The sequence below is a fragment of the Aquabacterium fontiphilum genome (assembly GCF_009909205.1).
Taxonomy (GTDB): Bacteria; Pseudomonadota; Gammaproteobacteria; order Burkholderiales; family Burkholderiaceae_C; genus Aquabacterium; species Aquabacterium fontiphilum.
The window spans coordinates 228,508-278,824 of record NZ_JAAAPN010000005.1; the positions used below are offsets into that span (position 1 = coordinate 228,508).

At 66.3% G+C, this 50,317-nt stretch carries 52 protein-coding genes and 1 riboswitch (1 of these 53 cut by a window edge); of the genes, 31 read left to right on the forward strand and 21 right to left on the reverse strand.

The genetic code is table 11. The features are described 5' to 3' along the window. The 6 genes from rplM to erpA all read left to right on the forward strand — a co-directional run. Positions 1-185 carry the 3' end of a 50S ribosomal protein L13 gene (gene rplM, locus GTZ97_RS07845; RefSeq protein WP_161650024.1) on the forward strand. It extends 244 nt beyond the left edge of the window, so the window shows 185 of its 429 coding nt (coding positions 245-429); its start codon lies off the left edge, out of view; the stop codon is at positions 183-185. An 11-nt stretch (positions 186-196) separates the two neighbouring features. Beyond that, positions 197-589: a 30S ribosomal protein S9 gene (rpsI, locus tag GTZ97_RS07850; RefSeq protein WP_161650025.1), complete on the forward strand. Its 393-nt coding sequence runs from the start codon at positions 197-199 to the stop codon at positions 587-589. Between the two features lie 141 nt (positions 590-730). Beyond that, positions 731-1,768, forward strand: coding sequence for an N-acetyl-gamma-glutamyl-phosphate reductase (gene argC, locus GTZ97_RS07855; RefSeq protein WP_161650026.1), 1,038 nt, complete (start codon positions 731-733; stop codon positions 1,766-1,768). Beyond that, positions 1,768-2,493, forward strand: coding sequence for a DUF6776 family protein (locus GTZ97_RS07860; RefSeq protein ID WP_161650027.1), 726 nt, complete (start codon positions 1,768-1,770; stop codon positions 2,491-2,493). Before argC ends, GTZ97_RS07860 begins: the two co-directional genes overlap by 1 nt. Before the next feature lie 55 nt (positions 2,494-2,548). Continuing rightward, positions 2,549-2,974: a bactofilin family protein gene (locus tag GTZ97_RS07865; protein WP_161650075.1), complete on the forward strand. Its 426-nt coding sequence runs from the start codon at positions 2,549-2,551 to the stop codon at positions 2,972-2,974. A gap of 51 nt (positions 2,975-3,025) precedes the next feature. After that, on the forward strand, positions 3,026-3,403 hold the full coding sequence (gene erpA / locus GTZ97_RS07870) for an iron-sulfur cluster insertion protein ErpA (protein ID WP_161650028.1): 378 nt from the start codon (positions 3,026-3,028) through the stop codon (positions 3,401-3,403). 37 nt (positions 3,404-3,440) lie between these two features. On the opposite strand, the gene GTZ97_RS07875 is transcribed toward erpA, so the two are convergent. Next, the gene (locus GTZ97_RS07875) at positions 3,441-4,580 is read right to left on the reverse strand and encodes an anhydro-N-acetylmuramic acid kinase (protein WP_161650029.1); all 1,140 of its coding nucleotides are present in this window, start codon (positions 4,578-4,580) and stop codon (positions 3,441-3,443) included. Beyond that, a complete protein-coding gene (locus GTZ97_RS07880; RefSeq protein ID WP_236651079.1) occupies positions 4,577-6,004 on the reverse strand; it encodes a M23 family metallopeptidase in 1,428 nt (475 codons plus the stop codon). The genes GTZ97_RS07875 and GTZ97_RS07880 overlap by 4 nt, the downstream gene beginning before the upstream one ends. A gap of 156 nt (positions 6,005-6,160) precedes the next feature. Between GTZ97_RS07880 and tyrS the strand changes: the two genes are divergently transcribed. The 7 genes from tyrS to GTZ97_RS07915 all read left to right on the forward strand — a co-directional run bounded on the left by tyrS (position 6,161) and on the right by GTZ97_RS07915 (position 13,817). Further along, complete coding sequence (gene tyrS / locus GTZ97_RS07885) at positions 6,161-7,429, forward strand: tyrosine--tRNA ligase (RefSeq protein ID WP_161650030.1); 1,269 nt, start codon at positions 6,161-6,163, stop codon at positions 7,427-7,429. Positions 7,430-7,761: 332 nt separating this feature from the next. Continuing rightward, positions 7,762-8,514, forward strand: a complete 753-nt coding sequence (locus tag GTZ97_RS16480; RefSeq protein ID WP_201748203.1) for a PEP-CTERM sorting domain-containing protein — start codon at positions 7,762-7,764, stop codon at positions 8,512-8,514. Positions 8,515-8,840: 326 nt separating this feature from the next. Continuing rightward, complete coding sequence (locus GTZ97_RS07895) at positions 8,841-9,602, forward strand: PEP-CTERM sorting domain-containing protein (RefSeq protein WP_236651080.1); 762 nt, start codon at positions 8,841-8,843, stop codon at positions 9,600-9,602. Between the two features lie 331 nt (positions 9,603-9,933). Further along, on the forward strand, positions 9,934-10,698 hold the full coding sequence (locus tag GTZ97_RS07900; protein WP_236651081.1) for a PEP-CTERM sorting domain-containing protein: 765 nt from the start codon (positions 9,934-9,936) through the stop codon (positions 10,696-10,698). A gap of 280 nt (positions 10,699-10,978) precedes the next feature. Then, positions 10,979-11,746, forward strand: a complete 768-nt coding sequence (locus tag GTZ97_RS07905) for a PEP-CTERM sorting domain-containing protein (RefSeq protein ID WP_161650031.1) — start codon at positions 10,979-10,981, stop codon at positions 11,744-11,746. A 207-nt stretch (positions 11,747-11,953) separates the two neighbouring features. Further along, complete coding sequence (locus GTZ97_RS07910) at positions 11,954-13,177, forward strand: OmpW/AlkL family protein (RefSeq protein WP_161650032.1); 1,224 nt, start codon at positions 11,954-11,956, stop codon at positions 13,175-13,177. Positions 13,178-13,187: 10 nt separating this feature from the next. After that, on the forward strand, positions 13,188-13,817 hold the full coding sequence (locus GTZ97_RS07915; protein WP_161650033.1) for a porin family protein: 630 nt from the start codon (positions 13,188-13,190) through the stop codon (positions 13,815-13,817). Here GTZ97_RS07915 and GTZ97_RS07920 read toward each other — a convergent pair. Further along, positions 13,814-14,335, reverse strand: a complete 522-nt coding sequence (locus GTZ97_RS07920; RefSeq protein WP_161650034.1) for a glycosyltransferase family protein — start codon at positions 14,333-14,335, stop codon at positions 13,814-13,816. The two genes, GTZ97_RS07915 and GTZ97_RS07920, sit on opposite strands and share 4 nt — an antisense overlap. A 222-nt stretch (positions 14,336-14,557) precedes the next feature. On the opposite strand from GTZ97_RS07920, the gene pdxH reads away from it, so the two are divergent. Next, the gene (pdxH, locus tag GTZ97_RS07925; protein ID WP_161650035.1) at positions 14,558-15,211 is read left to right on the forward strand and encodes a pyridoxamine 5'-phosphate oxidase; all 654 of its coding nucleotides are present in this window, start codon (positions 14,558-14,560) and stop codon (positions 15,209-15,211) included. 32 nt (positions 15,212-15,243) lie between these two features. Here the strand turns inward: pdxH and msrA are convergent, their stop codons facing one another. Continuing rightward, positions 15,244-15,816, reverse strand: a complete 573-nt coding sequence (gene msrA, locus GTZ97_RS07930; RefSeq protein ID WP_161650036.1) for a peptide-methionine (S)-S-oxide reductase MsrA — start codon at positions 15,814-15,816, stop codon at positions 15,244-15,246. Between the two features lie 237 nt (positions 15,817-16,053). Beyond that, positions 16,054-17,628, reverse strand: coding sequence for a 4-hydroxy-3-polyprenylbenzoate decarboxylase (gene ubiD / locus GTZ97_RS07935; protein ID WP_161650037.1), 1,575 nt, complete (start codon positions 17,626-17,628; stop codon positions 16,054-16,056). Between the two features lie 243 nt (positions 17,629-17,871). On the opposite strand from ubiD, the gene GTZ97_RS07940 reads away from it, so the two are divergent. From GTZ97_RS07940 to nrdR, 3 genes are all read left to right on the forward strand, one after another. Beyond that, on the forward strand, positions 17,872-18,822 hold the full coding sequence (locus GTZ97_RS07940; protein WP_161650038.1) for a lytic transglycosylase domain-containing protein: 951 nt from the start codon (positions 17,872-17,874) through the stop codon (positions 18,820-18,822). Positions 18,823-18,848: 26 nt separating this feature from the next. Beyond that, positions 18,849-18,983, forward strand: a riboswitch (ZMP/ZTP riboswitch). Between the two features lie 70 nt (positions 18,984-19,053). After that, positions 19,054-20,316: a serine hydroxymethyltransferase gene (gene glyA, locus GTZ97_RS07945; protein WP_161650079.1), complete on the forward strand. Its 1,263-nt coding sequence runs from the start codon at positions 19,054-19,056 to the stop codon at positions 20,314-20,316. A 7-nt stretch (positions 20,317-20,323) separates the two neighbouring features. Further along, on the forward strand, positions 20,324-20,791 hold the full coding sequence (gene nrdR, locus GTZ97_RS07950) for a transcriptional regulator NrdR (protein WP_161650039.1): 468 nt from the start codon (positions 20,324-20,326) through the stop codon (positions 20,789-20,791). Positions 20,792-20,828: 37 nt separating this feature from the next. Here nrdR and GTZ97_RS16700 read toward each other — a convergent pair whose 3' ends face one another. From GTZ97_RS16700 to GTZ97_RS07980, 6 genes are read right to left on the reverse strand one after another with little or no spacing between them, the layout of a single operon-like run. Further along, positions 20,829-21,281 carry a type IV pilin protein gene (locus tag GTZ97_RS16700; RefSeq protein ID WP_161650040.1) on the reverse strand — a complete coding sequence of 151 codons (453 nt, stop codon included), beginning with the start codon at positions 21,279-21,281 and terminating at the stop codon, positions 20,829-20,831. After that, positions 21,278-24,877 carry a pilus assembly protein gene (locus tag GTZ97_RS07960; RefSeq protein ID WP_161650041.1) on the reverse strand — a complete coding sequence of 1,200 codons (3,600 nt, stop codon included), beginning with the start codon at positions 24,875-24,877 and terminating at the stop codon, positions 21,278-21,280. Before GTZ97_RS07960 ends, GTZ97_RS16700 begins: the two co-directional genes overlap by 4 nt. A gap of 32 nt (positions 24,878-24,909) precedes the next feature. Next, positions 24,910-25,425, reverse strand: coding sequence for a pilus assembly protein (locus tag GTZ97_RS07965; protein ID WP_161650042.1), 516 nt, complete (start codon positions 25,423-25,425; stop codon positions 24,910-24,912). A 3-nt stretch (positions 25,426-25,428) separates the two neighbouring features. Next, on the reverse strand, positions 25,429-26,358 hold the full coding sequence (locus GTZ97_RS07970) for a PilW family protein (protein ID WP_161650080.1): 930 nt from the start codon (positions 26,356-26,358) through the stop codon (positions 25,429-25,431). After that, a complete protein-coding gene (gene pilV / locus GTZ97_RS07975; protein WP_161650043.1) occupies positions 26,355-26,945 on the reverse strand; it encodes a type IV pilus modification protein PilV in 591 nt (196 codons plus the stop codon). The genes GTZ97_RS07970 and pilV overlap by 4 nt, the downstream gene beginning before the upstream one ends. Positions 26,946-26,956: 11 nt before the next feature. Beyond that, a complete protein-coding gene (locus GTZ97_RS07980; RefSeq protein WP_161650081.1) occupies positions 26,957-27,511 on the reverse strand; it encodes a GspH/FimT family pseudopilin in 555 nt (184 codons plus the stop codon). A 108-nt stretch (positions 27,512-27,619) separates the two neighbouring features. Here GTZ97_RS07980 and ribD point away from each other — a divergent pair, with 108 nt between their 5' ends. The 7 genes from ribD (at position 27,620) to GTZ97_RS08015 (ending at position 33,724) form a co-directional block, all read left to right on the forward strand. After that, positions 27,620-28,756, forward strand: coding sequence for a bifunctional diaminohydroxyphosphoribosylaminopyrimidine deaminase/5-amino-6-(5-phosphoribosylamino)uracil reductase RibD (gene ribD / locus GTZ97_RS07985; RefSeq protein ID WP_161650044.1), 1,137 nt, complete (start codon positions 27,620-27,622; stop codon positions 28,754-28,756). A gap of 29 nt (positions 28,757-28,785) precedes the next feature. Continuing rightward, positions 28,786-29,421, forward strand: coding sequence for a riboflavin synthase (locus GTZ97_RS07990; RefSeq protein ID WP_161650045.1), 636 nt, complete (start codon positions 28,786-28,788; stop codon positions 29,419-29,421). 84 nt (positions 29,422-29,505) lie between these two features. Further along, on the forward strand, positions 29,506-30,621 hold the full coding sequence (ribBA, locus tag GTZ97_RS07995; RefSeq protein WP_161650046.1) for a bifunctional 3,4-dihydroxy-2-butanone-4-phosphate synthase/GTP cyclohydrolase II: 1,116 nt from the start codon (positions 29,506-29,508) through the stop codon (positions 30,619-30,621). A gap of 63 nt (positions 30,622-30,684) precedes the next feature. Continuing rightward, positions 30,685-31,149: a 6,7-dimethyl-8-ribityllumazine synthase gene (gene ribH, locus GTZ97_RS08000; protein WP_161650047.1), complete on the forward strand. Its 465-nt coding sequence runs from the start codon at positions 30,685-30,687 to the stop codon at positions 31,147-31,149. Then, positions 31,146-31,670 (forward strand): transcription antitermination factor NusB, encoded by a 525-nt coding sequence (gene nusB, locus GTZ97_RS08005; protein ID WP_407926735.1) that lies wholly within the window; start codon positions 31,146-31,148, stop codon positions 31,668-31,670. Before ribH ends, nusB begins: the two co-directional genes overlap by 4 nt. Before the next feature lie 19 nt (positions 31,671-31,689). Further along, on the forward strand, positions 31,690-33,204 hold the full coding sequence (locus tag GTZ97_RS08010) for a serine/threonine-protein kinase (RefSeq protein ID WP_330863577.1): 1,515 nt from the start codon (positions 31,690-31,692) through the stop codon (positions 33,202-33,204). Between the two features lie 10 nt (positions 33,205-33,214). Next, positions 33,215-33,724: a TssQ family T6SS-associated lipoprotein gene (locus GTZ97_RS08015; protein WP_161650048.1), complete on the forward strand. Its 510-nt coding sequence runs from the start codon at positions 33,215-33,217 to the stop codon at positions 33,722-33,724. Here the strand turns inward: GTZ97_RS08015 and GTZ97_RS08020 are convergent. Continuing rightward, positions 33,717-35,186 (reverse strand): Ppx/GppA phosphatase family protein, encoded by a 1,470-nt coding sequence (locus GTZ97_RS08020; RefSeq protein WP_236651094.1) that lies wholly within the window; start codon positions 35,184-35,186, stop codon positions 33,717-33,719. The two genes, GTZ97_RS08015 and GTZ97_RS08020, sit on opposite strands and share 8 nt — an antisense overlap. A 149-nt stretch (positions 35,187-35,335) precedes the next feature. On the opposite strand from GTZ97_RS08020, the gene GTZ97_RS08025 reads away from it, so the two are divergent. Further along, on the forward strand, positions 35,336-36,187 hold the full coding sequence (locus GTZ97_RS08025) for a ZIP family metal transporter (protein ID WP_161650050.1): 852 nt from the start codon (positions 35,336-35,338) through the stop codon (positions 36,185-36,187). Between the two features lie 6 nt (positions 36,188-36,193). Here GTZ97_RS08025 and GTZ97_RS08030 read toward each other — a convergent pair whose 3' ends face one another. Both GTZ97_RS08030 and GTZ97_RS08035 read right to left on the reverse strand, forming a co-directional pair. Next, positions 36,194-37,114: a DMT family transporter gene (locus GTZ97_RS08030; protein ID WP_236651082.1), complete on the reverse strand. Its 921-nt coding sequence runs from the start codon at positions 37,112-37,114 to the stop codon at positions 36,194-36,196. After that, positions 37,111-38,235 carry an aromatic ring-hydroxylating oxygenase subunit alpha gene (locus GTZ97_RS08035; RefSeq protein WP_161650051.1) on the reverse strand — a complete coding sequence of 375 codons (1,125 nt, stop codon included), beginning with the start codon at positions 38,233-38,235 and terminating at the stop codon, positions 37,111-37,113. Before GTZ97_RS08035 ends, GTZ97_RS08030 begins: the two co-directional genes overlap by 4 nt. Positions 38,236-38,573: 338 nt before the next feature. Here GTZ97_RS08035 and xseB point away from each other — a divergent pair, with 338 nt between their 5' ends. Genes xseB through dxs form a run of 3 tightly spaced genes read left to right on the forward strand, consistent with a single transcriptional unit; the run spans position 38,574 to position 41,673 of the window. Further along, the gene (gene xseB, locus GTZ97_RS08040; RefSeq protein ID WP_161650052.1) at positions 38,574-38,819 is read left to right on the forward strand and encodes an exodeoxyribonuclease VII small subunit; all 246 of its coding nucleotides are present in this window, start codon (positions 38,574-38,576) and stop codon (positions 38,817-38,819) included. Then, on the forward strand, positions 38,816-39,742 hold the full coding sequence (locus GTZ97_RS08045; protein ID WP_161650053.1) for a polyprenyl synthetase family protein: 927 nt from the start codon (positions 38,816-38,818) through the stop codon (positions 39,740-39,742). The genes xseB and GTZ97_RS08045 overlap by 4 nt, the downstream gene beginning before the upstream one ends. 32 nt (positions 39,743-39,774) lie before the next feature. Then, a complete protein-coding gene (gene dxs, locus GTZ97_RS08050) occupies positions 39,775-41,673 on the forward strand; it encodes a 1-deoxy-D-xylulose-5-phosphate synthase (protein WP_161650054.1) in 1,899 nt (632 codons plus the stop codon). A 104-nt stretch (positions 41,674-41,777) separates the two neighbouring features. Here dxs and GTZ97_RS08055 read toward each other — a convergent pair whose 3' ends face one another. After that, on the reverse strand, positions 41,778-42,317 hold the full coding sequence (locus GTZ97_RS08055; protein WP_161650055.1) for a hemerythrin domain-containing protein: 540 nt from the start codon (positions 42,315-42,317) through the stop codon (positions 41,778-41,780). Positions 42,318-42,508: 191 nt separating this feature from the next. Between GTZ97_RS08055 and GTZ97_RS08060 the strand changes: the two genes are divergently transcribed. Further along, complete coding sequence (locus tag GTZ97_RS08060; RefSeq protein ID WP_201748204.1) at positions 42,509-43,432, forward strand: esterase/lipase family protein; 924 nt, start codon at positions 42,509-42,511, stop codon at positions 43,430-43,432. Positions 43,433-43,444: 12 nt separating this feature from the next. On the opposite strand, the gene argH is transcribed toward GTZ97_RS08060, so the two are convergent. After that, the gene (gene argH, locus GTZ97_RS08065; protein ID WP_161650056.1) at positions 43,445-44,860 is read right to left on the reverse strand and encodes an argininosuccinate lyase; all 1,416 of its coding nucleotides are present in this window, start codon (positions 44,858-44,860) and stop codon (positions 43,445-43,447) included. Between the two features lie 43 nt (positions 44,861-44,903). Here argH and GTZ97_RS08070 point away from each other — a divergent pair, with 43 nt between their 5' ends. Beyond that, positions 44,904-46,076, forward strand: coding sequence for a sensor histidine kinase (locus GTZ97_RS08070; protein ID WP_201748205.1), 1,173 nt, complete (start codon positions 44,904-44,906; stop codon positions 46,074-46,076). Positions 46,077-46,078: 2 nt separating this feature from the next. Then, complete coding sequence (locus tag GTZ97_RS08075; RefSeq protein WP_161650057.1) at positions 46,079-46,861, forward strand: LytR/AlgR family response regulator transcription factor; 783 nt, start codon at positions 46,079-46,081, stop codon at positions 46,859-46,861. Positions 46,862-46,870: 9 nt separating this feature from the next. Here GTZ97_RS08075 and GTZ97_RS08080 read toward each other — a convergent pair whose 3' ends face one another. From GTZ97_RS08080 to GTZ97_RS08100, 5 genes are all read right to left on the reverse strand, one after another. Then, positions 46,871-47,530 (reverse strand): protein phosphatase CheZ, encoded by a 660-nt coding sequence (locus tag GTZ97_RS08080; RefSeq protein WP_161650058.1) that lies wholly within the window; start codon positions 47,528-47,530, stop codon positions 46,871-46,873. A 24-nt stretch (positions 47,531-47,554) separates the two neighbouring features. Further along, positions 47,555-47,953, reverse strand: a complete 399-nt coding sequence (cheY, locus tag GTZ97_RS08085; RefSeq protein WP_161650059.1) for a chemotaxis response regulator CheY — start codon at positions 47,951-47,953, stop codon at positions 47,555-47,557. A 54-nt stretch (positions 47,954-48,007) separates the two neighbouring features. Further along, positions 48,008-48,982, reverse strand: coding sequence for a flagellar motor protein MotB (gene motB / locus GTZ97_RS08090; RefSeq protein ID WP_161650060.1), 975 nt, complete (start codon positions 48,980-48,982; stop codon positions 48,008-48,010). A 25-nt stretch (positions 48,983-49,007) separates the two neighbouring features. Beyond that, positions 49,008-49,865 (reverse strand): flagellar motor stator protein MotA, encoded by an 858-nt coding sequence (gene motA, locus GTZ97_RS08095; protein WP_161650061.1) that lies wholly within the window; start codon positions 49,863-49,865, stop codon positions 49,008-49,010. Positions 49,866-50,168: 303 nt separating this feature from the next. Further along, a partial coding sequence (locus GTZ97_RS08100) for a FlhC family transcriptional regulator (RefSeq protein ID WP_236650946.1) occupies positions 50,169-50,317 on the reverse strand: 149 nt, incomplete at its 5' end.

The following is a 50,317-nucleotide window of genomic DNA, read 5'->3' on the forward strand; positions in this document are numbered from 1 at the left end:
GCGGCATCTACGCCACGAAGTTCAAGGACATGCAGGCCAAGCACCCCGGCCGCGCCCTCGAGAAGGCGGTCAAGGGCATGCTGCCCAAGGGTCCGCTGGGCTACGCCATGATCAAGAAGCTGAAGGTCTATGCAGGCAGCGAGCATCCGCACACTGCTCAGCAGCCCAAGGCCCTGGAAATCTGAGGAGCGGTCACATGATCGGTAACTGGAATTACGGCACCGGCCGTCGCAAGTCTTCCGTCGCCCGCGTCTTCATCAAGAAGGGCACCGGCCAGATCATCGTCAACGGCAAGCCTGTTGAGCAGTACTTCGGCCGCCAGACCTCCATCATGGTGGTCAAGCAGCCTCTGGTGCTGACCAACAATGTTGAAGCCTTCGACATCAAGGTCAACGTCCACGGTGGTGGCGAATCCGGTCAAGCCGGCGCCGTCCGTCATGGCGTCACCCGCGCCCTGATCGACTTCGACGCTGCCCTGAAGCCCGAGCTGAGCCGCGCTGGTTTCGTGACCCGCGACGCCCGTGAAGTCGAGCGTAAGAAGGTCGGTCTGCACGGCGCCCGTCGCCGCAAGCAGTTCAGCAAGCGCTGATCGATGCCTCCGGCCGGCCCGCATGGGCTGGCCCAGCCAACCCGCCCCTGGCCTCGGCCCCGGGCGGGTTTGTCATTCATGGTGGGCGCCTTCCTGTTCAATGCTTTCTACAATGGCGCCTCACAGTTGAAAGGATCCAAGATGATCAAGGTCGGCATCGTCGGTGGCACCGGCTACACCGGGGTCGAGTTGCTGCGCCTGCTGTCGCAGCATCCGCAGGTCGAAATCAAGGCCATCACCTCCCGCAAGGAGGCTGGTATGCCTGTGGCCGACATGTACCCCAGCCTGCGCGGCCACGTGGATCTGGCCTTCGTCACCCCTGACGATGCCAAGCTCACCGAGTGCGACGTGGTCTTCTTCGCCACCCCCCACGGTGTGGCCATGGCCCAGGCGCGCGAGCTGCTGGCCGCGGGCGTCAAGGTCATCGATCTGGCGGCCGACTTCCGCCTCAAGAACACGGCCGAGTTCGAGCAGTGGTATGGCATGGCCCACACCTGCCCGGACATCCTCGAAGAGGCCGTCTACGGCCTGCCGGAGCTGAACCGCGAGGCCATCCGGCGCGCCCGCGTCATCGGCAACCCGGGCTGCTATCCCACCTCGGTGCAACTGGGCTTTGCGCCCCTGCTCAAGCACAAGCTGATCGAGACCACCGGCCTGATTGCCAACTGCGCTTCGGGCATCTCGGGTGCTGGCCGCAAGGCCGAGGTGCACACCTTGCACGCCGAGGCTTCGGACAACTTCAAGGCCTATGGCGTCAAGGGCCACCGCCACGGCCCCGAGATCAATCAGCAGCTGCGTGCCATCGCGGGCGATGCCAGCGTGCACTGCCTGTTCGTGCCCCACCTGCTGCCCATCATCCGCGGCATCCACTCGACGCTGTACGCGCGACTGAACAGCGCCGGCCAGGCGGCCGACCTGCAAGCCGTCTTTGAAGACGCCTACCGCGGCGAGCGCTTCGTCGACGTGCTGCCGGCGGGCAGTGCCCCCGAAACCCGCAGCGTGCGCGCCTCCAACACCGTGCGCATCGCGGTGCACCGTCCGCTGCCCGATACCGTCATGGTGCTGGTGGTGGAAGACAACCTCACCAAGGGTGCCTCGGGTCAGGCCGTGCAGTGCATGAACCTGATGTGCGGCCTGGATGAGCACCTCGGCCTGACCGGCGTGCCGGTGCTGCCCTGATGCGTTGGCGCCTGCTGCGTCGGCGGCTGTCGATCAGCGCGCCGCGCATGGCGGTTCGCAGCCACCTGCCCTGGCCGCTGCGCTGGGCGGTGGTGGCGCTGGTGCTGGGCTTCTCGGGCGCGCTGGCCTTCTGGGCCTTCGAGTTCGGTCGGGAGCTGGCCGGGCTCGATGGCAGCGGGCGGCAGGTTTCTCAACAACTGGCCGAGACGCGTGCCCAGCTGGAGGCCGTGCGCCGCGACCGCGACCGGGCCCAGTCGATCGCCAACACGGCCGACAGCCTGCTCAGGGCTGAGCGTGTCACCCAGGCGCGCCTGCTGGAACAGGTCAAGGCGCTGGAGGCTGAGAACGAGGCGCTCAAGGCTGATCTGGGCTTTTTTGAGCGCCTGCTGCCGGCTTCCTCCTCCGGTGTGGCCATTCGCGGCGCCCAAGTCGAGCCCTTGGGGGGCGGTCAATGGCGCTACCAGGTGCTGATCATGCAGCCCGGTGGGCGTCAAGCCAGCGAGTTCGTCGGCCGTTTGAGCGTGCAGCCCAGCGGCAGCAAGGACGGGCAGACCTGGACAGCGGCGGGCGAGCCCCCTGGTGCTGCCGACACGCTGCGGCTGCGCCAGCACCGCCGGGTGGAGGGGGTGCTGTCCGTGCCCGCGGGCGTCCAGCTCCGGCAGGTTCAGTTCCGGGTGCTGGACGCTGGTGGTGTGGTACGTGCCACGCAAGTGGTGCGTTTGTGACCCCGCGGTGACAACCGATTGGGCACAATGGCAGACTGGTTCTGAGGAGCAAACGATGTTCGGCTGGAAGAAGACCCCCCCGATCAACACGCTGATCGGCGAAGGCACCGTGCTGACTGGTGAGGTGCGTTTCACCCACGGGCTGCGCATTGACGGCGAGGTCCAGGGCAATGTCACCGCCGTGGGCGACAGCCGAACCGTGCTCATCATCAGCGAAAAAGCCCGCATCCACGGCAAGGTCAGGGCGGGCCATGTCATCATTAACGGGTCGGTCGAGGGGCCGGTGCGCGCCGAAGAGCTGCTTGAGCTGCAACCGAAGGCCCGGATCGTGGGCGACGTCCACTATGAGGCCCTGGAGATGCACCAGGGGGCCACCATCGACGGCGAATTGCGACCCCTCAAGGCCGAAGGCCAGCCTCCGCTGAAACTGGCGGCCAGTGCAGGCGCGCCGTCGAACCTGACAGACCGCGCTGCATCCTGATTTTGACGGGGCGGCTGTGCGCGCCCCTTCCGATGTTTTCTGGAGAACACCATGACTGCCGTTGCCGAATCCACCACGACCTCGTTTGCCGAGGAGATGCCCACGCCCATCGTCTTCACGGATGCCGCGGCGGCCAAGGTGGCTGAACTGGTTGCCGAAGAGGGCAACCCGGATCTGAAGCTGCGCGTGTTCGTGCAGGGTGGCGGATGCTCTGGCTTCCAGTACGGCTTCACCTTCGACGAGATCACCAACGAAGACGACACCGCCATGGTCAAGAACGGCGTGACGCTGCTGATCGACGCCATGAGCCTGCAGTATCTGGTCGGTGCCGAGATCGATTACAAGGACGATCTCGAAGGCGCCCAGTTCGTGATCCGCAACCCGAATGCCACGACGACCTGCGGTTGCGGGTCGAGCTTCTCGGTCTGACCGTCGCGATGCGCGGCCGCTGCTTTCAGCGGCCCGCTCAGCCCGCCGGGTACAAAGCGCCCAGCACGCGTGCGCCCCGCGCGCCCGTGACTCCGGGCACATTGCCGGCCTGTCGGTTCACGTGACACCAGGCCAGCCACGCGAAAGCCGCGGCTTCAACCTGCATGACGTCCAGCCCGTGAGCGTCTGAGCGGCCCACCCGCACGCCCGACAGCTGTTCGCTCAGGCGCCGCATCAGGTCGCCATTGAGCGCGCCACCCCCACATACCACCACCTCGGCCGCGTCCGGTGCATGGTCGCGGATGGCCAGCGCGGCGCTGCGCGCAGTGAGTTCGCACAAGGTGGCTTGAACGTCTCGTGCCAGGTCGCCATCGCCCAACGGCCCGTCTGTCAGGCCGTGTGGCGCCAACCAGCGGTTGAGCCAGTCGGCATTGAACAGGTCGCGCCCTGTGCTCTTGGGCGGCGGCAGTGCAAAGTAAGGGTCGGCCAGCGCGTCGGCCAGCCAGTCTTCACGGACCTCGCCCGCCGCGCCCCATTCGCCGTTGGCATCAAAGGCGTGGCCGGTCTGCCAGGCGCACCACATGTCGAGCAGTGCATTGCCAGGCCCGCAATCGAAGCCGAGCGGCGGTGCGTCGGGTCGCAGGATGCTGATGTTGGCCATGCCGCCCACGTTCAACACCGCCACGGTGTGATCCGGGCGCCCGAAGATGGCCTGGTGGAAGGCTGGCACCAGCGGTGCGCCCTGGCCGCCGGCCGCGATGTCGCGGCTGCGAAAGTCGGCCACCACGTCGATGCCGGTGCGCTCGGCCAAGAGGGCCGGGTGGTTGATCTGCCAGGTGTACGCCAGATCAGGCCGGTGGCGCACCGTCTGCCCATGCGCGCCGATGGCCCGCACCGCGGCGGCGGGGCGTCGTGCGCTGGTCAACAGCGCTTCCACCACCTCGGCGTAGACGGCCACGAGCGCCTGCGCGGCCAGCGCGCTGCGATGCAGTTCGTCGGGCCCGGGGGTGTTGAGTTCGAGCAGATCCTGACGCAGTGCGTGGGGGAAGGGACGGTGGGCGTGGCCCAGTGTGAGCCAGCGTGTGCCTTCGCCTTGTACCAGCACGCCGTCGACCCCGTCGAGCGAGGTGCCCGACATCAGGCCGATGAACAACTCACCCGGCGTGTCTGCGCTCATTCGAAGCGCGGCGTGCCGGTCACGCCAGCGGTCTGGCGGTCGTCTGCCATGTCCAGCCGCTGCGCGATCACCGTGGCGCTCTGGCGGAACTGCGCCAGCGCCTGGGGTGACAGCTGCAGGCTTTCGGCCGCACGCGCAATCGTCATGGGGTCGACATGGCGTCCGCCCACCTTGAACTCGAAGTGAAGGTGGGGGCCCGTGGCCCAGCCGGTGGCCCCCACGGCGCCAATGCGGCTGCCCTGGTCCACACGCTCGCCCCGCCGCACATCAATGCGGCTCAAGTGGGCGTACACCGTGGTGCGGTCGCCAGCATGCTGGATGTGAACCACGTTGCCATAGCCGTTTTGCCACCCTGCGAAGCTCACCACCCCATCGCCCACCGAACGCACCGGGGTGCCCGTCGGCGCCCCGTAGTCGACGCCAAGGTGAGCGCGCCAGGTCTTGTGGATGGGGTGGAAGCGCATCGCAAAGCCGGAGGTCACACGCGAGAACGCCAGCGGCGAGGCCAGGAACGCGCGGTTCTTGCTGCGGCCGGTCAGGTCGAAGTAAGCGCCCTTGCGGCCGGCCTCCTGGAACCACACGGCGTTGTGCGCCTTGCCCTGGTTGATGAAGCGTGCCGCCAGCACGCGCCCCGCCGACCCCGTCCAGGTCACGGGCTCATCGTCGGCCAAGTAGGATTCATACAGCACGCTGAAGGCGTCACCCTGGCGCAGCTCGCGGCGGAAGTCGATGTCGGTGCCGAAAATCTCGGCGATCTGCGTTGTGACGCTGTCTGGAATGCCGGCCGCATCGGCGGCGGCAAACAGCGATGAGCGGATGGTGCCCGAAGCCATGCGCTCGGTGACCTGCAGCGGCACAAGCTCGCGCCTGGTTTCGAATCGCTCGCCGGCCGCATCGCTCACGCGCTCGACCGTCAGGCGCACGAAATGCGTGTCGAAATCGCTGGTGGTGTCCGCCGGGCCGCGCACGACCATGCGCATCAGGCGGCCGTCATGGGCTTCCACTTTCACCGACTTGCCGGTGCGCCCCTGCAGCAGCGTGCCGGCCACGGGGTCATTGCGGATGAACTGTGCGGCCACCATGTCGTCCACGCCCAAGCGCTTGAGCAGGCTGTCGACCGTGTCTGCGTGGCGGGTGACATCGCTGCGCCACAGTGGCAGGGTGGCGTCTTCCAGTGCCTGGATCTGAACGGTGAGCAGCGGCGAGGTGACCGGTTCGGTCAGCTGGGTCACGGCAGGCGGGGTGGCCTCGGGCAAGGCGGCCAGCGGTGCCACACCAAATGCCGTGACGGCCGAGCCACCGAGCAGCACGAGCACGGCGGCGCTCACACGGCGGGGATGGCGGTGTGCCGCAAGCTGGAAAGCGGTCAGGGCACGGGTCAGCGGGTGGTTGGCGCGAGAGCGGAAAAACTTGGAAGCAGTCAAAACGAGATCCCGTCAACAGTGAAGGGCGGGGCCCCAAGTCCCCTAAAATCGGCAACCCGCGCGAACGCACAACCCATGCCAACGCGCACACAATCATTCAAGTATACCGGCGCACCCCCCGTTGGAGGGTGTTTTATTGTGAAGCACAGGCCATCCATGCTGCCATCCGAAAAAGCCCCAGAAGCCCAGCCTGAATTCCCCATCACCGACCGGGTGCGGGAAGCCCTGGCGGTGACCCAGCGCGGCGTGGAAGAACTCCTGCCCGAGGCCGAATGGGTGCGCAAGCTGGCACGCTCGGAAGCCACGGGCGTGCCGCTGCGCATCAAGCTCGGTCTCGACCCGACAGCCCCGGACATCCACCTGGGCCACACCGTGGTGCTCAACAAGCTGCGCCAGCTTCAGGATATCGGCCATTCGGTGATTTTCCTGATCGGCGATTTCACCTCGCTGATCGGCGACCCGTCCGGCCGCAATAGCACGCGCCCGCCGCTCACGCCCGAGCAGGTCAAGGCCAATGCCGAAACCTATTACAAGCAGGCCAGCCTGGTGCTCGACCCGGCGCGCACCGAGGTTCGCTACAACAGCGAATGGTGCGACGCGCTGGGCGCGCGCGGCATGATCCAGCTCGCCAGCCGCTACACGGTGGCGCGCATGATGGAGCGCGACGACTTCACCAAGCGCTTCAAGGGCGGCACGCCCATCAGCGTGCACGAGTTCCTCTACCCGCTGATGCAGGGCTACGACTCGGTGGCCCTCAAGGCCGACCTGGAGCTGGGTGGCACCGACCAGAAGTTCAACTTGCTGATGGGCCGCCACCTGCAGGCCGAGTACGACCAGGAGCCCCAGTGCATCCTGACCATGCCGCTGCTGGAGGGGCTGGACGGCGTCGAGAAGATGAGCAAGTCGAAGAACAACTACGTGGGCATCACCGAGGCGCCCAACGAGATGTTTGGCAAGCTCATGAGCATCAGCGACGAGCTGATGTGGAAGTACTTCACGCTGCTGAGCTTCCGCCCCATGCCCGAAATCGCGGCACTGAAGGCCGAGTGTGCGGCGGGACGCAACCCGCGCGACGCCAAGGTCATGCTCGCACAAGAGATCGTGACGCGCTTCCATGACGCGGCAGCGGCGACGGCGGCGCTGGAAGACTTCAACAATCGGGCGCGGGGCGGCGTGCCGGATGAGTTGCCTCGTGTTGCGCTGAGCTTGCCCGAAGGCAGCATGGGACTGGGCGTCGCTGCCATGCTTCGGCAGGCCGGGCTGGCGCCCTCGGCCAGCGAGGCGAATCGCCTCATTGAGCAAGGGGGCGTGCGCATTGGTGGTGCGGCGGTCAGCGACAAGGGGCTGAAGCTCCCGTCTGGCACCTATGTGGTGCAGGTCGGCAAGCGCAAGTTCGCTGAAGTGGTGATCAGCGCCGCCAACTGAGGCGTTCCGAAGTTCAATAAATGTGACAAATTGCACGAAGCGCGGGCCCCAGATCATGACGGGCTCATTTCGCACGTGCTTCGTTGTCGCTAGGGCGAAGTTCACGGCGATGCGGGTTATCCCGTGCGCCAGATTCGGGAAATCATCCCATTCGCTGACGCGAGCCCAGTAACGATTTGGGTCCATGCATCCGGTCCACCCCGGTTGCCTTCTCAGCTTCTTGTGTCTAGGCTGCCTTTCGGCAGGTGAAAGCCTGCTCGGATGGAGGGAGCCGCGGCTGCCTTTTGTCCAGAACAAACAAAGGGCCGCATTCCAAAAGTGGAGAAAGACACATGAAATTTGCACTCAAGACTCTGGTGGCCGCAGCCGCCTTCGCAGCTGCTGGCGTGGCTTCTGCTGCCACCGTGGCACCCGGCGGTAGCCTGGGCGGCGGCCTGATCTTCGAATCGGGCTCCGGCAAGCTCGAGTTCAGCGGCGCCCTGCTGGAAGCCCTGGACGTGGGTCAGATCGAGATCACCGAAATCCCGACGCTGATCAGCTCCGAGATCAACATCCACCCCGATGGTTACTACACCGGCGTGAGCGCCACCGCGGGCATCAATGCTCTGACCGTGGACGGCGACCTGAACGTGCTGTCGGCTGCCACGAGCGGCGGTCTGCTGCAGACCGCTCCGGTGCTGCGCAGCGTGTCGCGCGGCGGCTTCCTGGGCGTGAGCAACCTGAACGTTGATCTGACCACCAAGCGCGTTTATGCCGACATCAGCGGCGGCAACGGCGTGGGCAATCTGACCAACTTCTACCTGTGGGACATCGCGGACATCACTGGCCCGACCCAGGTCACTGGCCCCGGCACCTTTGTGACCACGCTGTCCGGCCTGTCGATCACGCAGGAAGGCTTCAACGTGTTCTCGCAATCGCTGGGTCTGCTGACCCTGGGCGTTGGCGCGCTGCAAACCGTGGACAACTTCGGCACGATCACCTCGACGATCACCGTGGCTGTGCCCGAGCCCTCGACCTACGCCCTGATGGGCATCGGTCTGGTGACGGTCGGTCTGGTGGCCCGTCGCCGCGCCAAGGCTCAGTGAGCCTGAGCTGACCTGAAGGCGTTCGGGCTCGTCCACTCGGCCTGACGCCCATTTTGAGCCCGGTGCTCGCGAAAGCGGGCGTCGGGCTTTTTGCTGTCAGCTCGGGGGATTCCTCCCCCCCGGGTAAGGGGGGGGTGGGTTCGCTTCAAGGGAACTCTCGCGCCTTTTGCAACCGTTATGCGGGATAACGCGGGTTGTGAGGGCGTTGAGCGGCGCTAAATTCATTCAACAGAGTCCGGAAAGGCCTCTGAACGCGCGCAAGGAACCCGCGGATGCCTTGAGCCGACAAGCAAGATAAAAGGGCCGCAATTGAGTGGAGAAACGACATGAAGTTTGCATTGAAGAGCGTGGTCGCTGCCGCTGCCTTCGTGATGGCTGGTGCTGCCTCGGCCGCGGCAGTTACCGTCACCCCCAGCGACACTTACAAGGGCCTGACGGCCACTGGTACGGGCGAGCTGAAGTTCAGTGATGCGTTGCTGGAAGCGCTGGACGTGGGGCAGATCGCCATCACCCCCTACGGCTCGCTGGCTGGCGCCGTCATCGACAACTCGCTGGGCTACTACACAGATGTTCGCGCCAAGGCCAACATCACTTCCCTGACCATTGACGACGCCACGGACGAGGTGCTGCGTGCCTCTACCACCGGCGGCCTGACCCAGACCGCTGAGTTCCTGCGTTCGGTGACCACCGGCGGTTCGCTGACCGTGACCGATCTGAACGTCGACCTGGTCGGCAAGAAGGTGTTTGCCACCATCATCGGCGGCAACGGCGTGGGTACGCTGACCAACTTCCACCTGTGGAACATCGGCAACATCGCTGGCCCCACCACCGTGGCTGGTGCTGGCACCTATGTCACGACGCTGAGCCAGCTGTCCATCACTCAGGCCGGTTTCGACACCTTCGTGCAGTCTCTGGGCCTGCTGAGCCTGGGTCGCGGCGCGCTGCAGACCGTCACAGACTTCGGCGTGATCACCTCGACCATCACGGCCACCGCCGTGACGCCGGCCATCCCCGAGCCTTCCACCTACGCCCTGATGGGCCTGGGTCTGGTCGGCATCGCGCTGGCTGCCCGCCGTCGCGCCAAGTGAACGCGGGCCGGCTGCACGCCGGCCGCGTCGGAAAACCCGCTGCCTCGCAGCGGGTTTTTTTTCGGGCGCATCACCCATCGGGCGGGAATAAATCGCGTGCTTGAGGGGTTAGCCCGCCCCGCGATCGCGGGGGGTGAGCGTGGGGGAGTCGGCAAATCGCGGCCCCCGTCACGTTTTGCCGCGCTTGTCCCGTTGTGACACACCGCGATCCCGTCTTATCCTTCAGTTAACAGATGCCGATATGGGCTCTGACCCGGCACACGGAGACAAGCGGATGCCACCGTGCCGGGGCAGTGGGTAGTAAAAGGGCCGCTTAGAAGTGGAAGTAAACATGAAATTCGCGATCAAGAGCATTGTTGCCGCCACCGCCTTCGTTGCTGCTGGCTTGGCCTCTGCAGCCCCCGTCGTGGTGGCCGCCCAAACGGGTGTCTTCAATGGTCTGAGCATGGAAGGCACCGGCACGCTGAAGTTCAGCGACGCCCTGCTTGAGGCCCTGGACGTCGGTCAGATCGTCATCAACCCCTACGGCGGTCTGGTGTCTTCGGTTGTCGACAATAGCCTGGGCTACTACACCAACGTGCAGGCCACGGCCCGCATCAACAGCCTGACCGTGGAGTCGACGAACGGCAACGTGCTGAGCGCAGCCACCACCGGCGGCCTGACCCAGACCGCCACCTTCCTGCGTTCGGTGACCAACGGCGGTTCGCTGACTGTGACCGACCTGAACGTTGATCTGGCCAACAAGAAGGTGTTTGCCACCATCATCGGCGGCAACGGCGTGGGCACGCTGACCAACTTCCACCTGTGGAACATCGCCAGCATCACCGGCGCCACCTCGGTGACCGGCGCTGGTACCTTCACGACCGACATCTCGGGTCTGTCGATCACGTCGACCGGTTTCGATGTGTTCGTGCAATCGCTGGGCCTGCTGTCGCTGGGCCGCGGTGCACTGGCCACCGTGGAAGACTTCGGCACCATCAAGTCGACCATCGTGGCAACGGCTGTGACGCCTGCCATCCCCGAGCCGTCGACGTACGCCCTGATGGGTCTGGGCCTGGTTGGCATCGCCCTGGCTGCCCGTCGTCGCGCCAAGTAAGTCCTGAATCTGGCCGGCCCTGGGTCGGCTGGATCTGGCAAAAGCCGCTGCTCCGCAGCGGTTTTTTTTTGTCGTGCGGTGGGTGTACGCGATGGGATATTTGCCGTCATATCGGGGCAACCCGTCCCGTGTTTGCGGGGGCGTCAGCCTGAGGTGCCTTCTGGATGGGATGCTTGCGACACTGCGGCGCGGGCTGACGGGTTCGGCAGCGGGTGTGATCGTCCTATGCTGAAGGCCTCGCTCCGACGAGACCCACATTGCCAATAAATTGCAGGACACCATGACACTCGCGATCAAGAATCTTGTTGCCGCTGCCGCCTTCGTGGCCGCCGGAATGGCATCGGCCGCTCCCGTCACTGTGGTGACAGGCTCTGACAACTACAACGGGTACCCCATTTCCGGCACCGGGACGCTGGCTTTCAGCGCGGCGCTGTTGGAGGCGCTGGACGTGGGCCAGATCGTCATCTCGCCCTACGGTGACCTGGTGTCGTCTGTGGTGGACAACGATCAAGGCTACTATGAGGCGGTCTCTGCGACCGCCCGCGTCACCAGTCTGTCGATCGACTCAGCCACCGGTACGGTGCTGAGCGCTGCCACGACAGGGGGTCTCCAGCAGATCGCGCCGTTTCAGCGCTCCGTGTCGACTGGCGGCTCGCTGATCGTGACCGATCTCAATGTGGATCTGGGCGCCCAAAGGGTGTTCGCCACGGTCATCGGTGGCAACGGTGTGGGTACCTTGACCAACTTCCATCTGTGGAACATCGACAGCATCACCGGCGCCACCGCCGTGACGGGGCCGGGTGAGTACACCACCTACCTCTCGGGCTTGTCGATCACAGAAGCGGGCTTCAACACCTTTGTACAGTCGCTGGGCCTGCTGAGCCTCGGGCGCGGCGCGCTGGCCACCGTGGAGGACTTTGGCACCATCACGTCGACCATTCTCGTCGCCGGTCCCCTGACGCCGCCCATCCCGGAGCCCTCAACGTATGCGCTGATGGGCGTGGGGCTGTTGGGCATCGCACTCGCTGTGCGTCGTCGTCCGAAGTGACACCATGCTGTGATCGTCAACGATGATTTGGTTTCGAAGGCGGTTGCCGCAAGGCAGCCGCGTTCTTTTTGTTGCATGCCGGTGTTGCGTCATCGGGCTTACGCCGAATTGACAGCCCGCGCCCCCTGGTAAAACATCACACATTCTGCGCATGCAGGGCGCTTGCATCACACGCGCGCCACTGATCTGATTCTTCGAGGAGACAACATGACCTTACCGGCCCGGATGCGAGCAGGACTCGCAACGGTACTGGCAGCTTCGGCTGCTTCCTGGGTGGCCCCTGCGGTAGCGCAGACCTCGCCCATTGACACGATCTTTTCGCAGGTCACCCCGTCGCTGCGCGACCGCATGTTCATGCGGTTGAACTACATCCATGTGAATGTAAAGACGTCTTCGGGCGAAACCTATGACGTCACCGGGCCGGTGGTGCAGCGCGGCGATCTGGCGACCTATTTGGGGGCCGGCACGCCTTTTCTTGCCTTCAACGGCAACCTTTCCCTCTACAACTCCAGTGCGAACTTTCTCAGAAAGTATGGCGACGCCAATCTGAGCGCGCCGCCCACTGCAGCCACACCCAATGCCAACGGACTGCTGGAGGAAGCCATCGACCAGCAGCTCGAGGCAACGCCTGGTTGTGTGCGTTTGAGCGAGGGGCTCGGGACGCCGTGCGGCATCTACGCGCGCAGCGACAGCACGGTGGGCACGCCGGCCATCAGCGTGGGCTACTTCCTCGACGAGGCGCGAAATTGGAGCATTGAGGCCTTCTTGCTGGCCGCGCCGCTCAAAGTGGACGTCATGGGTGACGGCAACAATGCCCTCAATGGCGTGAACATCATCAAGACCAAGCTTCTTCCGCCAACGGCTTCCATCTCACGCCACTTCGGTGCGCGTGATGCCGCCTTGCGCCCGCATGTGGGTTTGATGGCTTCTTACGCGGTGTTTTTCGACACCAAGGCCACCCAAGGGCTGGCCGACTATGTGGGTGGCGACACGCGCATCTCGATCAAGAACGCCTTCGGGTGGGGCCCGACGGCGGGCTTCAAGTACCAGCTCAATGACGACTGGCACGTGAACCTGGGCGTGGGCAAGATCCGCTATCGAACCGAGGCCACCCTGGTGACGCCCGTGACTGTGATCCGCAGCGAAACCGCGGTGCTCAACGACTACGGGTCTTACATCACCAACGCGATTGGCGCGACCCAGGTCCTGTTCCGGCCGGGTTCGAGCAACGGTGGCAACCATGTGGCCGGGCCGAATGACCCTGCGGGTTATGCGCCGGGCGAGGCCGTCCCGGCGATCACCGGTCTGATGTGCGATCTGGCGTCAGCCAAGGCTGGACGCGCCACCTGCGACCACGGCAGCTTCACCCGCAAGCAGTCCACCAAGCTGGACAACACGCTCTTTGTCTTCAGTGTTGGCCGCTCATTCTGATAGGTTTTTCATGCGCAAAACTCTCATTCAACTGGGCGCGGCGTTCGCCCTTGGTTCGGTCTTTGTGAGCCCCGCTGCGGCCCAGGGCTACGCAGGGGCCGTGTTGTCGCTCTCCAAGGTGTCGGATGGCTGCCCGCTGCCGGAGAAATGCGATGACTCGGGCCGGGGCGGCAAGCTCTACTTCGGCACCCGCATGGCCGAGCCGCTCCTCCGCTTGGGCGCCTTCAAGGTGGCAGCCATGGAGGTGGGGCTGTTGCGGTCCAGCAAGGCCCGTTCTCAGGGGGTGGAGCTGGTGGATATCGTCGACGAGGGCGAGCTGCCGTTCGCCGTGCGCAACACCATCAAGGCCGATGCGCTGACGTTCGCGCTGGTCGGTTCATTGCCGGTGGCGGATCGGCTGGCACTCGACGTCAAGGCGGGCGCAGCCTATGTGTCGTCGACCATCCGATACGAATTTGACGGACGCTCTGACGGGTCGCGCACCCGGAACCGGCTGAGCCCCTATGCGGGTCTGGCGCTGCAGTATGGCGTGCTCTCGAACGTGCGCGTGGGCGCAGCGGTGGACGTGTTCCGCTTCAACGTCGCAGGCGAAAGCGGTGTCGTGTCCCAGCTGGGCTTCGGCGCAGAAGTCGACTTCTAAGGCCCAGGCCGGTGGGTTCGCCGGCTGGCGAGCCTCACCGGCTCAATGCGCGATTGAAGCGGCGGCTCGACTGATGGCCTGAGCGGGGCATCCACCATGTCGACAGCGACGTCCGCAGAGGGGTATCTGGCGAGCAGGCGAGTCAGATCCTGTCCGGATTGGATTCGGATGAGCTCGGAATAGAACTCGGCGCCGAACCCGATGGGATAACAAGGCAAGCCCTGGTGCGTCGGCACCACCAGCGCGTGGCGCTGCAAAGCGTGGGCGATGCGCTGGAGGCTTGCGCCGCTGGGCAGATCGGCCGAAGCTGGCTGGTACAGCCAGCCGGGACTTTGCGAAGTAGCCTGAACCACCCGCGCCAGCGTGTGGATGGAGGTCGCGGCAGCCGCACTGGCGCGCGGTTGTTCGAGAACCCAGCATGTCGGTGGCAGCGATACCGTCCCTTGTGCCACGCCGTACGGTAGCGCGCACACTGCCGGCATGCCGCTGTCCGCCGCGTTGCGCACGATGTGGCTCATGCGCTGCCATAGCCCGTCAGCCCGTTCCGGGAATGCTGCCGAGCACGGCGTCGCCACGATGATGAGTGTGGGTTGTCCGGCCATACGGTTGCTGGTGTTGACGAAGCCAGTCTGCGCCCCCCTGCTGCACCGCACCACGGCAGCTTCACTTACGGGCTTACCCTCGCGCAGGCTTGATCCCGCTCATTTCAGGTGGGAATGGATCTGGTCGATACTTCCAGCATGGACAAGACCCCACATGATCTGGCGCAGATGCGCCGCCAGTACGAGCTGGCCGAATTGGACGAGACCCACGTTGCGGCCGATCCGCTCCATCAGTTTCAGCGCTGGTTCGACGAAGCCGTGAGGGCCAAGGCGCTCGAACCCAACGCCATGACGCTGGCCACCGTATCCGCAGAAGGCCGGCCGTCCACCCGCGTGGTGCTGCTCAAAGGGTTGGATGAGCGCGGCCTGGTCTGGTACACCAATTACGAAAGCCGCAAGGGTGCGGAGCTGGCGGTCAACCCGCACGCTGCGCTGCAGTTCTTCTGGCCCGAGCTGGAGCGTGTGGTGCGTGTCGAGGGCGTGGTCAGCAAGCTGGCAGACGCCGAATCGGACGAGTACTACCGCACCCGGCCCCTGGGCTCGCGAATCGGTGCCTGGGCATCGCCGCAAAGCCAGGTGATCCCCTCGCGGGCTGCGCTGGAGGCCACCTGGGCTGCCGAACAGGCCCGTCAGGGCGATGACCCGGTGCGCCCGCCGCAGTGGGGCGGCTACCGCCTGCAGCCGCTGTACTGGGAGTTCTGGCAGGGACGCGCCTCGCGTTTGCATGACCGGCTGGTGTTCCAGCGCACCGAAGAAGGCGCGGTCTGGCAGCTGTCTCGCCTGGCGCCCTGATTCGGTTCCAGACGCGGTGGCGCCGACCGCGCTCAGCGCGCCGCCTGGTCGACCCAGTCCGGAAAGCTGCGCTGGAAGGCTTCAACCTTTGGAGCCACCACGAAGGCGCAGTAGCCCTGATACGGATGGCGGTCGAAATAGCGGTGGTGTTCGTCTTCGGCCACGTGGTAGTTCGCCACCGGTGCCACTTCGGTGACGATGGGCGCGTCGTACGCGCCTGATTGCGTCAACGTGGCGATCGCTTCGCGGGCCTCGGCGGCCTGCTCTGCGTCGTGCGTGTAGATGCCGGAGCGGTACTGCGTGCCCACATCGTGCCCCTGGCGGTTCGGCGTGGTGGGGTCGTGGATGCGGAAGAAGACCGCCAGCAGTTGCCGGTAGCTGACCACGGCCGGGTCGTAGCGCAGCCGGACCACCTCGGCATGCCCCGTGTCGCCGCGGCACACGCGTTCATAGGTGGGCGAAGGGTGTGGGCCGTTGCTGTAACCGGGCTCGACGTGCGCGACGCCACGCACGCGCAGGAAGACGGCTTCCAGGCACCAGAAACAGCCGCCCGCAAAGGTGGCTTCGGCCAACGGCCCGGTGGAGGGGGCGGACGAGGTGTTCATGCCTCGATGCTAGCCAGAAATGAGAAACCCCCGGGCTGAGCCGGGGGTTGGGCGGGCGCACCGCCCAAGAAAGCGGCAGAGGGTCTGTCTGCCAGCTTTCCGACCGCAGTGACTGCGGCCTGAGGAGATGCCTGTTTCGACAGGCAAGCTCAGATTACGGCAATTCGGGCTCCCGTGCAAGTGGTTGCAGGTACGCGCCGTACGCGCGTTCCCGTGCGGGGGCGATGGCAGCGAAGCTCACCGGCGCGCGCCCAAGATCTGCGCCACCAGGCTGTCGACGCGCTCGTTCACAGCGGCCGGCATGGTGATGGTGCGCCCCCATTCGCGTTGGGTTTCGCCGGGCCATTTGTTGGTCGCGTCCAGCCCCATCTTGCCGCCCAGGCCGCTGACAGGCGAGGCGAAATCCAGATAGTCGATCGGCGTGTTGTCCACCAGGGTGGTGTCGCGCACCGGGTCCATCCGGGTGGTGATGGCCCAGATCACTTCCTGCCAGTCGCGGATGTTCACGTCGTCGTCGACGATGACGATGAACTTGGTGTACATGAACTGGCGCAGGAAGCTCCACAGGCCGAACATCAGGCGCTTGCTGTGGCCTGGATAGGCCTTCTTCATGCTGATGATGGCCATGCGGTAGCTGCACCCTTCGGGCGGCAAATAGAAGTCGACGATCTCGGGAAACTGCTTTTGCAGGATGGGCACAAAGACCTCGTTGAGCGCCACGCCCAGCACGGCGGGCTCGTCGGGCGGTTTGCCGGTGTAGGTCGAGTGGTAGACCGGCTTGTCGCGGTGGGTGATGCGGTTCACCTCGAACACCGGGAACCAGTCCTGTTCGTTGTAATAGCCCGTGTGGTCACCAAAAGGCCCCTCGAGTGCGTGCAGGTAGCCGCCGCGTTCCATCAGCGGCACGCCGTGCTCGCTTTCGCCTTTGTAGCCGGCCGGGGCGGGCGGAATGTGGCCCTCCAGCACGAACTCGGCGCTGGCGGGCACCTGCAGGCGTGCCTCGCCTTCGCCCACGCCGGTGTCCACCACCTCGGTGCGGCTGCCGCGCAGCAGGCCGGCGAACTGGTACTCGCTCAGCGAGTCAGGCACGGGGGTGACGGCGCCCAGGATGGTGGCCGGATCGGCCCCAAGGGCCACGGCGATCGGGAAGGGCTGGCCTGGGTTGGCCAGCGCGAACTCGCGGAAGTCGAGTGCACCGCCGCGGTGGGCCAGCCAGCGCATGATCAGTTGCCGCTTGCCGATCAGTTGCTGGCGGTAGATGCCCAGGTTCTGACGGCGGCGCGGGTTGGGGACGCCTTGCGGGCCGCGGGTGACCACCAGCCCCCAGGTCAGCAGCGGTGCGGCGTCATCCGGCCAGCAGTGCTGGATGGGCAGCTGCGTCAGGTCCACCTCGCTGCCTTGCAGCTTGACCTGCTGGCAGGGGGCGCTGCGCGAGGCACTCGGCTTCATGTCCCACAGGGCCTTGGCCATCTGCAGCAGCTTGCCGGCGTCTTTCAGGCCGCGGGGCGGCTCGGGCTCTTTCAGGCTGGCCAGGACGCGGCCGATGTCGCGCAATTCGCTGACGTCATCTGCCCCCATGCCCATGGCCACCCTTTTGGGGGTGCCGAACAGATTGGCGAGCACCGGGACGCTGCTGGCGCGGCCGTCGGCCAACCGCGGCGACTCGAACCACAGTGCGGGGCCGCCTGCGCGCAGCACCCGGTCACTGAGGGCGGTCATCTCAAGATGGGTGGAAACGGGCGCGGTGACACGCTGCAGTTCGCCTTGCTGCTCCAGCCCGGCCACGAAGTCTCGAAGGTCTCGATATTTCATTTTTCAATATAAGAGATAGGCTTCTTATGCTTGACTGGTTATTTCAAGGCTGCCTAGAATCCGCCCCGTCCCGACCTGGGCCGTGTTAACCCCAGGTTGTCCTGGTCCCGCAGTCGGGGACCGCGCGTCCGCAAGCTGGGGCGCACGCTGCGTCTTCTGAAGGGCGCGGCCATTATCACCGTGGTCCATGCGGCCCGCGTTCGTCAAACGCGAGACCGCCCGCCTGGTGAGGAAAGGAGCAGCATGGCAGAGCTTGTTCACAAGGGCGCGTCGCGCTCGACGACGGCGCTGAATGATGTGTTGGAAGGCATGCGGGTGGTCAGCCACAATTCGCTGGCCCTGCTGGGGCTGTGCGCCGTGGTGGCCGTGGTCTTCCTCGCAGGCCGTCCGGAGTGGCGTCATCAAATGGAGGCGCGCGCCCTGACATGGTTGATGGATCGCGCCACCGCACGCAGCGATGTGGCCGAACTCGACGACGGCGAGGTGTTGCTGGCCATGGCCGAGCCCGAAGCGATTCAGCGTGTCACGGCGGCGCCTGTGTCGGAACTGACGAGCCAGCAGGCCGCGGTCACGATGTGGATTGCGCGCCGCTACAGCGTGGCCCCCGAGCCCGTGGGGCGCATCGTGCAGGAGGCCTGGCACGTGGGCAAGCGCATGGGTGTGGAGCCGACGCTGGTGCTGGCCGTCATGGCCATCGAGTCAGGGTTCAACCCGTTTGCGCAAAGCCAGGTGGGCGCCCAGGGGTTGATGCAGGTGATGACCCGGGTGCACCACGACAAGTACGAGGCGTTCGGTGGCCGCCACGCGGCGTTTGACCCGTTGACCAATGTCAAGGTGGGCGTGCAGGTGCTCAAGGACTGCATTCGCCGGGCCGGCAGCCTGGAAGGCGGCTTGAAGTTTTACGTTGGCGCGGCCAACCTGCCGCATGACCGTGGCTACGTCGCCAAGGTGCTGGCCGAGCAGGGCTATCTGCGCCAGGTGGCATCCGGTGGCAAGGTGGCGCTCAATGCGCCGCTGCCCCAAGGCGTGTTGATGTACTCCACCCGTCCTGCCGCAGCTGCCGATGCCGAGGCGCTGGATGGTGGTGTGGCGCCTGCGGCTCCGGGCGTCAGCCCGTCGGCACCGAAGTCGCATGAGGCTCCCTCGCCTTTGCCGGCTTCTCCGGACCGCCCAGAACGGGTGGCGGCCGCCTGACAGACCGGGCGCAACTCGCTACAATCCGCCCGTCACGCGACTGGCGATACCGGGGCGTGCGGTCGGTCTGACCGCGGCGGCCCGCAGGTGGTGAACCACCGGGGAGCGTGACCGGCCCTGAGCACTGTTGGGCCGTTCCGCCGTGCGCCTGGGCAGCCCTCACCCCCGACGTTGCTGGATCAGCCAGGCGTCGGCCTGCGGGTCTTCCACTTCGAAGAGAACTGCCACGTCATGTTTGACCGCGCCAAGCACACCATCGCCAATGTCGATCCCGAGCTGTTCGCCGCCATCCAGGCCGAGAACCAGCGCCAGGAAGACCACATCGAGCTGATCGCTTCCGAGAACTACACCTCGCCGGCCGTGATGGAAGCCCAGGGCTCCCAGCTGACCAACAAGTACGCCGAGGGCTACCCCGGCAAGCGCTACTACGGCGGTTGCGAGCATGTCGATGTTGTCGAGCAATTGGCCATTGATCGCCTGAAACAGCTGTACGGGGCAAACTTTGCCAACGTGCAGGCCAACTCCGGTTCGCAGGCCAACCAGTCGGTGTTCTTTGCGTTGCTGCAGCCCGGCGACACCATCATGGGCATGAGTCTGGCCGAGGGCGGCCACCTGACCCATGGCATGCAGCTCAACATGTCGGGCAAGTGGTTCAAGGTCGTGTCCTACGGCCTGAACGAGCAGGAAGACATCGACTACGACAAGATGGAAGCTCTGGCGCGCGAGCACAAGCCCAAGCTGATCATCGCTGGCGCCTCCGCCTTCGCCCTGCGCATCGACTTCGAGCGTTTCGCCAAGATCGCCAAGGAAGTCGGTGCCTACTTCATGGTCGACATGGCCCACTACGCCGGCCTGATTGCCGCGGGTGTGTACCCCAACCCCGTGCCGCACGCCGATGTGGTCACCTCGACCACCCACAAGAGCCTGCGTGGCCCGCGTGGCGGCATCGTGCTGAGCAACAACGAAGAGATCGCCAAGAAAATCAACTCGGCCATCTTCCCCGGGATCCAGGGTGGTCCGCTGATGCACGTCATTGCTGGTAAGGCCGTGGCCTTCAAGGAAGCCCTGTCGCCCGAGTTCAAGGCCTATCAGCAGCAGGTCGTCAAGAACGCTGCGGCCCTGGCCGACACGCTGACCCAGCGTGGCCTGCGCATCGTCTCGGGGCGCACTGAAAGCCACGTGATGCTGGTCGACCTGCGCCCCAAGAACCTGACGGGCAAGGAAGCCGAAGCCATCCTGGGCGCCGCGCACATCACCTGCAACAAGAACGGCATCCCCAACGACCCGCAGAAGCCGATGGTGACCTCGGGCATCCGTCTGGGCTCGCCGGCCATGACCACCCGCGGCTTCAAGGAAGAGCAGGCTGTGATCGTGGGCAACCTGATTGCCGATGTGCTGGACAACCCGCACGACGAGGCCACCATCGCACGCGTGCGCGAGCAGGTCTCGGCGCTGACGCGTCAGTTCCCGGTGTACACCGGCCAGGCCGCCTGAGTCGGCGATGCGCTGCCCCTTCTGCGGCCATCTGGAGACCCAGGTCGTCGAGACCCGCGATTCGGCGGAAGGGGACAGCATCCGCCGCCGCCGCAAATGCGGCGGCTGCGACAAGCGCTTCACCACGTATGAGCGCGCTGAGATCGAGTTGCCGGCCATCGTCAAGCGCGATGGCCGCCGCACCGATTTCGACCGAGCCAAGCTCAAGGGCTCGATGATGCTGGCGCTGCGCAAGCGACCGGTCAGCGCCGAGGCGCTGGAAAGCGCCCTGGAGGCCATCGAGGCGCGCCTGCGCCAGTCTGGCGAGAAGGAAGTCGACTCGACTTGGCTGGGTGAGGCGGTGATGCGCGAGCTGCGCAAGCTCGACAAGGTAGCCTACGTGCGCTTTGCGTCCGTCTACCGCAGCTTCGATGACGTCAACGAGTTTGTGGCGGCCATCAAGGAAACGGGCAAGAAGGCGCGTGACGCGGATTGAGGCGTCGCGCTGCCCCCACTGCTCCCCCCTGGCGCGTTCAGCGCCAGCAATCCTGAACTGTGGCGCCGCTTCCCGTGACGCCTCTGGCCCCCGTGTGGGTGAGGGTGAAGTTGCCGCAGCGGTCGTTGGCCTGTGCACCTGTTGCGGTCGCGGTGAGCGTGAAAGCGCCAGCGTCGACGGCACTGATGCTCAAGGTATAAGCCGCGGTGCCGGCTCTGGGCGAGGCTTGCAGCGTGCCGGGCAGCGCATTGGCGGTGGCGCCATCAAGTTGGAGGTCGTACCGGTTGTGGGCGGCATAGAAGCGCTGCATGTGCTGCGCGGCTTCCATCAGTACGGCCTGCGCATCGGCCCGGCGGCTGCGTGCCACCTGCTCCGTGTAGGCCGGGTAGGCCACGCTGGCGAGGATGGCGACGATGGCCACCGTGATCATCAGCTCGATCAGGGTGAAGCCGCGCAGCGTGGCCGGGAGTGGGTGGAAATGGTTTGTCATCGGGCAGCCGGGGGCAGGATGCGTTGCCAGACGCGGTCCTGGATGGTGAGGGTGGTGGGCTCAGGCGGATCTTCCGGGCGCGGGTACACCTTGATCGCGATGCCGCCGTCGCTGAACTCGGACCGGCCAGGCGTGCCGTCTGGCGTGCCGTTGCCACGCAGCAGGGCCGGGTCGCCGGTGGCCGTGCGGGCCAGGCCGGCGTAGCTGGCATCGTTGCCATCGACCACCCCATTGCCATCGGTGTCATACACCGGACGGCTGAACTGGCCGCCGTACCAGACGGGCAGCAGGAAGTCGTAGGCCCGCCCGCGGCTCGCTTCGCAGCCTACGGCGCCCACGGCGGGGGTCAGCGTGCTGAAGTAGACAAAGTCGTCAAACAGCTTGGGCGCGAAGGTCACACGCGGGCGGTCTGCGGGCGCGCCCTCGCCCGCCGGTATGTCGAGGTCGACATACCAACCGCGCTGTGATCCGCTGACGGTGTTGCTACTGAGAGCCAGAAAGCGGGTGTCCTGGGTGCGCGAGATGGTCTGGCTGGCAAGGTCCATACGACGAACCACTGCGGTGCCTGCGGGCGCCGGGCTGGGAGCCGCTGAATCGGTGATGCCATACATGGTCTGAACCTGGGTGGTCTGCCGGTCGCGCTCTTCCAGCAGCTTGCCGGTGCCGAACAGCACGATCAGCTCATCGCGCCGGCGCCACACTGTCGGAGCGGCGGTGATGGGCTGAGCGTTGCCTGCCGCATCGACCGCCTCAAACAGCGGTTGACCGCCATGGCCCACCACCACGTTGCCGCCGTCGACGTCGAAGCGCCAGAGCCGGCCCTGCAAATCCCCACCAAACACCGCCAGCACGTTCTTCTGCGCATTGCGTACCAGCGTCACGCCAGACAGTCCATTTGCGCCGGCTGCGCCGACCGGTATACGCTGCACAGCGCCGCTTGCCAAGTCGATCATCAGCAAGTTGGCCTGGCCGTTTGCGCTGGCCGCGCCATTGCCGACGAACACCTTCCATTCCCCATTGGGCAAGCGGCCGACCTCGGCGCGGGACAGGATGTGTCCGACGTGGGGTGCGAGGTCGCTTGGCCATCCAGCTGTCAAATCCCACAGCAGTTCTGGCTCGTCGTCGTTCAGTGGAAGCTTCAACGCAAACAGGCCTTTGCCGCCGGCGCCCAGGCTGCCGAGCAGCACATTGGTCCATTCGCCGCGGATCTGGCTGTCGTGTTCAGACAAGGGCCCATCCACGAAGTAGCGGTGGCCGCTGGCGCCCGTGCCTGTGCCGTAATCCTGCGCCGTCAACAGATGCAGGTTGGGCAGCACGCCTCGCGGGACGAAGGCGAAGCGCTCCGAGCCGTTCGCCAGGTCGAAGCCATGCAGCATGCCGCCGTTGCTGCCGATGAAGGCCAGAGGAAGTGGGCGATTCAGCTTGCGCGAGCGAAAGCCGGCGTAGCCGTTGTCGATGCCCGTGCCGTCGTCGGCGTAGCCCATGTCCACACCGCCTCGTGCGAGCACAGGCGCGCTGTTGATGATGTCCGCCAGCAGGCTGTCGCGGCTCCTGAACCGCCCCTCTTCGCCTCCTTCACGCTGGCGATTGCCGCGAAGGTAGTCGACCAGCTCGAACGAGCCTTGCGTGAGTTCGCTTCGGTTGGTGGCACCCATGGCATCCCATGTGAAGTCAGTCAGACGAGCGGTGTCGGGGTTGTAGATGCGAATCTGGCGCACAGGCGTGCCCTGGTTGAGCCAGCTGCTTGCTCGCCACATCGGCAAGTTGGTCGGAAGCCCGCTTTCGTCCACGGTCCGCCCTTGGGCGTCCAGGCGGAACGCGTAGACCTCACCTGTCCATTCGCCGGTCAGATACTCGGAGACGAGCTTGATGTTGCCGGACTGCAGATTGGGGCCCGCCGTGGCCACGGCGCCTTCCCGCAGGCTTTCGGCGCGGGCTTGGCCCACGGCCTTGCGGACGGCTTCCTGCAGGTCACCCGCCGAGCGCACACTGAAGTAGGCCCCACGGCTGTTGACGGCGGCGTGCCAGAGGTCGTCGATCTTCGCGGCATCGTTCGTGGCAGGGTCGGGCCATTCCAGCCGGCCCGCCTCGATGTCGGCCAGGGCGGTGCGGCGGTCCAGCGTGCCGTCCACCCCCATGCCGACGGTGAACTGGCTGAGATGCTGCCAGGTGGCCGGGTTGCGACGGCTGGCCACGACCTGGTTGGGCGCGCCCGACAGGTCGTTGGCCCAGTACTTGAGCGCGAAGTCGGCCAGTGTGTTGCTGTAGCCTGTGGCTGAGGTGCTCGCTCGGTCGCGGTAGGGGCGCTCCGGCTGGTAGACGGTACCCACGCCAGCTTGGGTGATCGTGCTGCCGTCCAGGTTGCCGACCAATCGCGCCGAACCGATGCTGCCACCGAGCGCACCTTCGTTGATGGGGTCGTCGTTGTAGTAGCCGTCTGTCGTCAGGATGTTGTATGAGCGGCGGCATGCGGCAAGGGTGGTCGCGCTGCTGCCTGGCGCGTCTGCCCAGGGGCTGTCCGAGCCTGCACGCTGGAAATAGCGACCGACTTCGTCCAGTGCCGTGCGCAGCGGTGTGCCTTGATAGCTCGTGAAGCGCGAGCTGGTCTGGATGGCACTCAGGAAGTTTCGCCGGTGCGCTGGCGATAGGTCCCGCACGCCTTGAATGATGGGGTTTCCGCCGTCGTGCCATCGGTTTATCCGGGTGTGATGGAGCGTGGTCCAGCCCAGGCGGACGATGTCGTCCAGGCTGTGGAAGGCTTCGCTCAGCGCACCCTTGGCGACGAGGCTGCGTGTGCGGTAATAGACGAACCAGTTTGCAAAGTTGCGCTGCTCTTCTGCGCGGCTGCAGCGATTGCGGGCTGCCAGCGAGACGCAGTCGGTGCGCCCCGGTCCACGCGGAAAGTCGGCATCGTTGGCGACGTCGTGCAGATGCCAGCTCGTGACCTCATTGGGGTGGCTGTTGGGCTTGAGCGTGTAGTAGATCGCGGGGTGATGCGACCGCGAGTCCAACGTGAATGTGTTGGCCAGGTTGACGAACGGCTCGGTGCTGGTGCGCGTACCGCCTGCGCCACGCGGGATGGGGTTGATGTAGGCGCGTGTGAAAACGCCGTCGTCGTAGCGCTGGCCCGTCGACGTGCCGTCGTGGCGGACCCAGGGGCGGTAGCGTACCTCGGGGTTGTAGTAAATGGTGTTGATGGCGGCCGATCGAAGCTTGATCTGTTCGCGGAGGGGGTCTACACGGGTTTCGGCCTTGAACGCCGGCATCACCCCGCCGAACCGTGTGGCTCCGCGCTCGTAGTCGTCATCGGGATGGGGCACCCACTGCGTCGGCCCCTTGACCGAGAAAGCGACGGTCTCGACCCGACCGTTGAGCGTGAAGGTGAGCTTGGCGCTGTCTTCTGGCATGTGCCTCAAGGACATCGAGCCCGACGTGTCGAGCGTCAGCATGAGATTGGGCTTGGGCAGGGCGCCACTGTCGGCCACCAGCGGGCGCTGAGCCAGCTCTAGCGCCCAGGCCGATGTACTGGTCAGTTGCATGGCCGACAGCGACAGCCAGACGAACACACGGTGGGCTGCGGGTTGCAGAGATGACATGGGACCCTCCTGATGGATGTGGCGCTGGGCGTTCAGCGCTGTATCCGCAGCGTGGACTGAAGCCACACCACCGAGCCGCGGATGGTTTCGCCTGTGTTGTTGGCCTCGTGGTCCGGGCTGAAGCCGCGTGCGGTGACGATGACCACGCTCTGGCCGTTGCCCACGCTGCTGTACTCGGCCATGCACTGAGGCAGCCGCGTGGGCGTGAAGGAAGCCTCAGCGCTGGCCACGTCCTCCCTCGTGAGCGTCACGGGCGCGGATGTGCCCGCCGCGGCATCCCAGTTGTTGCGGTTGTCCCAATGCGCCGGGACCTGATAGGCCTTGATGTCCAGCGGCACCGTCGTCCGCACAATGCCGGCTTCACAGTGACGCAGGGCAATCTGCGCGGCTTCTTGCGCGAGCGCTTCGCTTCGCAGGTTCTGGGTGACCGTGTCGCTGCTGAGCGATTGCCGCATGGTGCCCACGCTGGCCAGGCCGATGACGACCAGCATCACGAGCACGACGATGAGCACCACGCCGCGTGGCGGATGAGACGGAATCGGGCGCATGGCTCAGCCTCCCAGCCGGTTGGGCAGGTGGATCGTGGAGGTATAGGCGCGGTAGAGCCGGCGATCACCCGGTGTGACCGTGTTGGTTGCTGTCGTACTGGTGGCCGCCTGACAGGGGTAGTAGGGGGTTGGCGCGTCGAACACCGGCTCTGCACTGACCATCAGCAGGCACACGCGCACGGCCGTCACCGTGCGCCAGTCGGCCTGGGTGACCGCGCCGATGTTGGCGGCTTCAACGTAGCGGTTGACGATCTGGTCGGGCCGGCCGTTCCCGTTGACGCCGCTCAGGCCGAACCAAATACGCATGTCGGCAACGTTCCCCAGCAACTCGCCAGCGGCGGGCAGGTTGGCGCCAGCAGCAGGCGGCGTCGTTGTGCCGCCGTTACCGGCAATGTGCAGACCGTTGTTGATGACCAGAAAGCGCGCCTGCGCAAGATAGGGTGGGGTCGTGGAAGCATGAAGGACCTGGCCCATCAGGTCGGTGGGCTCCTGTGGCCCGCCGGGCCGACGCCCTGGCAAGGAGTTCGCGAGCGTGGCCTGGTAGACCACGGCCAGCGCATCGGGGCGTTCTGTGCCGTTGGAAGCGGTACAGCTCAGGCCAGAGATATCGCGCGCCAGCGGGTTGGCAAAGCCATGGCTGCAGCCGAAGACGGCTCGACCGGCAAACGCGCGGCTGAGCCCCGTCTCCGTCGCGTTGTCCACGGTGCTGTAGCCCGCCATGGACACGTAGCGTCGCATCACGCTGAAGGCTGCGCTCGCATCTTCGGTCATGCGGCTGAGCGCCACGCTGGTGCGCTGAGCCTGCCGGGCACTGAGGTAATTGGCCAGCACGACGCCCACGACCACCAGCCCGAGGGTGAGGGCCACCATCAACTCCACCAGAGTCAGGCCGCGCGCGTGTCGGCGACTGTAAAGGGTGCAATCGCGTGTCATGACGCGCTTCCTGCGGCGATGGCGATGCTGAAGTACGCGCAGCGTGGGCGTTCCGACGTGGCTTGCACGCCGGGCGCCGAATCCGGGACGAAGGCGGCAGGACACTCACGCGTGTCGTTGCTGGTGTTGCCGACGGCTTCGCCGCTGCCAGCCGGATCGCGCCAAGCGATCCAGACGTCCGCCAGGCCGCTCGCGCTGTCGACCTGGATGTACGCGTCAGCCTGGGGCAGACTCTGATAAAGCAGCCGGCGCCACTCTGAGAGGTCTTGTGCGGCCATGGCGTCGGGCGTGGCGCAGGGCTGTGTGCCGGACGCATGGCAGGGTGTGTACGCTGGCTGTGCCGTCATGGCCTCGTACGGCGTCTGGCGGTTGTACAGGCCCAGCGTGGCTGCGCTCGCGTTGGCGCGCATGCGTTCGCCCAGGTCGGTGGCCAGCAGCGTGGCCTGCGCGCGCAGTTCAGTGGTCTTGTTGAACTTGATCGCGTTGTTCTGCAGCGCCAGAAGCGCCAGCAGACCGAATGACACGATCAGAAAGGACACCAGCAGCTCAATCATGGTGGCGCCCCGGTGATAAACAGGTAGAGACATGAGCGGGCACCTCAGCAGTTGTTCGTGCCGGCCGGCCTGATGGCGACGCGGCCGATCAGGTTCATGCACAGCGTGCGCTGATGAGCGTTGCCGCTGCCTGGCGTCAGCGTGAGGCGACCTTGGCCGCCGTGGACCACGCCTGTGCTCTGGAAGGTGATGAAGCGCTGGTTGCCTGCGTCCAGCAGGCTGGTGACCAGGCTGCCTGCGGCCTCTTGCTCGCGCAACACGGTTTCACCGGTGTCCCGTACGCCGTTGGCGTTGAAGTCTGCAAAGACCAGCCAACCCGATGCGAAGCCACGGTTGCCGGCGCGTGCGGCGCAGGTCGGCCCGTTTGCCCCGGGCGTGCCCACGACGCACAGGCTGACAGCCTGGCCGCGCTTGAGCGCCTCGCTGCGCGCAAAACGCAAGTCGCCAGTGAACCGCTCGATGGCGCTCTGCGTGGCCTGCTGCTCGAGAAAGCGCCCCATTGCCGGTGCGGCCAATGACAACGCGATGGCCAGCACGGCCAGCGTGATCATCAGCTCGACCAGCGTCACTCCCCGCTGTGTCGAAGTCTTTGTTTTCATGCGCGCAGTGTGGTCTGCCTGCGTGTAAGCGGGTGCAACGGCGGAGACGAGCGGCTGTCCTTGGGCGACGAACGGTCATGCGTCCCCGAAAGGGGGGACAATGTCGCCATGCCCATTACCCCTGTCGACGCTGCATTCCTGCAACACGCGCTGGATCTGGCCCAGGCTGCGGTGGGCTTGTCCGAGCCCAACCCGAGGGTGGGCTGCGTGCTCACCGCGGCAGACGGCCGCGTGATCGGTGAGGGCCACACGCAACAGGCCGGCGGTCCGCACGCCGAGGTGATGGCCTTGCGCGACGCTGAGGCCCGGGGCGAATCCACCATCGGGGCCACGGCCCACGTGACGCTGGAGCCCTGTGCCCACCATGGGCGCACGCCGCCGTGCGCCGATGCGCTGGTGCGTGCGGGTGTGGCGCGCGTCACCATTGCCCTGGGCGACCCCAACCCGCTGGTGGGCGGGCAGGGCGTGGCGCGCTTGCGCTCGGCGGGCATCGTGGTGGATGTGCTGGCGCCGGATCATCCTGTGGCCCAGGGCGCGCGCGAACTGAACATCGGTTTCCTGTCGCGCATGGTGCGGCAGCGACCGTGGGTCCGGCTCAAGGTGGCGACCTCGCTGGATGGCCGCACCGCGCTGCACAATGGTCAGAGCCAGTGGATCACCGGCGAGGCGGCGCGAGCCGACGGCCATCGATGGCGGGCGCGGGCGGGCGCGGTGCTGACCGGCGTGGGCACGGTGTTGGCCGACGACCCTCGGTTGGACGTGCGGGCCATCCCGGTCGCGCGCCAGCCGGTGCGGGTGGTGCTGGACAGCCGCTGGCGCACGCCACCTGGTGCCCGTTTGCTTGTGCCGCCCGGCGAGACCTGGCTGTACGGTCTTGCCGATCCTGCGACCGAGGCGGCGCAGGCGTCCCTGGGCGAACGCGCGCAGGCCATCGTCGTGCCGGCTGACACATCGGGCGCCCGCGTGGATCTCACCGCGGTGCTGGCCGATCTGGCCCGGCGCGGTGTCAACGAATTGCATCTGGAAGCCGGCGGCGAACTGAATGCGGCGTTCATCACAGGCGGCTGGGTCGACGAGTACCTGATGTATCTTGCGCCTTGCCTGATCGGTCCCGGACGCGGGCTGGCCGAGCTGCCTGCACTGGCGTCGCTGGACCAGGCCGTGCGGCTGAATCTGCACGAGGCCGTGCAGGTGGGGCCGGACCTTCGCCTGCGGCTGCGGCCGCCAGGGCGAGCTGATTTCTGAGTTTGTACTTTTTGCCTTCTGGAATCCACATGTTCACCGGCATCATTTCTGGCCTGGGCCAGATCACCGAGACGCAAGCCCTGGGCGATCAGCCCACACACGGCCGGCGACTGACCGTCCAGGTCACGCCAGATTACCTGGCCGATGTGGGCCTGGGCGACAGCATCGCCATCAACGGCGCCTGCATGACCGTCACCACGCTGGACAAGGCCGCAGGCCGGTTCACCTTTGACGTCTCGGCCGAAAGCCTGGCGCGCACCGTGGGCCTCGATGGCCTGGGTCGCGTCAACCTCGAGAAAGCGCTGGCTGCACACGAGCGGCTGGGGGGCCACATCGTGACGGGCCACGTCGACGGTGTGGGCGAGGTCAGCGCGTTCGAGCCGGTGGGCGAGTCGTGGCTGCTGCGCGTGCGTGCGCCGCGCGAACTGGCCCGTTTCCTGGCCTACAAGGGCTCGGTCACCATCAATGGCGTGAGCCTGACGGTCAACAACGTGGTGGATGCGCCCGAGGGCCACACCGAGTTCAGCATCAACCTGATCCCGCACACCCTGCAGCACACCACGCTGGGCGACCTGAAGGCCGGTGCGCGCGTGAACCTCGAGATCGACCTGATCGCCCGGTATGTGGAGCGCATGCTGAGCGCGGACGGCCGGCTGGCGGGCTGAGCTTGGTCATCCTGCCCGGCAATCCTGCCGGGTCTCCGGCGCGTGCCCCCGTCGCGGCAGGCAGCGCGCGCCTACAATGGCAGGATGCCGATTTCTCCCATTCCTGAACTGATTGCCGAGCTTGCCGCCGGTCGCATGGTCATCCTCGTGGATGAAGAAGACCGCGAAAACGAAGGCGATCTCGTCCTGGCGGCCGACCACGTCACGCCCGAGGCCATCAACTTCATGGCCAAGTACGGTCGTGGCCTGATCTGCCTCACACTGACCCGCGAGCGCTGCGAGCAGCTCAAGCTGCCGCCCATGGTCGTGCGCAACGGCACCAAGCACGGCACGGCGTTCACGGTGTCCATCGAGGCCACCGAAGGCGTGACCACCGGCATTTCCGCCGCCGACCGGGCGCGCACCGTGCAGGCCGCCGTGGCACGTCATGCCAAACCGACCGATCTGGTTCAGCCTGGCCACATCTTCCCGCTGCAGGCGCAAGACGGCGGCGTGCTCATGCGCGCTGGCCACACCGAAGCCGGGTGCGACCTGTCGGCCATGGCCGGTCTGACGCCCGCGTCGGTGATTTGCGAGATCATGAACGACGATGGCACCATGGCCCGCCTGCCGGATCTCGAGGTGTTCGCGCGTGAACACGGTCTGAAGATCGGCACCATTGCCGACCTGATTCAGTACCGCAGCCGCAACGAGTCGCTCATCGAGCGGCAGGGCCGCCGCCCCATGGTCACGCCCGAGGGCGAGTTCGACGCCACCGTGTTCAAGGACCGCACCGGCGCGCTGCACCTGGCCCTGAGCCTGGGCCAGTGGGGCCGCGACGACGAGGTGCTGGTGCGGGTGCACGAGCCGTTTTCGGTGCTCGACTGGCTGGACGCCGGCACGCGCAGCCACTCCTGGCCGCTGCCCAAGGCGCTGGCTTCGGTGCGCGAGGCGGGCCGGGGTGTGATCGTGCTGCTCAACGTGGGCGACGATGCCGAGCGCCTGCTCGACCGCCTGCTGCCCGCCGGCCCCACGGCCGCGCCCAAGGCGCCGGCCGACCTGCGCACCTACGGCGTGGGCGCTCAAATCCTGCGCTCGCTGGGTGTGCAGCGCATGCGCCTGATGGGCAATCAGCAACGCCTGCCGTCCATGGTAGGGTTCGGGCTGGAAGTCACCGGTTTCCTGACGGCCGACGGGCAGACACTCGCCCCGACGCCCTGAGCACCGCGATTTGCATTTTTTGCTCTTTCTCTTCAATCCTTCGCTCTTTCGGAATCATTTCACATGCAAGGCGCTGACAAAGGACAAGCGGGTCGCCTCGACGGCAAGGACCTGCACATCGGCATCGTCCAGGCGCGTTTCAACGACGCCATCACCGGCAAGCTGGCCGAAAACTGCATCGACGAGCTGGTGCAGATGGGCGTGGTGCGCAAGCACATCGAGCACGTCACCGTGCCGGGCGCGCTGGAGGTGCCTGTGGCGCTGCAGGCCATGGCCGACAGCGAGCGCTTCGACGCCCTGATCGCCCTGGGCTGCATCATCCGCGGCGAGACCTATCACTTCGAGCTGGTGGCCAACGAAAGCGGCGCCGGCGTGACCCGCGTGAGCCTAGATCACCATGTGCCGGTGGCCAATGCCATCCTGACGGTCGAGAACGAAGAACAGGCCTGGGCCCGTGTCGACGAAAAGGGGCGCGATGCCGCCCGCGTCGCGGTCGAGATGGCCAATCTGCTGGAAGACCTGCTGTGAGCGAGCCATCCCACCCGACCTCCGGACCGTTGCAAGGCCGTCCTGCCCGCAAGCAGGCGCCTGCCGGCCAGCGTGACCGCGCCAAGTCGGCGCGTCGCCGTGCGCGCGAGTTCGCGCTGCAGGGCCTGTACGAATGGCAGCTCAATCCGCGCGACACGGGGGCAATCGACGCCCACGTGCGCGAGCAGGACGATTTCGCCCGTTGTGACCGGGGCCACTACGATGCGCTGCTGCACGGTTGCATCGACCAGGCCGCCCAGCTCGACGCCGCGCTGACCCGTTTTCTGGATCGGCCCGTCGAAGAGCTCTCGCCGGTGGAGCATGCCGTGCTGTGGATCGGTGCATACGAGCTGAAGCACTGCCTGGATGTACCCTACAAGGTGGCCATCAACGAGGCGGTCGAGTTGGCCAAGGGCTTCGGCGGCACGGACGGCCACAAGTACGTCAATGGCGTGCTGGATCACCTCGCGCCGGAAATGCGGCCGCAGGAAGTGGCCGCCGCACGCTCCGCCCGCCGCTGAACGGGCAGCCACGCCGACCGTGAGCACGACCCCACCACTGCCTCCGACTGCACCGCCTGCCGGTGGGGGGGCGCATGGTGACGAGCTGGATGTGACGCTGGACACCCAGCCCCTGCCGCTGGCCGAACTGCCAGAATCCGGGCCGCGCGCGGCGCCCAAGGATCTGCCCACCATTGGCCAGATCGGTCGCTACGATCTGAAGTACGTGATCGGCGAAGGCGGCCTGGGCACGGTGTATGCGGCCTATGACCCGGTGCTGTCGCGGCTGATCGCGATCAAGACCCTGCATGTCGACCTGCCGCAGGCCGATCTGCCCGCGTTCAATGCGATGTTCCTCAACGAGGCGCGGGCGGTGGCGGGGCTGAGCCACCCGCACATCGTGACGGTGCACGACGCAGGCGTGAGCGAGCACGGCGCCTACATCGCGATGGCGCTGCTCAAGGGCAAGGACCTGCGCCAGTTGCTGGCCATGGGATGGCGCCCCACACCGTCTCAGGCGGCGCTCATCGTCCGACGGCTGGCCGATGCACTGGCCTACGCCCACCACAAGGGCGTGGTCCACCGCGACATCAAGCCGGCCAACGTCTTCATGACGGGCCGTACGCAGCCGTGCATTCTTGATTTCGGTATCGCGCGCATTCGCCAGGCCGAAGGTCTGGGCGCCCGGGACGATCCGGAGAGCCGCCTGCAGGAAGTCGTGGGGGGATCGCCCTATTACATGGCACCAGAGCAGGTGCGGCGTGAGCAAGTCGACGCCCGTGTCGACGTGTATGCGCTGGGCGTGCTGCTGTATGAGCTGCTGGCGGGCAAGCGGGCTTTCTCGGGCGACAGCCTCGAGGCCATTGCCGACGCGGTGCTGCGCAGCGAAGTGCCACCGGTGCACCAGCTCAACGTGGCCGTGCCGCCGTCCTTGTCGGACATCGTGACCCGAGCCATGCACCGCGACCCGGCCCAGCGCATCCGCTCGGCACGGCGGCTGGCGCAGGAGCTGCGCGCCTGGCTGGTCACGCAGGATGACGCCCGACGCGCCGCGACCGCGCCCGCCGAGGTGCCAGCCCGCGAGGCGCGCATGCGGCGCAGCCTGAGCTGGCTGGCCGGTGCGGGCTGGGCCATGGCGCTGGGCGGCGTGCTCTGGGCCTGGCTGGGGCAGCGTCCTGATGTGCCACTGGCCGATGTGGCCAGTCCGGCGGCTGCCGCGTCACCGGCCGGCGCCTTGCCCGCCAGCTTGCCGTCTGCGGCGTCGGCGCCTGCTGCTGCTGTGGTGGCTGGCGCAGCGTCCGAAGAAATCGAGGCGGCGTCTGATGAGGCTCAGGACGCGCCAGCGACCGGCGCGGGCGAGGTGCGCCTGGCCGTCAGCCCCTGGGGTGAAATCTGGGTCAATGGCAGCTTCCGGGGCGTCACCCCGCCGCTGACCCAGCTGAGTCTGCCCGCTGGGCAACATGAGCTGGTCGTCCGCAATGGCGAGTCGCCCGACCACCGTGTCACACTGACCGTGCGCGCGGGCGAGACGCTGCGCGTGCAACACCGTTTCTGATGTCCTGCCCATGAACCTTCGCTTTTTTCGTCCTGTGTTTCGGGTGCTCGCGCTGATGGGCATGAGTCTGGCGCTCGTCGCCTGTGGCAGCCTGCGGCCTCGCCCGGGTGCGTCGGAGCCGCCCAAGCAGCCTGCCCCGGTGGTTTCGGCCGCACCGGCTGCGACGCCGCCCGCTCCGGCCACGCCGCCAGCCCCGCAGGGTGCGCCGGCTGCCCGGCCTGCTGGCGCCGCTGCCGAGACAGCACTGGCCCAGGGACTGAAGGCGTATCAGGATGGCAAATATGCGCTGGCTGAGGCGCAGTTGCGCATCGCCGTGCGCGCCGGCCTGAGCGCGCCCGCCGATCAGGCCAACGCCCACAAGCACCTGGCCTTCATTTACTGCACCAGCGAGCGTCAGGCGCTGTGCGCCGAGTCGTTCCGCTCGGCGCGGCGCGCTGATCCGGCCTTCCGGCTCAGCAAGGCTGAGGCTGGCCACCCCATGTGGGGTCGGACCTACCGCCGCGCGCTGGGCATCAAGTGAGCTGAACCTCGATGCGGCGGTTGGCTTGAGCCAGCCAGCGTCGGCACTCTTCATCGAGCAGGTGCAGCGTGCGGGGGTGCTCCTGCGCCCACCGGCGTGACAGCGACAGCACCACCCGACCGCGCTGGCGCTGCAATGCCGTGGCACGTGCCGGCAAGGCAATGCGCGCGTGGTGCAGGATGATGGCCAGCCGCAGGCACAGCACCTGGCTCATCAGGGCATCGTCGCCCAGGTGTTCCACCAGCTTGGTGAGTTCGCCACGTTGCCCCAGCACCAGCACCGCCAACTGACGCAGTTGCGACTGCGAGAAGCCAGGCGCGTCCACATGGCCGAGCAGGTAGGCGCTGTGGCGATGGTGGTCGTGGTGCGAGACCATCATGCCGATCTCGTGTAGGGCGGCCGCCCAACCCAGCTCGCGGGCATCTTCGCCATCCGGTCGCGCCTGCGGATGGGCCAGGCTGTGCCACAGCAGCAGGGCGCGCTGGCGCACGCGGTCGGCCTGTGCGGCATCCACCCGAAAGCGCGACTGCAGTTCGCGCACCGACAGGTCGCGCGGATCGGGCAGCCGGTGGTTGCGCACGGCGTCCAGGCGCTCTTCGAGGTCGAAGATCACGCCCTGGCGCAATGCGCCCTTGGCCGGGCGCAGCGCCTCGATGCGGAAGTGCTGCAGCAGGGTGTAGAGAATCGACAAGCCGCCACCGAGCACGGCCTTGCGGTCGGGTTTGAGGCCGGGCAGCTGCAGGTCTTCCATGCTGCCGGCTTCGATGCAGCGCTCGATGCACCAGCGCAGCGCTTCGGCCGTGATGGTGCCGTCGGTCACGCCGCTGGCCGCGAGGATTTGCGAGACTGCGCCGACTGTGCCCGACGAGCCCAGCGCTTCCTGCCACAAGGCGCGGTCGAAGGTGCCCAAGGCTTCTTCGAACTCGGCGCCTGCGGCGATTTGGGCCGCGCGAAAGCCGGTGGCGGTGAAGCGCCCGCCAGGGAAATGCTGCAGCGACAGGCTGACCGACCCCACGCCGAAGGATTCGGCCTGATGCGCCTGGCGACCTTGCCCGAGGATCATCTCGGTCGAGCGCCCGCCGATGTCGATCACCAGTCGGGGGAGGTCGCTGGGTTGCAACCGTGAGACGCCCTGGAAGATCAGCCGCGCCTCTTCGCGGCCGGACACCACTTCGATCGGGTGGCCCAGCACGCGGTTGGCGCGCGCGAGGAAGGCATCGCGGTTACGGGCTTCACGCAGGGTTTGCGTGGCCACGGCCCGAACCTGCCACGCGGCAAAGCCTTTGAGCCGTTGCGCGAAGCGCGCCAAGCAGGCCAGACCGCGCTGGGTGGCTTCTTCGGTCAGCAGGCCGTGCACGTCGAGGCCACCACCCAGGCGTACGGTTTCCTTGAGGTAGTCAACCCGCTTGTAGCGCCCGCGGCTCAGTTCGGCAATCTCCAGGCGGAAGCTGTTGGAGCCCATGTCGATGGCCGCCAGCAGGTGTGGGAATCGGCTGCCCGACAGAGCGGCCTGGGTCTTGCTTGGCTTGGGTGTCAGCGGTTTGTCCATGCGCCTATTGTCTCGCTGTTTGTCTTGCGCCCTGCCGTTGACAGCATTGCTAAGATCAACGCATGACCCTTTCCTATATTCTCGCCGCCACCTTTGTCGGCGGCGCGGCCTCGGTGCTGCTCGCGGCGGCACTGACGGCACCGATGCTGGCGGTGCTGGTGCGTCACCTGGTCAGCCTCTCGACCGGGGTCTTGCTGGGAACAGCCTTGCTGCATGTCCTGCCCGAGGCATTCGAGTCCAATGTGTCGCCCCATGCGCTGTTCCTGACCTTGCTGGGCGGCCTGCTGTTCTTCTTTCTGCTGGAAAAGGCCGAGTTGTATCGGCACGGTCACCACCACGAGCATGACGATCACCACCACCATCACGGCTTCGACGCCGAGCAGGCCGGGCGCGGCGGCTGGAGCGTGCTGGTGGGCGACAGCATCCACAACTTCTGTGACGGTGTGCTGATCGCGGCCGCCTTCCTGGTCGACGTGGAAGTGGGTGTGTTCACCGCGGCGGCCATCATCGCCCATGAGATCCCACAAGAGGTCGGCGATTACATCGTGCTCATCAACGCCGGCTTCAGCAAGGCCAAGGCGCTGCTGTTCAACCTGCTGTCCGGCATGGCCGCCGTGGTGGGGGGCGTGCTGGGCTACTTCCTGTTGGGTCCGTGGAACGACCTGCTGCCCTACCTCATGGTGGTTGCAGCCAGCAGCTTTGTCTACGTGGCCGTGGCCGACCTGATCCCCCAGCTGCAGAAACGGTTGAGCATGAAGGACACCTTTGCGCAGGTGGCCTGGCTGGCTGCCGGCCTCGGGGTGATCGCGTTGCTGGTGGGCGGTCATGGGCACGATCACGCCCATGACCACGACCATGCCGAGCCGGCCGCTGCCCACCGCGAGGCGCCCGCCAGTGCCCCTGTGCCGCGTTGACGCAGGTCAGCGCGGTGCCGTGGGCGATGCCCGTCGGAAGCGGGTGGCCGCGACGCCGGCTGCCACGATCAGGACGGTGCCGATGATGCCGGCTGCGTCGATCGGGTCATCAAAGAGCAGGATGCCCAGCACGAAGGCGTGTGCGATGCCCAGGTACTGCAGGCTGGCCATGGCCAGCGGCTCGCCTTCGGCATAAGCCCGGGTCATCAGCAACTGCGCCAGCGTGGCGAACACGCCCAGGCCGATCAGCCACACCCAGCCCCACGTGCTGGGCTGGCTCCAGGCCTTCAGGCCCGAAGCCGTCATGCCGGCGCTGATGAGCAGGCCTGCCACCGTGCCGAACAACGAGAAGTAGAAGACCACGCGGTACTCGGGTTCGCCCAGGCGGCCCAGTTGCATCACCTGCACATAGGCCCAGGCCGCCAGCATGCCCGAGGCCATGCCCATCAAGCCTTCACGCCACTGGTCGGCCTCAAGCGTGGGGCGCAGCACCAGCGCCACCCCCGCGAAGCCCACGGCGATCGCCAGCAGCAGCGGGCCAGGCACAGGGGTGCTGGCCTGACCGCGCCAGCGCAGCCAGGCCGTCTGCAGCACGAAGAACACCGCCATCCAGACCGATGAGGTGTAGTTGAAGGTCACAGCGGTGCCCAACGGCAGCTTGGCGATGGCATAGAACCACAGGCTCAGCGCCACCACGCCCGCGAACCCGCGCCAGAAATGCAGCATCGGCACGGCGCTGCGCAGGGGCAGGCCGCGCCATCCCGCCATGGCGCCGACCACCACCACACCCACCAGCCCGCGAAAGAACACGACCTCGGCGGTCGAGACCTCGCGCGAGGCCAGCTTGACGCACACCCCCATGGCTGCGAACAGCAGCGTGGCCAGCACCATCAGCAGGGCCGGCGAGGTGCGTGCGCGGCCCGTCAATCCTTGAAGGCCATCACGCGGCGGTACCACTCGTGGAAGTGCTGCATGCCGTCTTCCATCGGGCTCTGATAGGGGCCGATTTCGTTGTCACCGCGCAGCATCAGGGCGCGGCGGCCCGCATCCATACGCTCGGCGATCTCGTCGTCCTCGATGCAGGTCTCCATGTAGGCGGCACGCTGGGCTTCGACGAACTCGCGCTCGAAGGCGGCGATCTCTTCGGGGTAGTAGAACTCCACCACGTTGAGCGTCTTCTGCGGCCCTTGCGGGTACATGTTGGACACCACCAGCACGTGCGGGTACCACTCCACCATCATCGTGGGGTAGTAGGTGAGCCACACCGCGCCCTGCGACGGTTTTTCGCCGCCGCGGTAGTTCATCAAGACCTCGCGCCACTTCTTGTAGACGTCGGAGCCCGGCTTGTCGAAGCTCTTGGCCACGCCCACCGTCTGGACGGAGTACTGGTCGGCCATGTCCCAGCGCAGGTCGTCGCAGGTCACGAAGTTGCCCAGACCGGGGTGGAAGGGGCCGACGTGGTAGTCCTCCAGATAGACCTCGATGAAGGTCTTCCAGTTGTAGTGGCACTCGTGCAGCTCGACGTGGTCCAGCACGTAGCCACTGAAGTCGAGGTCGCCGCCCGGCTTGAAGCGCGCATCGATGCCCGCCAGGTCAGCCGCGATGTCGCGTCCGTTGTCTTCGAACAGCAGCCCGTTCCAGTTGCGAACCTTGTAGTTGTTCAGGTTCAGGCAGGGGTCATGGTCGAAGTGCGGCGCGCCGATCAGTTCACCCTGATGGGAGTACGTCCAGCGGTGCAAGGGGCAGACGATGTTGTGCTTGGTGTTGCCGCGGCCCTTGAGCATGATGGCCTGGCGGTGGCGACAGACATTGGAGATCAGCTCGATGCCGTCTTTCGTGCGCACGAGCACACGGCCTTCCTTTTCCTGCGGCAGCGCGTAGTAATCGCCCACCTCGGGCACGCTCAGGGCGTGACCGAGGTAGCGGGGACCGGACTGAAAGATGCGCTCAAGCTCCTCTTTGTAAAGCGACTCGTCGAAGTAGACGGACACGGGCAGCTGCGTACGGCTGCGATGAAGGGCGTTGAGTGCGTTACTCAGGTCGGACATGATCCCCAGGATCTCCAAAAACCAATGTCAACCCCCCTTGCGTGGCGAGCATGGCGCACGCGGCGCGCAAGGGCTGAATTCCCCGAATCCGACGTCTCGCGGAAGCCGGGGGGCGTGGCGCTCCGACAGACACAGCAGGCCTGCCAAAGAGCCCGAAATTGTAGCCGCTCGGGAAACCCCGGGGGGATGCCGCCCCACTGCGCAAGGTCAATGTCGTGGGCGAATCCCCCCGAAGGGCGTCGCGGGTAGAACCGGGGCGCGGGGGCGGGGTGCGTGCCTCGAAATAGAATACGCGTTTGCCCTTTTCCCCCTCCCTCCTCCTCCCCCGGCAGCACCGCATGGCCCGTTCAGCCAAACCCGACACCAACACGCCGGCTTTGCCCGCGACCTACGAAGAGGCCCTGGCCGAGCTGGAGCAGCTCGTCGGTCGCATGGAGTCGGGTGCGTTGCCGCTGGACCAGCTGTCGACCAGCTATGCGCGGGGCGCCCAGTTGCTGCAGTTCTGCCGCACCCGGCTGGAAGCGGTGGAGCAGCAGGTCAAACTGCTGGAAGACGGGCAGCTCAAGCGCTGGGACGAGGCATGAACACCGACGCCTTCCTGGCCTGGACGACTCGCACGCTGGCTGAGGTCGAAACCGCGCTTGATGCTTGGGTGCCCGCTGCGGCGCCTGCCGGCCTGGGCGACGCCATGCGCTATGGTGTGCTCGATGGTGGTAAACGCTTGCGCGCCCTGCTGGTACAGGCCGCGGCGGAGGCTGTGGGCGCCCGCGCGACGCCGGCGGGCCGCGAGGCGGCGTTGCGCGCGGCGTGTGCAGTGGAGTTGATCCATGCTTATTCGCTGGTGCATGACGACATGCCGTGCATGGACAACGATGTGTTGCGCCGGGGCAAGCCGACGGTACACGTGGCTTTCGGGGAGGCCCAGGCGATGCTGGCGGGCGACGCCATGCAGGCTCTGGCCTTCGAGGTGCTGACGCCCGATGAGGGTGAGGGCGCTGGTGTGTCGCCCGTGTTGCAGGCACGTCTGGTGCGCCTGCTGGCGCGCGCCTCCGGGCAAGCCGGCATGGCCGGTGGGCAGGCCATCGACCTGGCCAGCGTGGGCCAGGCGCTCAACGAAGCCACCCTGCGCGACATGCACCAGCGCAAGACGGGCGCCTTGCTGCGCGCCAGCGTTCAGATGGGCGCGGCCTGCGGCGGCGGTGCGCCCGAGGGCGCGATCTGGCAGGCACTGACAGCCTACGGTCACGCCATGGGCCTGGCCTTTCAGATTGTCGATGACGTGCTGGACGAAACGCAGGCATCAGACAAGCTTGGCAAGACGGCAGGCAAGGATGCCGATGCCAACAAGCCGACCTATGTCGCCCTGCTGGGACTGGACGGTGCCCGTCGCGAGGCGGCTCGCCTGCTGGGCGAAGCCCTGGCTGCGCTGGACCGTAGCGGCTTGCCGCCCACGGCCACCACCTGGTTGCGCGCCCTGGCCGAGCGCATCGTGCACCGCGACCACTGATGCCCCATGACCATACACCCAAGGATGTACCGATGAGCCACCCGCTGCTGTCCAGGATCGACAAGCCGGCCGACCTCCGGCACCTGTCCCGGTCCGAGCTCAAGCAACTCGCCGTCGAGTTGCGTGACTACCTGCTGCACAGCGTGTCGCGCACCGGCGGGCACCTGTCGTCCAACCTTGGCACGGTGGAGCTGACGATTGCGCTGCACCACGTGTTCAACACCCCGGAAGACCGCCTGGTGTGGGACGTGGGCCACCAGACCTACCCGCACAAGATCCTGACCGGGCGGCGTGATCGCATGGCGACGCTGCGCCAGTTCGGCGGCATGAGCGGTTTTCCCCGCCGCGATGAAAGCGAATACGACACCTTTGGGACGGCCCATTCGTCGACCTCGATCTCGGCCGCGCTGGGCATGGCGCTGGGCGCGCAGCTACGCGGCGAATCGCGCAAGGCGGTGGCCATCATCGGCGATGGTGCGATGACCGCTGGCATGGCATTCGAGGCGCTCAACAACGCGGGTGTGCCCCATGCGGGCAAGATGCCCGACCTGCTGGTGGTGCTCAACGACAACGACATGTCGATCTCGCCGCCTGTCGGCGCGCTCAACCGTTATCTGGCCCGCCTGATGTCGGGGCGCTTCTACATGAGCGCGCGCGAGAGCGCCAAGCAGGTCTTGCGCAACGCACCGCCGCTGTTTGAGCTGGCCAAGCGACTGGAAGAGCATGCCAAGGGCATGGTCGTGCCCGGCACCATCTTCGAGGAGTTCGGCTTCAACTATGTAGGCCCCATCGATGGCCACGACCTCGATAGCCTGATCCCCACACTCGAGAACCTCAAGCAGGCCAGCGGGCCGCAGTTCCTGCACGTGGTGACCAAGAAGGGCTACGGCTACAAGCTGGCCGAGGCCGACCCCATCGCCTACCACGGGCCGGGCAAGTTCGACCCGGCCGTGGGCCTGCAGAAGCCCGCGCCGACCGACACCCCGCCCAAGCCCACGTTCACGCAGGTGTTCGGGCGCTGGCTGTGCGACATGGCGGCAGCCGACCCGCGTCTGGTGGGCATCACGCCGGCCATGCGCGAGGGCTCGGGCATGGTGGAGTTTCACCAGAAGTTTCCTGGGCGTTACTTCGATGTGGGCATCGCCGAGCAGCACGCCGTGACCTTTGCGGCGGGCCTCGCGTGTGAAGGGCTCAAGCCGGTCGTGGCGATCTACTCGACCTTTCTGCAGCGGGCGTATGACCAGCTGATCCACGACGTGGCCATCCAGAACCTGCCGGTGGTGTTCGCGCTCGACCGTGCGGGCATCGTGGGCGCGGATGGCGCCACGCACATGGGCGCATTTGACATTGCCTTTGTGCGCTGCATCCCGAACGTGAGCATGCTGACGCCGGCCGACGAGGCCGAGACGCGCCAGGCGCTCAGCGCCGCCTACGCCCAGAGCCACCCGGTGGCCGTGCGCTACCCGCGCGGCACGGGCGCCGGCGTCGCGGTGCCTGCCGATCTGCAGCCCATGCCCTGGGGCAAGGGCGAGATCCGCCGCCAGGGCAGCGAGGCACGCGCCGCCGGTCAGCGTGTGGCCATCCTGGCTTTTGGCACGCTGTTGTATCCGGCCCTGCAGGCCGCCGAGGGGCTGGACGCCACCGTGGCCAACATGCGTTTCGTCAAGCCGCTGGATGTGGATCTGGTCAAGCAGCTGGCCGCGTCGCACGACCTGCTGGTGACGGTGGAAGAGGGGTGCACCCAGGGTGGCGCGGGCGCGGCCGTGGCCGAGGCGCTGGCCGTGGCCGGGCTGAGCATCCCGACGCTGATGCTGGGCTTGCCGGACCAGTTCATCGAACATGGCGACCCTGCCAAGCTGCTGGGCCTGTGTGGGCTGGACGCGGCCGGCATCGAGCAGGCCATCCGTCACCGGCTGGCGGCGACCGCCTGAGGCCGATGACGCAAGGCCGGGCACGCGATGCCCGCGCCGCGTCTCCCATTCTTCTTACACAGACGACAGCGAAAGCGGCGACGGCAACGTGGCGTGCCGTCTGATCAGACTGCGGCGGGCTGGGCCTCGGCCGGCTGGGAACTGCAAGCGCCACCGCAACCGCTGATGGCCTCTTGGGGCAGCGCCTCGGGCTGGGCCACGGCGCGTGTGAGCGGGTCGTAGCCGACGCTCTTGAGGTGCAATGCCAGCCCGGCATCCATGTTCTGGGCGTGATGCGGGAACCACAATGTCAGCTCATGGGCCATCTGCCGAATGGGCTGCAGCTGCCCTTGCTGGCCCGATGCCAGCCCTTCTCGCAAGACCTTCAACACCACGGCGTGCTGCGTCATGTGGCAGCTGCCGGGTGCAAAGCCTGTGTCCAGCATCCAGCGGTCTTCCTGGTCGAAGTGCGCCTGAGTGTGGTCGATCAAGGCCTGCCAGCGGTCGACCAGGTCGGCGTCCTCCGCTTGCTGCACGGCGGCCAGCAGGTCGACAAACTCGACGTGGGTCTGGTCCATGACGGGCATGGACAGGCTGAGGGCGTCAGACCACACCAGGCCGGGAGGCACCGGGGCGGTGTGTACAGAGGAGGCAACTTCAGGCATGGACGCAGCGTAGCCGGGACACCTCTGAAGCACCTTGCGTTGCCTCAAGGTCTGGTGTCTGACGGCCGGCGTGGAGGTGTCGCACGATGCGCCTTGTTCAGTCGCAAGCGTAGGTAATCCCCGATGCTGGGCCGGGCTCAAGGGCCTAGATTCGGCGCGATTCGTGTCTTGCATCACCAAGGAGGTGCCCCGTGCGTCAACTCTCCGCTTTGAAGCGCCGTGTCCTGGTCATCGCCACGCTCCTGTGGGCGGTTGGCGGCGGGGGCGCTGTGCAAGCCGCGGGCGTGCCCACCGGCACCGAAGCCCGGACACGCCACCCCATCGTGCTGGTACACGGACTGATGGGATGGGACAACATCCTCGGCCTGGACTACTGGTACAACATTCCGGCTGCCTTGCGCCGCTCGGGGGCCACTGTGCTGGTGGCCAAGGTGTCCGCAGTGAACGACAACAACGCCCGTGGCGAGCAACTGCTCAAGCAACTGCGCGAGTGGCAGGCGGCCCATGGTTACACCAAGTTCAACCTGGTGGGACACAGCCAGGGCGGCCCCACCGCCCGTTATGCCGCCGGTGTGGCGCCAGCGCTGGTGGCCAGCGTGACCTTGGTGCAGTCGCCCAATGTGATTGACGCCACCGAGCCAGACTCCATCCTGTCCTTGCTGTCGTCCCGGCCTGGTCTGTTTGCCACCCTGGGAAAGGTCATCGACTGGCTTTCCGGCAACGGGTCACTGCCCCAGGATCCCGCGGCACTGCAGGCCTGGGCCACTGACACGGCGTCTTTCAATGCACAGTGGCCGGCTGGAATGCCGACCACCCCGTGCGGACAGGGGGCCGAGCTGGCCTCCAATGGGGTGCGCTACTACTCAGTGGCTGGTAACGTGGCCAAGACGAACGCCTGGGACCCGTCTGACCTGATCTTCAAGGAGGGGGCCGCGCCCAGTGATGGCCTGGTGCCGGTGTGCGCCGCGCGCTGGGGCCGCGTGCTGCGCGACGACTATCCCTGGAACCACTTTGATGGCGTCAATCAGTTCTTCGGGCTGATCGGCAAGGGCGCACCTGACCCGGTGGCGTTCTACGTGCAGCAGGCCAACCGGCTCAAGAGCCTGGGCCTCTGAGCCTCGTCCCGATCAGGGTTGGGTCTTGCCGTCGCCCAGGCGCTGGCGGTGCCGCGCCACTTGCGCTCGCACCTGTTCGGGCGCGGTGCCGCCCAGGATGTTGCGGGCGTTGAGCGAGCCACGCAGGCTCAGCACCTCGTACACATCCTGTTCGATGGCCGGGTTGTAGGCCTTGAGCTTGTCCAGCGGCAGCTCTGACAGGTCCACGCCAGCGGCGATCGCGTCCTTCACGGCGTGGGCCACCACTTCGTGGGCATCACGGAAGGGCAGACCCTTCTTGACCAGGTAGTCGGCCAGGTCGGTGGCGGTGGCGTAGCCTTTCTTGGCGGCGCGCTCCATGGCTTCGGGCTTGACGGTGATGCCGGCGGCCATCTCGGCGAAGATGCGCAGCGTGTCCTTCAAGGTGTCGACCGTGTCGAACAGCGGCTCCTTGTCTTCCTGGTTGTCCTTGTTGTAGGCCAGGGGTTGGCCCTTCATCAGGGTGATCAGGCCCATCAGGTGGCCGACCACGCGACCCGTCTTGCCGCGCGCCAGTTCGGGCACATCGGGGTTCTTCTTCTGCGGCATGATGGACGAGCCCGTGCAGAAGCGGTCAGCCAGGTCGATGAAGCCGAAGCTCTGGCTCATCCACAGGATCAGTTCTTCACTCAGGCGCGAGATGTGCACCATCAAGAGCGAGGCGGCGGCGGTGAATTCGATGGCGAAGTCGCGGTCCGAGACCCCGTCCAGGCTGTTCTGGCACACCGCCTCGAAGCCCAGTGTGCGGGCGACGCGTTCGCGGTCGAGCGGGTAGCTGGTGCCGGCCAGTGCGGCCGAGCCCAGCGGCAGGCGATTCACGCGGCGGCGCAGGTCGGTCATGCGTTCGGCGTCGCGGGCGAACATCTCCACATAGGCCAGCAGGTGATGGCCGAAGGCCACCGGCTGGGCCACCTGCAGGTGGGTGAAGCCAGGCAGGATCACGTCGGCGTTCTGCTCGGCCACATCCACGAGGGCCTTTTGCAGCTCCGTCAGCAGCACACCGATCTCATCGATCTCGCCGCGTAGCCACAGGCGCACGTCGGTGGCGACCTGGTCGTTGCGCGAGCGGCCGGTGTGCAGACGCTTGCCGGCATCGCCCACGAGCTGGGTCAGGCGGGCCTCGATGTTCAGGTGCACGTCTTCCAGGTCGAGCTTCCACTCGAAGGCGCCCGATTCGATCTCTTGCGTGATCTGGGCCATGCCTTTCTGGATGGCGGCCAGATCGTCTGCGCTGATGAGGCCCTGGGCGCACAGCATGTCGGCGTGGGCCAGCGAGCCCTGGATGTCGGCCCGCCATAGGCGCTTGTCGAAGAAGACGCTGGCGGTGTAGCGCTTGACCAGCTCGCTCATGGGCTCGGAAAACAGGGCCGACCAGGCCTGGGACTTCTTGTCGAGTTGGTTGTTGCTCATGGGGCGATCCGGTGGCGCGTGCTTCACGCAGAATGTGCAAACCATGCATTCTAAAGAGCCTGCCCGTTCCGATGTGCCGTCCGGCAGCGATGCGTCGCTGTGGGGGGCGTCCACGCAGTTCGGTTCAATCCCCTTGGCGAGTGGGGGTGCGCGGCCTGCATTGCCCTCGGCGTTCGATGTCTGCCACGTCGGGGTGGTGCTGCGGGTGGTGCTGGGCGTGCAGGGGGTCACGGGTCTGGGCAGCCTGTTTGTCGCAAGCGGCCCCGCCGATGCCCTGGCCCGCTGGGCCCAGGCGTCTCTGGTGTCCCTGCCCGCGAGCCTGTTGTGGCTGCTGTTGGCCTGTGCGCTGCGTCCGTGGGTGGATCGGCAGTCGCCGTGGGTGCAGTGGGGGGCGGCCGTGTTGCTGGGTGCGATGTGTGGCGGGCTGGGGCAGTGGCAGGCCAACTGGCTGTTCATGGCCGTCGAGGGGGGCGGTCTGACTGCGACATGGGCGGCGTGGACCCTGGTGGGCCCCGCGACGGCCGGCGGCACGCTGGGGGCCGTGGGCCTGTACTGGTTGCGGCAGCGGGCCCGCAGTGAGCTGCCAGCCCATGTGTCGGCGCGCCTGGACGAACTGCAGGCCCGCATCCGGCCACACTTTCTGTTCAACACCCTCAATACCGCCATCGCCCTCGTGCAGGTCGACCCGCAGCGCGCCGAGCGCGTGCTGGAGGACCTGGCCGAGCTGTTTCGTCAGGCGCTGTTGTCGCCTGCCGCGCGCACCACGTTGGGTGAGGAGGTGGACCTGGCGCGTCGCTATCTGGACATCGAGCAGCTTCGCTTTGGCGAGCGCCTCACCGTGCGCTGGGAGATCGATGCGGACGTGCAGGACGCGCAGGTACCGGCCCTGCTGCTGCAGCCCTTGGTCGAGAACGCCGTGCGACACGGTGTCGAACCTGATCCAAAGGGCGGCTGGATCGTGGTGCGGGCCCGGCGGGATGGCGGCAAGGTGGAAGTTGACATTCGCAACTCGGTGGCGGACGTCAGCCAATCTGGCGCACGACCAGGTCACGGCATGGCCTTGCGCAACGTCCGCCAGCGTCTGGTGTTGATGCACGATGTCGAGGCCGTGTTCCAGGCGGGACTGCAGCGCCACGCACATGGTCCGCAGCCGCCGGTGTTCATCGTCAATCTGTCTTTCCCGTATCAGCCCATGAACCGGGCTGCAGGAGCGTGAGCATGGAGCCCTTGCGTGTGGCCCTGGTCGACGACGAGCCGCTGGCGCGCATGCGCCTGAAGGCCTTACTCAATGGCATGACTCTGCCCAACCGTGTGGTGGGTGAGTATGGCGAGCCGGTCACGGCGCTCATGGCGCTCAAGGAGCGCGATCTGGGCGTAGACGCTGCCGACGTCTTGCTGCTGGACATCCAGATGCCAGGGCTGGACGGGATGGTGCTGGCGGCTCGGCTGCGAGACATGGTGCGCCCGCCGGCGGTGGTGTTCGTCACGGCCCATCCCGAGCACGCGCTCAGGGCGTTCGAACTGGCCGCGGTGGACTACCTGACCAAGCCGGTGCGCGTCGAGCGTCTGGAAGCGGCCCTGGGCAAGGCGCGCGATTGGTGTGCGGCGCGAGGCATGCGCGCCGCCGGGCGAGGAGAGGCCGCAGCGGACGGCGAGGTCTTTGTTGTGCGAACCCGCGACCGGCTCGAGCGGATTCCGCTGTCCGACATCCTCTATTTCAAGGCCGAGCAGAAGGTGGTGAGCCTGCGCACCCCCGATCGCAGCCTGACGCTGGATGAGTCGCTGACCGAGCTGGAGCAGCGGGTGGGCGAACGGTTTGTGCGGGTTCACCGCAATGCCTTGGTCGCGCGCCAGGCCATGCGCGCGCTGGAGCGCCGGCCGGACGAGGAGGATGGCGGCGAGGGCTGGGCCGTGCTGGTGGCACCGACCCAGGAGTGGCTGCAGGTCTCGCGTCGGCAGGTCGGGGCCGTGCGCGAGGCCATGGCCGTCACGGCGGCGTGAGCCGCGGTGTCAGAAGCCCAGGCTGGCCAGCAGGTCGTCGACCTCGCTCTGGTTGGCGACCACGTCGGTGCGGCCATCGTGGCTCACCACCGGGCCTTCCAGCGTCGGGTTCTCGGGGTCGAAGGTCGGATGGGCGGTCAGGGCTGCCTCCACCTTGTGGGCCTGCTCAGGCGGCGCGGCCTGAACCAACAGCTTCAGCAACTGGGTTTCGAGATCATTGGCCAGGGTCACCACCTTGGCCACCACTTGGCCGGTGAGGTCGTGGAAGTCCTGGGCCATCATGATGTCGGTCAGGTGCCCGTCCACGCGGTGCGTGGTGGCTTCGACATCCTGCACAAAGTTGTAGACCGCACCGCTGGCCACGGCCTTGACCGGGTCGGCGGTGATCAGCTCGGCCAGCTTGCGGGTTTCGGCAGCGATGTGTTCCTGCTCTGCCTTGGCGGTGTCCACCAGATTGAGCACCTTCTCGGCGGCGTCAGCTGTCTTGGTGGCGATGTAGTTCAGTCTGCTGCGCGCGTCCGGCAGGTCATCGACTGTGTGCTTCAGGCCGGGCAGCACGCCCAGCATGTTCAGGGTGTCATGCAACTGCCGGGTGAGCACGCCCAGCTGCTGGAAGATTTCCGGCGAGGCCGCCGGCATGCTCATGTTGTCTGGCAGGTCGACTGTCATGGTGGTCCCTGTTTGATGGTGTGTTCATGCCGCGGCAGTGATCTTCTGCATGATCTTCTGCACCTTCTCTTCCAAGGTGGCCTTGGTGAAGGGCTTGACGATGTAGCCAGCCGCGCCCGATTGGGCCGCCAGCACGATGTCTTCCTTGCGCGCTTCTGCCGTGACCATGAGCACGGGCAGATGCTTGAGGGCGTCGTCAGCCTTGATGGCCTTGAGCAGCTCGAAGCCATTCATGTTGGGCATGTTGATGTCGCTGACCACGAAGTCGAACTTGCCGTTCTTCAGCATGTTCAGCGCCACCGCCCCGTCTTCGGCCTCTTCGGCATTGTTGTAGCCGATCTCCTTCAGCAGGCCCCGGACGATCCGGCGCATGGTGGAAAAGTCGTCCACGATGAGAAATTTCATGTCAACGGGGTTGCTCATGACGCGTCCTTCTGTCAATGGTGGCACTGCGCGTGCCAGGCTCCTGTTGGTCCGTTATCGACCAAGCTCGGCGGGTCTTAAGGGCGCCTGCGGTGTGGCCTGGGGTGAGGCTGTCGGGGCCTCATCGGCCTCGTCGTCGCTCACGCCGGCTTCCGCCTTGGCGGTGTCATAAAAGCGGTCTTCTGCGTCGCGGTTCATCACGATGATGCTGATGCGCCGGTTCAGCGGGCTCATGGGATCTTGCCAGTCGAACGGCATGGAGGCGGCCAGGCCCTGAACCCGCAGCACGCGCTCGCCGGGCAAGCCGCCAGCAATCAGTTCCCGGCGCGAGGCATTGGCGCGGTCGGCCGAGAGCTCCCAGTTGCTGTAGCCGGCCTCGCCGCCAACGAAAGGGCGGGCGTCGGTATGGCCTTCGATGGTCAGCCGGTTGGGAACCTCTCGCAGCACGCTGCCGATCGCTCGAAGGATGTCGCGCACGTACAGGTTGACCACGTCCGAGCCACTGTCGAACATGGGCCGGCTCTGGTCGTCGACGATCTGGATGCGCAGGCCTTCTGCGGTCAGGTCCAGGCGGATCTGAGACTGGAACTTGGCCAGGCGGTCGTCGTTGGCGATCACCTCCTGCACCTTCTGCATCAACACGCGCAGGCGCTCGGCCTCGGCGCGCAGCTGTTCGGCTCGGATGGCCTTCTTGCGCAGCTTCTCTTCGGCGGTCTCGGATCGTCCCTTCTTGGCTTGGCCGACGGACTCCGTCAGGCTGGTGCCGCCCCCTTTGATGATGGAGGTGGCATCGCCCGAACCCGATCCGCCCATGAGCGCCACCTTCAGCGGGCTGTTGAAGTAGTCCTCGATGCCTTTCTTGTCGCCTTCGGTGGTCGAGCCCAGCAGCCACATCAGCAGGAAGAAGGCCATCATGGCCGTCACGAAGTCGGCATAGGCGATCTTCCACGCACCACCGTGAGCGGCATGGCCGCCCTTCTTGATGCGCTTGATGATGATCGGCTGGACCTTCTTGGAGTCGCCTGCCATGGTGGTTCCTGGTTCGCCTGCCTGCTTACTTCTTCTTCACGTGGGCTTCAAGCTCGGCAAACGTCGGGCGCTCGGTCGAGTACAGCACCTTGCGGCCGAACTCGATGGCCACCTGCGGCGCGTAGCCCTGCATGCTGGCCAGCAGCACGGTCTTGACGGCCTGGAACTCCTTGGTGCCTTCGTCGAGCTTTTGCTCCATCAGGCCGGCCAGCGGCTCCACTGCGCCGTAGGCCAGCAGAATGCCCAGAAAGGTGCCCACCAGGGCCGAGGCGATCATGCCGCCCAGCACGGCAGGGGGCTGGCCCACCGAGCCCATGGTGTTGACCACCCCCAGCACGGCGGCCACGATGCCGAACGCGGGCAGCGCGCCGGCCAGACGGGCCACGGCCGCGCAGGGCGCATGGCCTTCGTGGTGGTGGGTGTCGATCTCGTTGTCCATCAGCGTCTCGATCTCGTGGGCGTTGAGGTTGCCCGAGACCATCATCCGCAGGTAGTCCGTGATGAACTCGACCACATGGTGGTCGTGGCCGACATTGGGATACTTCTGAAACAAGGCCGAGTTGTGCGGATCTTCGACGTCCTTTTCAATGGACATCAGCCCTTCCTTGCGCACCTTTTGAAGGATCTCGTAGAGCATGGCCATCAGTTCCATGTAACGATCCTTGGTGTACTTCGAGCCCTTGAAGCAGCCACCCAGTGCGGCCCCCGTGGCTTTGAGCACCTTGGGCTGGTTGGTCACCACGAAGGCGCCCAGTGCACCACCCAGAATGGCCATCAGCTCGGTCGGCAGCGCAGCGATGATCACCTGCATGTTGCCGCCGTGAATGATGTAGGCGCCGAAGATGCAGCCGAAGCAAACGACGTAGCCAATGATGGGGAACATGGTGTTTCAGAAGGACGAGCCAAGCTTGTTCGCATCTTCGACCAGCACCGCTGGATCGATGCTGTGAACAACGCCACGCTTGCCTGCTTATTTCGCGCCGCTTTCCGCCTGGTGCAAAACGCTGCCCCAGAAAAAAGCGGACCCGGGCAGGGTCCGCCTGAGAAAGCACACACGTGCTAGGAGGAGACAAGCATGAACGCGTCTTTCGATGCGTTCACCTGTTTCTTCGGCGCGGCAGCGGCCAACTTAAACAGGTGAGGCAGAAAGTGCGCGCGCAGCCGTGAACCTGTCACGGCAGAAGCATCAATGCAGCTGCAGGGCGCCGGCGGCCTTGCCCTTGCCGGCGCGGGCGGGTGGGTTGCACAGGCCGCAGGTGAAGTGGCGGGCGATCTCGTGCGGGTGGGTCACGAAGTGGCCGCCGCACTTGTTGCACTTGGTCATGGTCAGCATGC

What these genes read in the sequence shown, in the direction of transcription:
- GTZ97_RS08055 (WP_161650055.1), bottom strand. Translation starts at nt 42,317, where the DNA reads ATGCCTGAAGTTGCCTCCTCTGTACACACCGCCCCGGTGCCTCCCGGC.
- GTZ97_RS08075 (WP_161650057.1), top strand. Translation starts at nt 46,079, where the DNA reads ATGGAGCCCTTGCGTGTGGCCCTGGTCGACGACGAGCCGCTGGCGCGC.
- GTZ97_RS07965 (WP_161650042.1), bottom strand. Translation starts at nt 25,425, where the DNA reads ATGCGCCCGATTCCGTCTCATCCGCCACGCGGCGTGGTGCTCATCGTC.
- GTZ97_RS07910 (WP_161650032.1), top strand. Translation starts at nt 11,954, where the DNA reads ATGACCTTACCGGCCCGGATGCGAGCAGGACTCGCAACGGTACTGGCA.
- cheY (WP_161650059.1), bottom strand. Translation starts at nt 47,953, where the DNA reads ATGAGCAACCCCGTTGACATGAAATTTCTCATCGTGGACGACTTTTCC.
- ribD (WP_161650044.1), top strand. Translation starts at nt 27,620, where the DNA reads ATGCCCATTACCCCTGTCGACGCTGCATTCCTGCAACACGCGCTGGAT.
- rpsI (WP_161650025.1), top strand. Translation starts at nt 197, where the DNA reads ATGATCGGTAACTGGAATTACGGCACCGGCCGTCGCAAGTCTTCCGTC.
- tyrS (WP_161650030.1), top strand. Translation starts at nt 6,161, where the DNA reads ATGCTGCCATCCGAAAAAGCCCCAGAAGCCCAGCCTGAATTCCCCATC.
- ribH (WP_161650047.1), top strand. Translation starts at nt 30,685, where the DNA reads ATGCAAGGCGCTGACAAAGGACAAGCGGGTCGCCTCGACGGCAAGGAC.
- GTZ97_RS16700 (WP_161650040.1), bottom strand. Translation starts at nt 21,281, where the DNA reads ATGACAAACCATTTCCACCCACTCCCGGCCACGCTGCGCGGCTTCACC.
- pdxH (WP_161650035.1), top strand. Translation starts at nt 14,558, where the DNA reads ATGGACAAGACCCCACATGATCTGGCGCAGATGCGCCGCCAGTACGAG.
- GTZ97_RS07970 (WP_161650080.1), bottom strand. Translation starts at nt 26,358, where the DNA reads ATGACACGCGATTGCACCCTTTACAGTCGCCGACACGCGCGCGGCCTG.
- GTZ97_RS08020 (WP_236651094.1), bottom strand. Translation starts at nt 35,186, where the DNA reads ATGGGCTCCAACAGCTTCCGCCTGGAGATTGCCGAACTGAGCCGCGGG.
- GTZ97_RS08015 (WP_161650048.1), top strand. Translation starts at nt 33,215, where the DNA reads ATGAACCTTCGCTTTTTTCGTCCTGTGTTTCGGGTGCTCGCGCTGATG.
- GTZ97_RS07865 (WP_161650075.1), top strand. Translation starts at nt 2,549, where the DNA reads ATGTTCGGCTGGAAGAAGACCCCCCCGATCAACACGCTGATCGGCGAA.
- ubiD (WP_161650037.1), bottom strand. Translation starts at nt 17,628, where the DNA reads ATGAAATATCGAGACCTTCGAGACTTCGTGGCCGGGCTGGAGCAGCAA.
- GTZ97_RS08045 (WP_161650053.1), top strand. Translation starts at nt 38,816, where the DNA reads ATGAACACCGACGCCTTCCTGGCCTGGACGACTCGCACGCTGGCTGAG.
- GTZ97_RS08035 (WP_161650051.1), bottom strand. Translation starts at nt 38,235, where the DNA reads ATGTCCGACCTGAGTAACGCACTCAACGCCCTTCATCGCAGCCGTACG.
- nrdR (WP_161650039.1), top strand. Translation starts at nt 20,324, where the DNA reads ATGCGCTGCCCCTTCTGCGGCCATCTGGAGACCCAGGTCGTCGAGACC.
- GTZ97_RS16480 (WP_201748203.1), top strand. Translation starts at nt 7,762, where the DNA reads ATGAAATTTGCACTCAAGACTCTGGTGGCCGCAGCCGCCTTCGCAGCT.
- GTZ97_RS08070 (WP_201748205.1), top strand. Translation starts at nt 44,904, where the DNA reads ATGCATTCTAAAGAGCCTGCCCGTTCCGATGTGCCGTCCGGCAGCGAT.
- GTZ97_RS07905 (WP_161650031.1), top strand. Translation starts at nt 10,979, where the DNA reads ATGACACTCGCGATCAAGAATCTTGTTGCCGCTGCCGCCTTCGTGGCC.
- GTZ97_RS07900 (WP_236651081.1), top strand. Translation starts at nt 9,934, where the DNA reads ATGAAATTCGCGATCAAGAGCATTGTTGCCGCCACCGCCTTCGTTGCT.
- GTZ97_RS07980 (WP_161650081.1), bottom strand. Translation starts at nt 27,511, where the DNA reads ATGAAAACAAAGACTTCGACACAGCGGGGAGTGACGCTGGTCGAGCTG.
- dxs (WP_161650054.1), top strand. Translation starts at nt 39,775, where the DNA reads ATGAGCCACCCGCTGCTGTCCAGGATCGACAAGCCGGCCGACCTCCGG.
- xseB (WP_161650052.1), top strand. Translation starts at nt 38,574, where the DNA reads ATGGCCCGTTCAGCCAAACCCGACACCAACACGCCGGCTTTGCCCGCG.
- pilV (WP_161650043.1), bottom strand. Translation starts at nt 26,945, where the DNA reads ATGTCTCTACCTGTTTATCACCGGGGCGCCACCATGATTGAGCTGCTG.
- GTZ97_RS08025 (WP_161650050.1), top strand. Translation starts at nt 35,336, where the DNA reads ATGACCCTTTCCTATATTCTCGCCGCCACCTTTGTCGGCGGCGCGGCC.
- erpA (WP_161650028.1), top strand. Translation starts at nt 3,026, where the DNA reads ATGACTGCCGTTGCCGAATCCACCACGACCTCGTTTGCCGAGGAGATG.
- GTZ97_RS07860 (WP_161650027.1), top strand. Translation starts at nt 1,768, where the DNA reads ATGCGTTGGCGCCTGCTGCGTCGGCGGCTGTCGATCAGCGCGCCGCGC.
- glyA (WP_161650079.1), top strand. Translation starts at nt 19,054, where the DNA reads ATGTTTGACCGCGCCAAGCACACCATCGCCAATGTCGATCCCGAGCTG.
- GTZ97_RS07990 (WP_161650045.1), top strand. Translation starts at nt 28,786, where the DNA reads ATGTTCACCGGCATCATTTCTGGCCTGGGCCAGATCACCGAGACGCAA.
- GTZ97_RS07915 (WP_161650033.1), top strand. Translation starts at nt 13,188, where the DNA reads ATGCGCAAAACTCTCATTCAACTGGGCGCGGCGTTCGCCCTTGGTTCG.
- GTZ97_RS07960 (WP_161650041.1), bottom strand. Translation starts at nt 24,877, where the DNA reads ATGTCATCTCTGCAACCCGCAGCCCACCGTGTGTTCGTCTGGCTGTCG.
- ribBA (WP_161650046.1), top strand. Translation starts at nt 29,506, where the DNA reads ATGCCGATTTCTCCCATTCCTGAACTGATTGCCGAGCTTGCCGCCGGT.
- GTZ97_RS07875 (WP_161650029.1), bottom strand. Translation starts at nt 4,580, where the DNA reads ATGAGCGCAGACACGCCGGGTGAGTTGTTCATCGGCCTGATGTCGGGC.
- msrA (WP_161650036.1), bottom strand. Translation starts at nt 15,816, where the DNA reads ATGAACACCTCGTCCGCCCCCTCCACCGGGCCGTTGGCCGAAGCCACC.
- GTZ97_RS07940 (WP_161650038.1), top strand. Translation starts at nt 17,872, where the DNA reads ATGGCAGAGCTTGTTCACAAGGGCGCGTCGCGCTCGACGACGGCGCTG.
- argH (WP_161650056.1), bottom strand. Translation starts at nt 44,860, where the DNA reads ATGAGCAACAACCAACTCGACAAGAAGTCCCAGGCCTGGTCGGCCCTG.
- GTZ97_RS07895 (WP_236651080.1), top strand. Translation starts at nt 8,841, where the DNA reads ATGAAGTTTGCATTGAAGAGCGTGGTCGCTGCCGCTGCCTTCGTGATG.
- GTZ97_RS07920 (WP_161650034.1), bottom strand. Translation starts at nt 14,335, where the DNA reads ATGAGCCACATCGTGCGCAACGCGGCGGACAGCGGCATGCCGGCAGTG.
- motA (WP_161650061.1), bottom strand. Translation starts at nt 49,865, where the DNA reads ATGTTCCCCATCATTGGCTACGTCGTTTGCTTCGGCTGCATCTTCGGC.
- motB (WP_161650060.1), bottom strand. Translation starts at nt 48,982, where the DNA reads ATGGCAGGCGACTCCAAGAAGGTCCAGCCGATCATCATCAAGCGCATC.
- argC (WP_161650026.1), top strand. Translation starts at nt 731, where the DNA reads ATGATCAAGGTCGGCATCGTCGGTGGCACCGGCTACACCGGGGTCGAG.
- GTZ97_RS08080 (WP_161650058.1), bottom strand. Translation starts at nt 47,530, where the DNA reads ATGACAGTCGACCTGCCAGACAACATGAGCATGCCGGCGGCCTCGCCG.